The sequence below is a fragment of the Nocardia aurea genome (assembly GCF_003123685.1).
GTDB classification, from domain to species: domain Bacteria; phylum Actinomycetota; class Actinomycetes; order Mycobacteriales; family Mycobacteriaceae; genus Nocardia; species Nocardia aurea.
The window spans coordinates 1-54,952 of the sequence record NZ_QCYJ01000130.1 but is presented as its reverse complement, the minus strand read 5'-3'; the positions used below and the strand labels follow the sequence as shown (position 1 = coordinate 54,952).

The following is a 54,952-nucleotide window of genomic DNA, read 5'->3' as shown; positions in this document are numbered from 1 at the left end:
CGATCCCGGTGCGGACCTGCTGGCGACCGGTGATCCTGGTCGAGTCCGCGCTCACGACGAGGTCGGTGGCGGTCAGCGTGTGGTCCTTCACGCCGTTGAGGTAGTAGTGCGGAGCGGGACCGAAGATATCGCCGAGAGAGGCGATCCGGTCGACGCCGGGCACGGTCGAGGTGCCCGCTCCGATCGGATGGACCACGGTCATGGTGCCGCCGAGATTGCCGACCTGGAATTTGAAGGTGGTCTCCGACTCGTCGTCGGCGGTGTCGGCGGTGGCCGTGATCGTCGCGGTGACGGGGATGCGCTCGAGATCCTCGTGCGGTTGCGCGCCCGCGCGCACCGTCGCGTGCCTGACCCACATACGGGCGGATTCGGCGGGATTCAGATCACGGGTGTGGACGATCGCCGCGTCGCAGAGCGTGGCCGCGAGCATGATCGTGTCCACGCTGCTGACGTGGGGAACCAGTTCCCGGTGCTCTTTGCGTGACCAGGCCGCGGGGTAGGTCAGGCTGGCGAGTCCGGAATGCTCGGCCCCGGTCTCGGTCGACCGGCTGATTCCGAGGGCGGACAGTTCGGGACTTACTTTCTTGTAACCCTCACCGAAGTAACGATCGGACCGGGGTCCGAGCGGCTCGTCGTAGCTGGAGAATGTAACGGTCATCGCACAACACTTTCGAGGAGCAATTCGATTATTCGGTCAGGCAACCTTGGGAAGGTCGAAAACTTGGCCCGCGTAGGAAAGTCCGGCGCCGAACGAGACTTGGAGCGCGATTTGTCCCGGCTTTGCGCGACCGGAAGAAATGAGGTCGGCAATGGCGAGCGGAAGTGCGGCAGCGGAAGTATTTCCGGCTCGCCGTACGTCATCTGCGACGACCACCGATTCATCCGTCCAGCCGAGTTTACGGGCGACGCCGTCGATAATTCGGAGATTTGCCTGATGCGGAACGAATACCTCGATATCGGAAAGTGCGATACCACCGGCTTCGGCAATTTCGGAAACTATTTTCGGAACGGCGGTCGTGGCCCATCGGAAAACCTCGGTGCCCTCCATCATCAAGAAGGGGGTCGGGGTGCCCACCGGATCGGTGCGCTGTTGTTCCCAGGTCGGTTCCTGACGGATCAGATGCGATTGCTCGCCGATGCTTCCCCAGATCGTCCGGCGGATATGTCCGGACTCGGTACGGGTTATCAGTGCAGCTCCGGACCCATCGCCGAAGATGGGGGCGACCGATCGGGAATTGCGATCTATGACGTTGCTGAGCTTCTCGGATCCGATCACGAGAATGGTGTCGGATTGTCCGGAATTGATGAGTGCGGCAGCTTGACCGATGCCGTGCGCGTAACCTGAACACCCCGCGGAAATATCGAACGCGGCGGGTCGGTCGCATCCCAGCTCGGCGGCGATAATAGGCGCGGCCGCTGGGGTCTGATTCAAGTGGGTGGAACTCGCCAATATGACGACATCGACCTGACCGGCGGATAGTTTGGCGACATCGAGCGCGGATTGCGCAGCCCGTACCGCCATCGAAATTACTGTTTCATGCCCCCCCGCAAATCTTCTTTCAGTTATTCCGGTCCGCGTGGTTATCCAAGCTTCATCGACCCCGAGTTCAGGTGCGAGTTCGGAATTGGAAACGATTCGATCGGGCCGGTAGGTTCCGATCGTCAACATTCCGGCGGATAAGGCCGTCATAGTTCCACCCCCGAGAGGTGTTACGTGTCAATTATGTATGCATCAATGTATCACCCGACCAGAATTATGGAATCAGATCACATGGCTATAACGCCAGTATAACAGCAACATGTGACGAAGGTCACGTTTCTTCATAGGCGCTTGACATCGTTCGATTATCGGCGTTCGAATTCGCGTGCGCCGATCGATAGCAGTACATTAACTATTGGCCGGATCGATGCCGCTCGTATACGTGCGATCCGTCGATTGTTTGATCTTCAACCAGCATTGCGGAATACTCCCGAACGGGGGTAATTAGATAGCTGTCGGTTCTCTCCGCGGTGCGAACGACCTCGCGGGGGGCGGGCGGCGAGAGGTCGGCGCGAAGCCGTGAGTGGCGCACAAAGGCGGGAGCCGGGGCCTCGTGCGACCCCGGCTCCCGCCGTCAAGTTTTCCGGGGCTTGCGCCCGTGCTCGACTACCTACTCGTGAAGGGCAGCAGGGCCATCTCGCGTGCGTTCTTCACCGCGACCGCGACCTGGCGCTGCTGCTGCGGTGTGAGTCCCGTCACCCGCCTGCTGCGGATCTTGCCACGATCGGAGATGAACGTGCGCAGCAGGTTCACGTCCTTGTAGTCGACCGTCTCGATGCCCGCGGCGATCAACGGGTTCTTCTTCGGGCGGCGGGCCTGTTCGGCGCGAACCTTTTTCGAGGGTGCTCGCTTGACTGCCATATCAGGTATTCCTTCTGCGGGATCGGTGGTTGCTACCAACTCGACTTGTGCACACCGGGCAACTCGCCTCGGTGGGCCATCTCGCGCACACGTACACGGGAGAGTCCGAACTTCCGGAGGTGACCGCGCGGACGTCCGTCCGCGGCGTCCCGATTGCGCAATCGTACCGGACTCGCGTCGCGCGGCAGCCGTTGTAGCGCGGACTGCGCGACCGCCCGATCGGCCGGCGATGTCGCCGGATCGCGGATGATTTCCTTCAGTTCGCCGCGTCTGATCGCGTAGCGCTCGACGATGCGCTTGCGCTGTTCGTTGCGGGCGATCTTCGACTTCTTCGCCATCAGCGCTCCTCGCGGAAGTCGACGTGCCTACGTACCACGGGGTCGTATTTCCGCAGCACCATGCGGTCGGGATCGTTGCGCCGATTCTTGCGGGTGACGTAGGTGTAGCCGGTGCCCGCGGTGGACTTCAGCTTGATGACCGGTCGGATATCGGTCGACTTCGATGCCATGGGATGTGCTCCTAGATCTTGTCGCCGCGGGCGCGGAGGCGGGCGACGACGGCCTCGATCCCGTCCCGGTCGATGGTTTTGATGCCCTTCGCGGAGACGGTCAGCGTGACGCGGCGGTCTTCGCCGGGCAGGTAGTAGGTCTTGCGCTGGATGTTGGGGTTCCAGCGGCGGCTGGTCCGTACGTGCGAGTGCGACACGGATTTACCGAAGCCGGGTTTGCGTCCGGTGACCTGGCAGTGGGCCGACATGCGACTCCCTCCGAGATGATAATCATTTTCGACAACGTCGGATCCGCACTGTACTCTCGGCGATCGGTAAATGAAAATCATTGTCGAAAGGGGTTTCGGTGGTTGTGTCAGATCCCGGCCCGGTCCCGCCCGAACCCGATCGCCGGGTGCCGGTGGTCCTGGTCACGGGCTTTTCGACCGAGGCGAACGGCCAGGCCGGCCGCGTCGCCGACGCGCTTGCGGCGCGGGCGGGCACGGCGGTGGTGCGGCACGAACTGGGTGCGTTGCGTGAGGGCGTGGTGCGCCGCACGCTGCGCACCGGCGAGCGATCGGTGACGTCGGTATTGGAATTGGCCCACGGCTGCGTCTCGTGCACGCTGCGCGGCGATCTGCTGCCGCTGCTCACGACCCTGGCCGCGCGCGATTCGATCGACCGCATCGTGCTCGCACCGGATCAGGCCTTCGAGGCCGAGGCGATCTGTCAGGCGATCGACGAGGTGGTGATCACCGGCGTGGTCGGCCGAGTCGACGGCCCGGCGGGGCGCGACGTGCGCGTCGACGCCGTACTGGCCTGCGTGGACGCGCGGAGCTGGCTCGGTGACGCGACCGGCGACGACACGCTGGCCGAACGCGGCATAGCGACCGCGGACGACGACAGGACGGTCGCGCAGGTGGCCGTCGGCCAGGTCGACTTCGCCGACGCCGTGCTGGCATTCGGCGACGCCGAGCCCGATCGCGCCCGGATGAGCGCCGTGCTGTCCAGGCTGGCGCCCACCGCCCCCGTGCGGTGGCTCGACGATCCCTCGCGCTTCGGCCCCGCCGACGCCGAGGCGCTGGCGTCCTCGATTCCGGTGGACGCGCGGCGCGGGCGGATCTTCGACGCGCACGCGCCGTTACTACGCGGTCAGCCGCCGCTGGTTCCCGAGGACGGGGTGTCGCTGATCGAATTCGCCGCGGATCGGCCGTTCCATCCGGCACGCCTGCACGAGGCGCTGGACGTCCTGTTCGACGGCGTGGTCACCGCGCGCGGGCGGATGTGGCTGGCGACGCAACCCGACGAGGTGGTGTGGCTGGAATCGGCGGGTGGCGGCCTGCGGGTCGGCAATGCCGGACGTTGGCTCGCCGCGATGAGCGACAGCGAGATCGAACAGGTCGATCCGGCCAGGCGCGCGCTCGCGTCGCTGCGCTGGGACGAACGTTTCGGCGACCGCCACGTCTCACTGGTCGTCCTCGCGCACGAGGCCGACCCCGTCGAGATCAGGACCGCACTGCACTGGGCGCTGGTCGAGGACGAGGAATTGCGACTGGTCGAACGGTCGCCGGAGCGGGTGGCCGACTGGGACGACCCCTTCGGGGAATGGCATGCCGATCCGTGCGCGACCGACGAGCCCGTCGAAGTGGCACAGCCGAACGATCGACAGAGCGGAGAGAAACGATGAAACAAGGCATCCATCCCGACTACCACCCGGTGGTCGTCGAGGACGCGAACACGGGTAAGCGGTTCCTCACCCGGTCGACCGCGACGAGCCCGCGGACCATCGAGTGGGAGGACGGCGCGACCTATCCGCTGCTCGTGGTCGATGTGACCGCCGACTCGCATCCGTTCTGGACCGGCGCGCACCGCGTGCTCGACACCCAGGGGCGAGTCGAGAAGTTCGAGCGCAGGTACGGCAAGCGTCGTCGCGCGGGGGAGGTGTGAGATGGCGGTCCCGAAGCGCAGGATGTCGCGCTCGAACACGCGTAGTCGTCGGGCCCGGTGGAAGGCGGTCGCGCCCGATCTGGTGGAGGTGACCGTGGCAGGGGTGACCTACCGCGTCCCGCGTCGTCTGGTGAAAGCGGTGCGCCTCGGTCTGATCGACGTCGATCGCCTGTGATCCGTCGACGGGGCCGGATCGCGATCCGGCCCCGTCGGGTGGAACGTCGGTGGAACTCAGCCCTGCTTGTCGGCGAGTTCGACCAGGGTGGCGGCGAGCTGGAAGTACTTGTTGCCGCCGAGGTCGGCGATGGTCTTGATCTTCAACCCGGCCAGCACCTTGTCGTGCTCCGGTGTGAGACCCGCCAGGGCCGACGGCGGGGCGGACAGGATCTCCGCGAGTGATTTGTTCTCGTATTCCTTGTCGAGCACCTTGTCGAGCACCACGTTGACCGTCATAGGAACTCCTTCGGAACGAACCTTCGGAATGAACCTGACTGTGCCGCGTCCGGACGCCCTCTGTCCGCGTGCCGCTCGCCGACGATAACGCGCGGGGCCGTGCGGGCGGTGGTGAACGCGCCGGATTCGAGCGTGGTCGTCGGGGGTGGTGTCATCCCGATGAACTAGGGGCCCGGGCGGGTTCCCGCGGATTATGAGGCAATTTATTGGCAACCTTATATTTGGCGTCCAGCTGGGTGTAATCTGAAATTCGCGCTTGCGAAAAGATTGCTCTCAGGTGAAATGCATACCGAGAGTTGGATTTTCGGGGGTGTAAAAGTCCTGGGGAAATGATGAAATCGAGCTCACAGCCCGGTACCCTCGTGCGAGAGGGCGGGTTCTCCCGGTTTCCGAGAGAACCCGCTCATCGCCAAAGTTCCGGTCCTCGACCGCAGCCCCCCGAACAGACCGCGTCAGCGCGCGTGCCCTTCATGCGTCGGGCGCGGCCGGTTTGCCGTCGGCTCCGTGGCCCGGCAGCAGCGCTTCCAGTCGATTCAACTGCGCCCCCACGAATTCCGCGGGCCCCTCGATCAACGACAGCGGCCACGGTAACTGTCTGGATTCCAGATTGCGCACCTCGGCGGCGAGTTCGGCGGACGTGGCTTCCAATTCGCTGATCTCCGTGCGCAATTCGCCCACCTGCGCGCTCAGCGCCGCGGTCTGCTCCTCCAACTCGCCGATCCGGCGCAGCGCGGCGGCGATGCCATCGACCAGCGTGCGGTGGTTTCCCCCGGCGTCGGAGCCCAACTGCGGCCAGCCCGCCGAGCCGGGGCCGCGCAGCTGGGTCTGGATGTCGTGCAGCACTGCCTCTTGTTCCGGCGTCACGTCCGGCTCCTCCTGTACGAGATCCCACTGGCGAGTTCGCCCGAGCACGACCCCGTCCACCGCGGCATCGACCGCGGTGTCGGTCACCGAACCGCCTGTCTGCCACTGTAGGTCGGTGCGACGCGGAATTCGCGGCGTTTCCCCGCCGGGGTCAGCGGATCAGCTCGGATTCACCGCCGCGCGCGGCCGACGGCGCGGTCCCGGCACTGCGACGGTCGGGGGCGACCAGCACCGCGGTGATCGGAATCGCCAGCGAGAGCATGCCGATCACGAACATCGGCACCAGGAACGTGAACAGTTCCTCGCCGTCGGGGGCGGACACGCGGGAGTCCACGTGCACCTCCAGACCGGCCAACCACAAGTAGTGCGCGCCGATCACCGTGAGGCCGACGACGATCGCCGCGCCGATCATGGCGGGCAACGGCCATCGGTGCAGCACGAACCACAGCATGGCGACCGAGAGCGCCACCAGCAGCACGATGGAACCGATGACGGGCGCCCAGCGCAATTCGACCGAACCCCTGACCTGGAGCGCGTCCATGCCCACGTACATCGCCAGCGAGAGTCCGGCGCCCATGGCGAGCGCGCAGCCGACCAGCCGCGGCCACAACAGGGCTCGTCCGAGGAAGATCAGCCCGGCGAACACCGCGAGCCCGGCGAGGATGGCGGCGCCGAGCAGGCGCGCCACGTCGTATCGGAACGAGACGCCACCGGGACCGTTGACGCCGAGCATCGATACGAAGATCGCGAGCCAGATACCGATCGCGCCGATGGACACCGACGCCGCGGTGAGCCACACCGTCCTGAACCGGGCCGTCACCGATTTGGTGGACTCCTTGATACAGGTGAAGCCGACCAACGCACCCGCGGCGGACACGAGTACCGAGAGCCCGAGCACCCAGTAGCCCATAGCGAAATAGCTCACGCGAAGGTTCCTTACCCCTGCCGGACCGGCTGCTCGCGGTTCTGTTCGGCGAGGCGCGCGATGGCGTATTCGGTGACTGCGGCGAGTGACTGGCGGACTTCCATGGCGTTGCGCGCGTCGATGTCGACGATCGGAACGCCCGCGCGGACCGACAGCGCCTCGCGCAGTTCGGCCACCGGGAATCGCGGCGCGTCCGGGAACCGGTTGACCGCCACCAGGAACGGCAGTTCCCGTGCCTCGAAGAAGTCGACGGCGGCGAAACTGTCCTCGATACGGCGGGTGTCGACCAGGACCACCGCGCCGATCGCGCCGCGGATCAGGTCGTCCCACATGAACCAGAACCGGCGCTGGCCCGGCGTGCCGAACAGGTACAGCACGAGATTGCCCGGCAGCACGATGCGCCCGAAATCCATGGCGACGGTGGTGGTCTCTTTACCGGGGGTCGCGGCGAGGTCGTCGATGCCGTCGGAGAACCCGGTCACCATGGCCTCGGTCCGCAGCGGAACGATCTCCGACACCGCACCGACGAAGGTCGTCTTACCCGCGCCGAAACCGCCTGCGACAACGATTTTCGTCGAGGCGGTGCGGTTGTCCGTCGGTGCCGAGCCGTAGGGCTGGGCGTTATAGGGCGCGGAGTCCACGCAAAGTCCTCTCCATCAGTGTTAGGCGCTCGTCATATGTTGCCTGATCGCTCAGTGTCGAGTGCACCCGCAGCGTCCCTGCGACGACCAGATCCCCGATGACGACACGGATCAGGCCGAGTGGCCGTTGTAGTTTCGCCGCCATCTCCGCGACCGAGAGCCGCGCGGTGCCGAGCCGCACGATGTCGGTGCGCAGGTCGCCGACAGGCCATTCGAAATGGGCCCTGTAGGAGATGGTCTCGATGACCGCCTCCAAGGGAAGATCGACCGCCGGCTCGGTACGCCCGGAGGTCAGCGCATAGGGGCGGACGCGGGTCGGGGGTGTTCCCGGCCCCCCGCCGGAAGGGTTGGGCATCGCACTTCTCAGACAGCCGTACGGGCGGTGGCCGAGACGACGGACCCGACCCGATCGACGAGCAGAGCCATCTCGTAGCCGATGCGGCCGATGTCGTGGGTCTTGTTGGCGAGCACCGCCAGATGCGAGCCGTTGCCGACCGTCATCACCAATAGGTAGCCGCGCTGCATGTCCACGATCGACTGCATGACCTTGCCGCCGTTGAACAGTTGCGCCGCGCCAGCCGCCAGACTCGCCAGACCCGCGGTCACCGCCGCGAGCTGTTCGGCCCGTTCGCTCGGCAGATGCGGGCTGGTCGCCTGCAGGAGGCCGTCGGCCGACACCAGCACCGCGTGGGTCACGCCGGGTACGTCCCGGGTGAACCGGGTGACGAGCCAATTGAGGTTCTCGTCCGTAGTGTTGCTCGGGTTCTCGCTCATACAAGCCCTCCGTCGTTGTACTGGGCGTCGGCCCGCCCACTGCGGACCCCGCTGAGATGCCTGGTCAGGCTGTTTCGGATTTCATCCGGATTCCTGGTGTTGGCTTCCTCGGCGGGAGAGAGCCCGCCGGGCACCAACTGGGCGCCGGGCTGACGAATCGGCAGCCCGCCTGAGGTGCGTCCCGACGTGGTCGGATTGCTCGCCTCGGCGGCGGCCGCCCAACCCTCGTCGGCGCGCGAGGTCCACGGTGTGATGTCTTCGCTGCCGTCCGAACCCGACGAGGCGGGTTCGACCAGCCACTCCGAGACCATGCGCTGATAGATCGGGGTCGGTGTCTCCGCGGTCACCGGGCGCAGACCGGTCACGGTGGTGGTCGAGGTGATCGCCACCGGTTCGGGCTCGGGTGCGGGGGCTTGCCGCGGTGCGAGCGTTTCGGGAGCGAAGGTCTGGGTCTCGGCCCAGATATCGATCTTCTCGGGTTCCGGTGAGTACGAGGACTGGTTCCGATCGGCGGGCGCGGGCAGCGCGAGCGGTTCGGACCGGAGGTAGCCGTCGTTGTCACGCTCGGGATACCGGCGCGAGCGGCCGGGATCGGTGGCTTCGACATCGATGACGGGAGCGGGACCGGAATTGTCCCGCTCGCCCGGCACCGCGACCCGGATCGCGGGCCTGCGCTGCGGCAGACCGCCACCCATGTCGTAGGCCTGGGTATTGGGCCCGGACTGGTCGAAACCGGAGGTGTGCTCGGGCAGCGCCAGACTCGGCACCGGCACCAGCGCGCGCGGCTGCTGCGGATTGGCCTCGGGGCGCGCGATCTGCAACGGCGGGGCCGGCATCTGCGCGGGCCCGTTGTCGTGCGAGATCGGGACCGGGGAGACGAGCGTGCCCGGCAGGTGCACGCTCGCGGTGATACCGGGCTGCTGGGCCATGGCCGAGGTGCGGCGCAGGTTGACGGTGATGTTGTGACGCTTGGCGAGCCGGCCGACGACGAACAGGCCCATGCGGCGGGCGGTCTCGACGGTGACCTCACCACCGGAGGCGAGGTGGTCGTTGGTGGTCTGGAGATCCTCGGTCGACATACCGAGGCCGCGGTCGATGATCTCGATCAGATAGCCGCCGTCGACCGCGCGCGCGACCGAGACCGCGACCGGGGTGGTCGGCGGCGAATAGCGCAGCGCGTTGTCGATGAGTTCGGCGAGCAGGTGCTCGATGTCGACGGCGGGTTCACCGGGGACGATGCCGTCGGGGGCGGCGCCGATCTCGACGCGCTGGTAGTCCTCGACCTGCGAGACCGCGCTCCAGAGCATGTCCGAGAGCGGGACCGGGGGCAGGTGGCCGCGCCGCAGCGCGGTGCCCGCGAGCACGAGCAGGTTGTCGCCGTTGCGGCGCATGCGGGTCGCGAGGTGGTCGAGGCGGAACAGGCTCTGCAAGCGCTCCGAATCGTCCTCGTCGTGTTCGAGTTCCTCGATGAGCGAGAGCTGCTGCTCCACGAGGGACTGGCTGCGCCGCGACAGGGTTTCGAACATGCTGCCGATCTGCAGGCGCAGACGGGCCTGTTCACCGGCCAGGTGCAGCGCGGCCTGGTGGATATCGTCGACGGCGCGGGCGAGCTGGCCGATCTCCTCGGTGGTGTGCACGTCGATCTGACTGGTCTCCGGGGTCGAACCGCCGGAACGCACCACCTCGATCTCGTTCGGCAGGTCGACGTGGGCGACCTGCAACGCGCCGTGCCGCAGCCTGCGGATCGGGACGACGAGCGAGCGGGCGACCGCGAGGGCCAGCGCCAGACCGGCGAGCAGGGTCGCGACCACGATCGCGATATCGCGCAGCACGATGCCGCGCAGTTCCGAGGTCCGGTCGGCCAGCCGCTTGTCGATGATGTCGACCAGCGACAGTGTGGTCTGGTCGTAGGAGGCGGCGCTGGTACGCAGCGAATCGACGACCGCGGGGTTGGTCGTCGGATCGCCGACGTTCTGCCCGAATGCCCCTAGTCGGGTGTTGATCGCGTCGATCAGCGTGTTGGCGTTCAGCGCCGAAGACGGTTGCAGCTGGGCGAACTGCATGATGAGAACGAGCTCACCACCCGCGGTGGTGAGAACCGTCGGCTGCACGGCGGGGTTCTTGGCCGCGCCCGGCGAGCCGATCAGCATGTACTGCTGGGCCAGCAGGCGGCGGGCGTTGGTGGTCACACCGAGCTGCAGGAAGTAGCGCTGCACGGAGAGTTCTTCGATCGTGGTCGAGACCGCGATCGCGTTACCGATGCGCGCCGCCACGTCGTCGGCCTGCTGCCCGATGGTCACCGGCGACGAGCTGCGCAGGCTGTTGCGCATCGCGCGGCCCGCGACGAGCGCGAGATCGAGTTCCTTGCTCACACTGTCGGGCGCTCGTGTCGATTTGAGCGCTGTTTCGAGATCGGCCGCCGCCTGGTCGAATTTGCCCGCGACCCTGTCGATGGCCGAATCCGGCTGATCCTCCCACGAGGTCGCCGCCGACAACGCGAGTTGCTCGGTCGCCGAACCGAACCCGAGCATGGGGCGGATGATCCTTGCCTGTTCCGAGGCAGCGTCCAGCTGCGAGATCATGTCGAGCTCGTCGTTGATGCGCAACACCGCGAACGTCGAGGCGAGTACTACCGGTAGCAGCAGTACGACGCCGACCTTGCGGGTGACGGACCAGTTGGACAGCCTGAATTGCCTGGAACGCGGTGCTGATTCCATCCGCTTCCGTCGCCTCCACTCCGCGCGGGGTCCCCGGTGGCTTGTGGCTGTTCAACATGAGGAAGGGATGAACCTGCTGAGAACCAACTCGAGGTCTTCTTTTTACCGCAGGGAACATACCGTGATAGCTGGTTATCGGCAATCTGAGACACCCGCTTTGAGAACTCTCGAATATGGCTACGCAGAACGTCTTTCGTATGCCGAACGGACCCGGGGCTAGCGGAAATCGGCCTATCCTGAAGAAAGGTGCTGGTCACGCTGTTGGTTGACCCGGCCACGGAGTCGCGCGATCGGCGCGGCGTGTCGGATGCGGCCCTCTCAGTGGACTCTCAGTCGATGCGGTCAAACTGGGGGCATGCGCATTCTGGTAGTCGACGACGATCGCGCCGTCCGTGAATCGTTGCGCCGGTCGTTGACCTTCAACGGTTACTCCGTCGATCTCGCCGTGGACGGAGTCGACGCGCTGGAGAAAGCCACCACGCAGCGTCCCGATGCCCTCGTGCTCGATGTGATGATGCCGCGCCTGGACGGGCTCGAAGTTTGCCGGAGACTGCGCAGCACCGGAGACGATCTTCCGATTCTGGTTTTGACAGCGCGGGATTCGGTATCGGAAAGGGTTGCCGGACTCGATGCCGGGGCCGACGACTATTTGCCGAAACCCTTCGCGTTGGAAGAATTGCTCGCCCGATTGCGCGCGCTGCTCCGCCGCAGGGCGACCGATCCCGGTGAGGGTTCGGAAGCCATGCAGTTCGCCGATCTGTCATTGGATCCGGTGACGAGGGAGGTTTCCAGAGGCGATCGGTCGATCAGCCTGACCCGCACCGAGTTCTCGCTACTGGAAATGTTGATGGCGAATCCGCGCCGGGTGCTGACGCGCAGCCGAATTCTGGAAGAAGTCTGGGGCTACGATTTCCCCACTTCCGGCAACGCGCTCGAGGTCTATATCGGCTATCTGCGCCGCAAAACCGAGGCCGAGAGCGAACCCCGGCTCATCCACACGGTCCGTGGAGTCGGGTACGTACTCCGCGAAACTCCTCCGTAAGCCGGCTCGACAATGGCCAGGACTGTGCCCCGTCGACCGGTGGTCGCCACACTCGGTCAGCAGCGCGCGCCGGATTCCGCGGAGATGCGCCCGCCGATGCCGCTGACCCGGTCGGTCTCGTTGCGCTGGCGGGTGACCCTGCTCGCGGCCTCGCTGGTCGCGGTCGCGGTGGCGGTCACTTCCATCGCCGCCTACGCGATGGTCGCGCGCGCGCTCTACGCCGACGTCGATTCGCAATTGCGGGCACGCGCGGACACGATGATCACCAATAATTTCGAGAATCTCGGTTTTCAATCCATCGTGCTCGCCGGGCTTTTCTCCAACGATGTCGGCGTCGCGCTGATCTTCGCCGATCACAAGCCGTATATGCCGCCGCAGCAGACCACGCCGCCGGTCGGCAGCCAGGAATTGGCCGTCGCCGACGGTCGACTGCCCTCGTCGCTGCGCACGGTCAACAATCAGCGAGTGCTCGCGGTGCCGACCCATTCCGGTGCCACCCTGATCATTTCGCAGCGCCTCGAGCCGACCAGGGAGGTGCTCGACCGGTTGGCCTGGCTGCTGTTCGTGGTCGGCGGCTGCGGCGTGGTGCTGGCCGCCGCGGCGGGCACCGCGGTCGCCCGCACCGGGCTGCGCCCCATCGCCAGGCTCACCGCGGCCACCGAGCGGATCGCCCGCACCGACGATCTGACACCGATCCCGGTCACCGGTGACGACGAATTGGCGCGGCTGACCGAGAGTTTCAACACAATGCTGCGGGCGCTCGCCGAATCCCGTGACCGCCAGCGCAGGCTGGTGGCCGACGCCGGCCACGAATTGCGCACACCGCTCACCTCGTTGCGCACCAACATGGAACTGCTGATCGCCTCGGGACGGCCGGGAGCGCCGCAGATCCCCGACGAGGACATGGCCGAACTGCGCGAGGACGTGGTCGCCCAGATCGAGGAACTTTCCACCCTCGTCGGCGACCTGGTCGACCTCGCGCGCGAGGACGCGCCCGAAACCGTCTACGACCGGATCGATCTCGGCGAGGTGACCGAGCGAGCCCTCGAACGGGCCCGCAGGCGTCGCGGCTCCATCGAATTCGTCGCGGAACTTCGGCCGTGGTTCGTCTACGGCCACGAGTCCGGGCTGGAACGCGCGGTACTCAACGTGCTCGACAACGCGGCCAAATGGAGCCCGGAGGGCGCGCAGGTGCTGGTGACCATGCGCGAGACCGGACGCGGACTGCTGGAGCTCGACGTCGATGACGCCGGTCCCGGTATCCCGTCGGAGGAGCGCGAACTGGTTTTCGAACGCTTCTACCGGACCACGGTCTCCCGGTCGATGCCGGGCTCCGGACTCGGCCTCGCGATCGTCAAACAGGTGGTGACCAAACACGGCGGCACCATCACCGTCGAGAACTCGGCGCGCGGCGGCGCACTCATCCGCATCGTGCTGCCCGGTGAGGCCGGTACCGCCCAGATCGACAAACAGATCTCGGAGAACTGATAGCGGGGTCTCAGTCCCCTCTAAGCCGTCATCGCCAGACTGGGTGACAGACGTTCAGGAGAAACGAGAAGCGATGACCGAGGATTTCCAGAACCGCCGGGGGGAGCAGGACGGCGCGGGCCACCATCCGACCGAGCAGTTCCCCGCCGCGCACCATGATCCGCAGACGGCGTGGCAGCGGCCGGACACCGGCGCCACGTACTCGATGCCGCAGTACCCGAACGATGCCTACCGGGAGTACGGGCAGGGGCCGCAGATGCCGCCGCCCGGCCAGGTGCCGCCGACGGCGTTCGGGGCCCAGCCGCCACAGGCGCCCCAGCCGCAGCGTCGCCCGGTGCGTGCCGGGCTGGTCGCGGGCGCGGTGGTACTCGCCTTGGTCAGCGGTGGCGTCGGCGGTGCGGTCGGCACCCTCGCCACCCGCACCGACGACGGCCGCGCGCCGGTGACCAACGCGCTGGACGCGCCGAAACCCAATGTCAGCAATGTCGCCAACGCCCCCGCCGGTTCCACCCAGGCCGTCGCGCAGAAGGTGCTGCCCAGCGTGGTGATGATCAAGGTCGCGAGCAGCCGCGCGGAGGGGGAGGGTTCGGGCGTCGTCCTGTCCTCGGACGGGCTGATCCTCACCAACAACCACGTCGCCGCGGGCGGTGGTCGTGACGCGACCATGGAGGTCGTCTTCTCCGACGGCAGCACCGCGCCCGCCGCCCTCGTCGGCGCGGACCCGGTCTCGGACCTCGCGGTCATCAAGGTCACCGGCAAATCCGGACTGACCCCGATCGAACTCGGCGACTCCGGTGCTCTCCAGGTCGGCCAGTCGGTCATCGCGGTCGGTTCCCCGCTCGGACTGGCGGGCACGGTCACCACGGGAATCGTCTCCGCGCTCAACCGTCCGGTCTCCACCCAGGGCGAGAGCGAGTCCAGCCAGGTGAATCCGGTGATCGACGCGATCCAGACCGATGCCGCGATCAACCCCGGCAATTCCGGCGGCGCACTGGTGGACGGCAACGGCAAATTGATCGGCATCAACACCGCCATCGCCAGCCTCGGGGCCGGTGAGGGATCGGGTGCGCAGAGCGGGTCCATCGGCCTCGGTTTCGCGATCCCGGTCGATCAGGCTCGCCGGGTGGCCGACGAACTGATCAAGACCGGCCGCGCGACCTACGCGCAGATCGGCATCAAACTGCGGCCGCAGGACACCGCGGCGCGGGTGCTGGAATCCACCGCCGACGGCCCGGCCGCCAAGGCGGGAATTCCGTCCGGCGCGGTGATCACCACGCTCGACGGGCGGGTCATCGATTCCGGTAACGCGCTCATCGCCGCCGTCCGCTCGCATCAGCCGGGGGACAAGGTGAAGGTCACCTACACCGACGAACAGGGCGGCAATCCCAAGACCGTCGAGGTCACCTTGACGGCGGCGCCCGCCGAGGGCGGCCGCTGATGCGTACCGAGCCCCGCGGTCTCGTGCTGCTCCCACCCGGTTCGACCAGCATCGAGGTCGAACTCGACGGCGTAGGCGCTACGGTGAGCACCATGGAAATCGATGCTCCTGTGGCGGGGCGTGCACTGGTGGTGGTGGTCGATGATCGAACGGCACATGGAGGTGTGGACGCGCTCGGGCCGCTGGTCACCGAGCTGCTGACCGAGGCTGGTTTCCTCGTCGACGCATCGGTGTCGGTGCAGGCCGACGAGGTGGAGATCCGCAACGCGCTTAATACCGCCGTGATCGGCGGAGTCGATCTGGTGATCTCGGTCGGCGGCACCGGAATGTCGCCGCGCGATGTCACTCCCGAGGCGACCTCACAGGTTCTGGATCGGGAGTTGCAGGGCATCAGCGAGGCGCTGCGCGCTTCCGGCCGGGTCGCCGGATCGCTGGACGCGGGACTGTCGCGCGGTCTCGCAGGAATCTCCGGCAGCACCCTCGTCGTCAATCTGCCCGGCACCCGCGCGGCGGTTCGCGACGGAATGGCGACGCTGGGTCCGCTCGCCAGCAAAGTGATCGGTGAACTCTCCGGATTGGTCGAATAATCACTGCCGCGGGATCTTCCGACGACCCTCGCCCGGCGCAACGCCGGGCGAGGGATGTCGCGCGCGCGGCTCGCATTTTCGGTGACATCCTCCCGGAAACCACGTCCGACGAACGCGATCCCCATTCCGGAGGCGACAACTCCTCCGATGATTGGTTCCGCTCCCAGGTGCCCCCGCACCACGGTTGAGCGATACCGCCGTCGCGGCCGGCAACTCCGCCGTAATGTTTTCGTGATCCCGCACAACTTTCTTCGAGATCGCGTTGTGATATACCCCACCGGCCGTGTCAGGATTCCGTAAGGGTCGGTCGGCGCGATCGGGTCGTGAATCCGGTGGCCAGCGGCCTACAAGTCCCCTGTCTGCGCATATGCACAGCGATTGATATGGGCATGCGTTCATCGGTGATCTACATCACAGCTCACAATGTGAAAGCTCGCGTTGCCAGGCTGTTACCGACGGTTTAACCTTCGCGAGAGCCATTCAACACTGGACCCCGAAGGCCCGGGCGAGACAGCTGTTTTCGTCCTTCCCGGTGGAACCCGGCTCGGTTCCGATTGCCAGCTGAGGCCGTTGCGCCGAAATAACAGCCGGTTACATACCGGCAACAAAGGGGCGACACACTGAGCTGGGCCTGAGAGGACCAATGTCCACCTCGATGGTCGAGGTCGACTGTTTGAACCTGATGAGGGGAAGTATGAGCGAGAACCGCACCAACGGTCTGCGCCGCGGTGCCCGCGTCGCGGGCGTCGGCGCCGCCGCGGCCGTTGCCATGGGCCTGCTTTCGACCGGGGCTGCCAATGCCGATACCTTCGTTCCGTTGCCGGACGGACAGAAGATCGGACCTGGCGTCACCATCACCCGTACCGGAGAGCACGCCCTGATTTCTCCGTCCCTTTCCGGGAACGGCGCGGGCCGCGTCGTCTGGGTCTCCGGAAACGCCAGCGCCGATGTCACCGTCACCCCCGAGGGTGAGGTGGGCCCGAACAACGGTCCCGCCGGTGGTCCCGGCAGCAACAACTCGTCGACGCACGGTGCGTCGCAGCTGAGCACCGGCTACATCGTCGGTTGCCAGGTCAGCATCGCCGACGACGCCATCTCGGCGGGTTTCTCGGGCGGCATCGACCTCGAGGGCGGAAGCCTCGGCGGCTCCATCGGCCTCCAGCTCGGCCCGGGTGAAGTGAAGTTCGTGCAGATCGACTACAAGGACATCCTGAAGCCGGGTGTCTACTCGGTCGAGTATCAGGATGCCGAAATCGAGATCCAGGGCTGCGCCGGTTACGCGCAGGCGCGTGCGTACACCGTTGTCGAGATCATCGGTGACCACTACTCGAAGACCAGCCTCTACGGCCTGCCGTTCAGCATCGGCTGACCTCTGTCGACTCTCACACGAACATTCTTCTCGCTGAAGCGAATTCACAACCCTCGAGGGGCATAATCAAATGATCAACCGCAAGATCTTGGCGCGGGTGGCCGGTGTCGGCGCCGCAGCCACTGTCGCCATGGGCCTGTTCTCCACGGGCGCTGCCAATGCCGATACCTTCGTTCCGCTGCCGGGCGGCGAAATCGTCAAGACCCTCTCCGACGGCACCGTTGTCACGGTCCGCCTCGTCGGTGAGTCCGCCAACATCAACCCGTCCCTGGGCTCCACCCCGGTGCACCGCAACGCGTGGGTCTCCGGTAGCGCTCAGGTCGAACTGTCCGGTACCGGCGCCGACTCCGGCGGCCGGATCTTCCCGGGCTACACCGTGGGCTGCCAGGTCAACATCGCGGGTGGCGGCACCTCCGGTGGTGTCGACGGCGGCGTCGCGTGGGAAGACGGCTCGCCGAGCATCGGTGCCAGCGGCGGCGGCGATCTGTCGCTCGGCCCCGGCCAGGCGCAGTCGTTCTACATCCTCGATCTGGAGCAGGCCGACGATTTCGGTAGCGAGACCCACAAGAAGCGCAACGTCTTCAGTGGTTCGAACGGTTCGGTCACCTGGGCCGATTCGACCATCGGCCTGAGCGGCTGTGGCGGTTACGCGCAGGCGCGCGCATTCGTCAGCGTCGAGGTCGAGACCGAGAGCGTCGTCACCTGGATCACCCTGTACGGTCAGCCGTTCAGCATCGGCTGATCCTCGGGTCACTCGCAGAACGGGTCCGTCGCCTCGGTGACGGGCCCGTTCGCGTTGTCGCACAGGTGAACTCGCCGGTCAGAACTCGTGCTTGCCGCCGGTCTCGCGTTGACCGTCTGCGAGCAGATCGCGGATCTGGATCAGCACCTCCACGTCGCTGAGCTTCTCGTCCTCCTCGTTGCCGTAGCGCTTCTTGGCGTGGATCGATGGCAGCACCAGGACGAAATAGAGTACCGCCGCGATGATGATGAAATTGATGGCGGCGGTAATGATCGGACCCACTTGAATGAAGGTCGCAGGTTTATCGGCAATCAGCTGGAAACCGAGACCCATTTCGTCATCGCCGCCGAAGACGGCCAGGATCGGATTGACGATCCCGGTGGTGAACGCGGTGACGATGGCGACGAACGCGGTGCCGATGACAACGGCAACTGCCAGGTCAACGACATTTCCGCGCAGTAGAAAATCCTTGAAACCCTTCAGCATTGCCGGTGTCTCCTTCGAGTGGGAGCCTGTGCGCTGTGCTCTCCGGTGGGGATTCTTGCCGTATACGCGATGCTAGTTCAGGTCACTGGCAAATTCTTGGTAATCATTTCTGGGCGGCGCTCGGCAGCCGCGCTCTCAGTGGAATACGACGGTGAGCGCGGTGCGCAAGGACGCCGCGGCGACCGTGGTGGCGTGTTCGGAGTCCATCGCGACCAGGACCACCCGCTCGCTCGCGGTACGCCGATCGCCGGGGGCCGAGACGAGGACGACCGCGGCGTCGGAGGCCAGAATCCGCGCCGGTCTCGCGGAGGCGCCGGATTGCTCCTCTGCGCCGATCACGTCGACCCGGTCGCCTGCCCGGAGGATTTCCGCCACCGCGGTGTCGGCGAGACGGATGGGGACGATACGGGCCTCGCGATCGCCGGTGGCCGCCGCTGCCAGTCTCGGTCCGACGACGCGCAGATCGGTGAAGACCTCGCCCGACCGCATCGCGGCGGTCAGCGTCGCGCCGATCAAGGTGGAGGTGTCACGCACCGCGCCGTCGGGCAGGGTGCCGGATTCGTGCGGGACGACACGCAGATCGCCTGCCTCCAGCGCCCGTCCCGGTGCGAGATCGCGCGCGGCGACCACGATCTCGGCGCGCCCGGCGTCCGGATCGCCGCGCACGAAGAGCGCCGCGGCCAGTACGGTCAGCCCCGCGGCGAGTAATCGACGCGCGAGCAGTTGATCGGCCCACTCCGGCCGATTCCACAGGGCGAATCGCAACGGGCTGCCGCGGCCGAGGTCGGAGCGGGATCGGATCATGGCCGGAGCCTATGGCCGCGCGAGGTCACCTCGGCGGTGTGAACGGGCGAATGTGGACAACACGCGGCCTGTGGACAAGGTGCGACCAGCGCACCGGTCTCAGCTGGCGACGGCGGTGCTGCTGGAGGACGAACTACTGCTCGACGATCCGCCGCTGCCGCTCGACGAACTCGAATCCGAGCCGGAGGAACCGCTGGACCCGCTCGAACTGTCGGACTTCGCGGGCTCGCTCGCGGTGGACGCGCCGCCGCGGCTGTCGGTGCGGTAGAAGCCGCTGCCCTTGAAGACGATGCCGACGGAGTTGAACAGCTTGCGCAGCTTGCCCGAGCACTGCTCGCAGACGCTCAGCGCATCGTCGGAGAAGGACTGAACGATGTCGAAGCGGTTGTCACACTGGGTGCACGCATACGAATAAGTTGGCACAGCATCCTCCGCGGTGGTTCGTCAACTGGCACTCTACAGGCGACAGTGCCAACACGGGTAATCGAGGATTCATTCCGCGACACCCGCGATGCCGAGCTGTTGTAATCCGCCGCCGGGCGTGAGCGCCCATCCCATATGGAAATCATGCGGTTCGGCGGGCAGTTCGTCGACCACCTCGTCGTCGCGAACCACGGCGACCAGACGGGCATCCACGCGGGCCGCGCTCAGCGTGCGGTCGTAATGGCCCGCTCCGCGACCGAGGCGCACACCGCGGCGGTCCACGGCGAGCGCGGGGATCAGCACCAGTTCGGCCCGGGTGATGGCCTCGGGGGGCAGAACGGGTCCGTCGGGTTCGAGCAGACCCCAGCGGGCCGCGTGCAGCGCGTCCGCGCCGGTGTACTCGGCCCACTCCAACGCCCCCGGCGGCCCGGTGATCGGCAGCAGCAGTCGCGCGCCCGCCTCGCGCACGGCGTCGAGCATGGCCGTCGAACCGGGTTCGCCGCGCACCGGGACGTAGGCGCAGACCCAGGCGGGAATTTCGAGTTCGCGAACCGCCCGCGCGAGCGCCGCGGATTCGGCGGCATGTGTGTGCGCCGTCACAGCCTCGCGGCGCGCGAGAATTTCGGAGCGCCATGCATGTTTGTCGCGCTCAACGGGCATCTCCATGCTGATCACCATAAGCTCACCGGCATACCTGGCCGTCGCGACGGCGATGGGTCGAGTGATGGATGGATAGGGTAGACGAATGACAGCAAAGGCCGGAAAGTCCGCCGACGGCGCACCGGTGTCGTGTTTCCGCACCGCCATCGTGCCCGCGGCGGGACTGGGCACACGGTTCCTGCCGGCGACCAAGACGGTGCCCAAGGAATTGCTGCCTGTGGTCGACACCCCGGGCATCGAACTGGTCGCGACCGAGGCCGCCGAATCGGGCGCGCAGCGATTGGTGATCGTCACCTCGCCGGGCAAGGACGGTGTCGTCGCGCATTTCGTCGAGGATCTCGTACTGGAGGGCACCCTCGCCGCGCGCGGCAAATTCAAACTGCTCGAGAAGGTGCGCAAGGCGCCCGGACTGCTCGACGTGACCTCGGTGGTGCAGGAGGAGCCGCTCGGACTCGGGCACGCGGTGGCCCAGGCCGAAGCCGTCCTCGACGACGACGAGGACGCCGTCGCGGTCCTGCTGCCCGACGATCTGGTGCTGCCCAGCGGTGTCCTCGATGTGATGAGCCGGGTGCGACGCAAACGCGGCGGAACCGTGCTGTGCGCGATCGATGTCCCCAAGGACCAGGTCAGCGCCTACGGCGTCTTCGATGTGGCGATCGTGCCCGACGCGGTGAACCCGAACGTGCTGCGCGTCAACGGCATGGTGGAGAAGCCCGCCCTCCAGGACGCGCCGTCCACCTACGCCGCGGCCGGACGCTATCTGCTCGACCGCGCGATCTTCGACGCGCTGCGCCGGATCACCCCCGGCGCGGGCGGCGAATTGCAGCTGACCGACGCGATCGCGCTGCTGATCGCGGAAGGTCATCCGGTTCACGTGGTGGTCCACCGTGGGTCGCGCCACGATTTGGGCAACCCGGGCGGTTATCTTCGTGCTGCGGTCGATTTCGCCCTGGAGAGGGAGGAATACGGCCCCGCCCTACGGGAATGGTTGGAGCATCGGCTCGGCCCGGACTGGGATCCGCAGCTGACGACCTACGACTGAGCAGCGCCCGCCCCGGCCCGGGGGCGACGGCCGGACGGCGGCCGGGTTTCGCCGCCGACGTTCGGTCGGGTACGAATGATGGTTCCACCGTCGGCGCGGGACGTGGTGTGCGCGTTCGTCCGAGCGTCGGCGGCGCACTCGTGAAGCGCGGAGAGAATCAGGAAGGGCTGGATGCGCTCGGTTGAGGATCAGCAGATCAAGGTGACCGCGGCGGCGGTCGCGCCCCGGCCGGTCCGGGTCGCGATCTCCGAAGCCCAGGGTCTGCTGTGTGCCGAGGATGTGATCACCGAGCGTCCGCTGCCCGGATTCGATCAGGCCGCCATCGACGGCTACGCGGTGCGCAGCGTCGACGTGGCCGCCGCCGGCTCCGATATCCGCAACGAAGAAGGCGATCTCGTCGATCTGACGCTGCCCGTCGTCGGCGAGGTGGTGGCCGGTTCCCGGCAGCCGATCCGGCTGCAACCCCGCCAGACCGTGCGCGTCGACACCGGAGCCCCGCTGCCGACCCTCGCCGATGCCGTGCTGCCCCTGGATTTCACCGATGGCGGCCGGGCCAGGATCAAGGTCTACGAATCCGTGCGTTCGGGCGATTACGTCCGGCGCATCGGTGACGACGTGCAGCCGGGCGATGTCGCGGTGCGCGCGGGCACCATCATCGGTCCTGCCCAGGTCGGTCTGCTCGCCGCCGTCGGTCAGGACAAGGTGCTCGTGCACCCGCGCCCACGGCTCTCGGTGATCTCGGTGGGCGGCGAACTCATCGATATCGACCGCACCCCCGGCCCCGGCCAGGTCTACGACGTGAACTCCTACGCCCTGGCCGCCGCAGCGCGCGACGCGGGCGCCGATGTGAACCGCGTCGGGATCGTCAGCGACGATCCGCGCCGATTGCGCGATGTCGTGGAGGGACAGCTGGTTCGGTCCGAGGTCGTGGTGATCGCGGGCGCCGTCGGCGGCTGGGCCTCCGAACAGGTCAGGGAGGCGCTCGAAGGGCTCGGCGAACTCGAGGTCGCCCGCGTCGCCATGCATCCCGGTTCGGTCCAGGGTTTCGGAAGACTCGGCCGTGACGAGGTGCCGACCTTCCTGCTGCCGTCCAATCCCGTTGGCGCGCTGGTGGTTTTCGAGGTGATGGTGCGGCCGCTGATCCGAATCGCGCTGGGGCGAAGGCATCCCATGCGACGGATCATCCGGGCCAGGACCATCACCCCGATCAGTTCTATGGAGGGGCGCAAGGGTTTCCTGCGCGCGCAATTGATGAGAGACGAATCCACCGGTGACTACCTGGTTCAGCCGCTCGGCGGCGCGGCCGGATCCTCCTCGCATCTGCTCGCGACGCTGGCCGAGGCGAACAGCCTCATCATTCTGGACCCGGACGACACCGAGATCAGGACCGGCGACGAGGTTCGCGTCGCTTTTCTCGCACAGCGCGGTTGAGGCGTGGAGACGATGAATGTTTTCCGGGTGACCCAGCATCCGGGGTGGCCCGCTCATCTCGGACCGGTGACCGCCGCGGCGGGCCGGGTGACGTTGCGCCCGGTCCGTTTGCGCGACGCGTCGGCGTGGAGCCGGATCCGCCTGCGTGACAGGGAACATCTCGAACCGTGGGAGCCCACCGGCCGCGGCGCCTGGGAAGCGCGCAATCACGCGTCGAACTGGCCCTCGCTGTGGTCGAGTCTCAAAGCCGAGGCGCGGCGCGGCGCGATGATCCCGTTGGTGATCGAGGTCGACGGTAATTTCAGTGGGCAACTGACCGTGGGCAATATCGTGCGCGGCGCGCTGCGTTCGGCGTGGATCGGTTACTGGGTCGCGAAAGATCTGGGCGGACAGGGAGTCGCGACGGCGGCGCTGGCGCTCGGACTCGATCACTGCTTCGGCCCGGTCGGACTGCACCGCGTGGAAGCGACGGTGCGACCGGAGAATCTGCCGAGCCAGGCCGTATTGCGCAATGTCGGATTTCGCGAAGAGGGTTTGCTGCGGCGCTACCTGGACGTCGACGGTGACTGGCGCGATCATCTGCTCGTCGGCCTCACCGCGGAGGAGATCAACGGCACCGTCGTGGACCGTTTGGTCCGCGACGGACGGGTCATCCTCCCTTAGTCATCGCATCGGAAATGAGGGCGAACCGCCGCGTTCACACGTGCCGCATTGTTGGGGAGTTTGTTACCAGTGTGACTTGTGTGCACGGCGCGCCTGCCGGAAAGTCCCGCTGCGCGGAATTAACCTACGGACGTCGGAGGTGCGTCCCGCATCTTCGGCAGGGAGCCTGCGAGGCGACCGGCGACCGGACTCGGGTCCGTCCGTTTTGCATCGAGCGAACGCACGGCAGCGGGGGCGCGGTGCGGGAAAGTCGCGGGCCGAATGGACAATTCACGCGGGGACGGAGGTAGCTGAGGCGAGATGCCGAATTCGATTCTGTGGATCGGCCTGGTCGTGCTCTGGGTCTTCGTCCTGTTCCCGATACTCGCCGACCGGCATCCACGGATCCGGCAGACCACCGATGCTGCCCTGGCGACCCGCGTGCTGCACCGCGGCGGTTCCAAGCGGCGCCCACGAAAAGGGCCGGCCGCCGGTCACGACAGCGACCCGGACTATCGGCCGACCCGAGTGCACAGAAAGCTTTCCCATAGCGATGATGCGGAGGACCGGATGAATGCACCGGCCGACGAACTAGTCACCGAGGCCGACCAGGAGTCGGGGTACGTACCCGAACTCGAAGCGGGCGCCAACCCGCCGGACATCGTCGCCGCCGCTGTCGACGCGCCACTCGCCGCCGATATCGCCGACACCGAGATCACGGACGCCGAATTCATCGACGACGATTCGGCCGACGACGATTCGGGCGACAGGGATTCCGTCGACCGCTATTACGCCGACGACGACATCGCCGACGCCGAACTCGCCGAAATCACCGACGACGGATACACCGAAACGCATTCCGAGGATGCCGATTCGGACGATATCGCGCAGACCGCGGCCCGAAGCGCTGCGAACCACGACGAACCGGCCGATGATGACGACGTGGCCGACGAGTACCTCGAACCGTCCGCGGCGCGCATCCCGCCCGCCCGGTCGACGGATCGGGCCGACGATACCGAATACGACGCCGAAGACACGGAATTCGTGCCGTCGCGCCGCGGCCGCGGCGGCTACGACCCCGAAGCCGATGCCATCGCCCGCGCCGCCCGCTACACCTTCCGCCAGCGCGCGGTACTCGGCCTCGTCCTAGCCGCCCTGCTCTTCGGCGCGTTCGGCATCGTCTCCGATCAGCGACTGTGGTGGGGCTGCGGCCTGTCCCTTGTCGTCCTCGCCGGATATCTGGCCTACCTGCGCAAGCAGGTCCGCATGGAAGAGGACATCCGCCGTCGCCGCGCCGCCCGCCTGCTGCGCGGCCGCGACTCCGACGACGATGCCGAAGCCGACGAAGCCTCCGTCCGCGTCGAACAACATTTCCGCCGTCACATGGACCGCGAGACCGCACGCGCCCTGCGCCGCCGCTCGGTCCTGCTCGAAGCCGACGACGAGGACCCCGCCTTCATCGACCTCGACCATTTCGACCCCGCCGTCGCCCGAGCCCTGCGCCGCGGCCGGTCCGCCGAGATGCGCCGCGCCGCCGGCGCATAGCATTTTCGCAGGTCAACCCACCGATTCGGAGTCTGGCCGCAACGTTTGCTACAGTTACCCAGCGCGGTTCCCCAGGGATCCGCACGGGGCTATAGCGCAGTTGGTAGCGCGTCTCGTTCGCATCGAGAAGGTCAGGGGTTCGATTCCCCTTAGCTCCACAAGAGCGGTCTTACTCGAACCAGTGACCTTTGGGTCGCTGGGGAGAGTAGGGCCGCTTTTTGTATCTCTGCCGTGCGCCTGGTGCAGATCGGCGAACGGTTGTTTGAGTTCATCGGAACGGACCCCATCGACGTCGAGATACATCCGTTCGTAGAAGGCTTCGTTCAGGTGGCGCCGAACACTGTCGACGCTGGTTTCGTACAGCTGCCGTGGATTCGTGATCAGGCCTACTGCCTGCTTCAGCACCTCGACACCCACCGACAGTTCGGCCGTCGTGGCCGTCAACTGTTCCTGGATACTGGCACGGGAAGTTTGGATCTGGCGGAGCTTCGCCTTGATCTTGTCTCGCGGCATAGCGTCGTCCGCCGCCAGATCGACGAGTCGTTCTTCCTGGCTCTCCAAATCCTTGAGGCGCTGTTGCAGCGTGGCATGCATCTCTTGTACACCGGCAGTTTCGTCAGCCAGGATTCCATCGAGCATCGAGGTTGCGTTCACGATGAAGTCCGCCGGTAGTTGCAGCGTGGCGTAGTGGTCGATGATCGCCTGCTCGACAACTGCGGCAGACAGGTGCGGGAGATCACACTCACGATCCTGGCGACCGCGGCATAGGAAGTACTGGTAGCGGTTGCCGCTTCTGCCAGTGGCCTCGGTATAGATGAGACGAGCAGTTCGTCCGGCCGACTGGCACCGGTCGCAGAACAGCCCGCCCTTGAGGTAGTGCTGTAAGACACGATCACGTTGACCGGGACGGCTACGGAGGTTCATGACGTTTTGAACGCGGTCGAACAGTTCCTGGGTGACGATTGGTTCATGCCGTCCGGGGTACAGCGCACCATCGACCTCGATCCAACCGGCGTAGTACGGGTTCTGAAGAAGTCTGTGCCACAGCTGGAATGACACCGGCCGCTCAGGAATCTTTCCGCGTGCGCGAGCAGTGAGGCCAAGATCCGCCATGGTAGCTTCCAACAATTCCAGGCCGTACCGGCCGGTGGCATACAGCTGGAAGGCTTTACGGACCAGGGGCGCCCGGCGTTCGTCCTGTGCCACGGTGTTGATCAGCTTGCCGTCGAATTCCTTGCGGACGTTGAGGTACCCGACCTTGGCGAATCCCAGGGTGCCGCCGTTGACAGCCTTGGTGCGCATCTTCTCCTGAATGTCCAAGCCTTGCAGCTTGTTCATCAGGTCGTTCATGACATCGAGCATGCCTTCCATCGCCTCGGCATGTGGACCTTCGCCGAAGTCTTCTTTCGCGCTGATCAGCCGAACATCCATCGCCTTGAGCTGGGTTTCGATGATGGCGGCGTCGAACCGATTGCGGAACGCACGCGACCGCATGTAGACGATCACGTAGGTGACTTCTGGGTGCTCGGCCAGATAACGCAGCAGCTTTCGTATGATCGGTCGCTTGTCGATCGTCTTGGCGGACTGGCCGGGCTCGACAAACTCCTCAACGATCTCGGCGTTCATCGAGGCGGCCTTCTTCTGACACCATTCACGCTGGGTGAAGATAGACAAGCCATCGGGGTCGATATCGACGGCAGTTTCCAGCTGCCGCTTGGTGGACACGCGAAGGAGCAGAACGGCTTTCCCTGGCAAGGCGGCTGGGCCACGGACATGGCGTTTGGTCATGTGTACCTCCTACGAGCGATGGTCGAGGTATGGAATAACAATTGGCGTAAGCGCGGTGCGCAGTGGAATCCATTCCCAGACAACTAAATTCGGCCTGCCGGGATTGACGGCTAAGTTGACGGCAACGGAGCCGATCACGTGAACGCGTGTACGTGTCCGCAGTTGTTGAATTACAGAGGTGAGCAGTGGGTCTCTCACTAGCTTCGGTATTACTTTTAAGCAGGGTGTCGTGGGTTCAAGCCCCACTGGTCCCTCCATGGAAAGAAGTCGACTAGAATAGAGGTCGACTTTTTTCTTTGGCTCAGAAATCGTTGTATCAACCGCAACGATTGTCATGCTTGACGGTTGACCCTGACGGCTACGGGAACGAACGCCCGCACCCAGCAACGTCCGACCGATCAGGTCAAGCCCTGACTTTTGCATCTCACTGCTAGCGTGCTGGTAGAGCAGTTGAGTCGTGGATATGTGAGCGTGGCCCATGATGAGCTGAGCATCCCGGTCAGGAACCCCGGAATTTTTCAAGAGTGTCGCTGTACCGTGGCGAAGCCAATGCAGCTTGATTCGACGTAGTCCGGCCTGTTTCGTCAGTAGATGAAAAGTGCGCACAAAATTTCGTGGCCATAGCGGCGAATTATTCTTGCCACGCAAGATAATTCCTGCCATGTCATCTTCACGCGAACGTCGTACGACGTGCCCTGTAATGCCACCTTGCCGAGTATGCTCGTCCAATACCTCCGCTTCGGCGGGTATTCCCTCTATTGCGTCGATGTATTGGTAATCAAGTTCAACCACATTTCGTATCTGATACCGCCTCAGAACGTCGCGTACCAGCGGAATAAGTGGTAAGTCACGTCTGCCGGAGTTAGTCTTGACCGGGCCGACTTCGAGATTGTTGCCAATCTGCTGTAGCTGTTGACGAATATGAATTTGACTCCGTTGCCAGTCGATGTCTTGCCAGCGTAGTCCTAGAACTTCGCCGCGTCGTAGGCCATAAATCGCCAGCATCAGGAAGGCTGGATACAGCGGGTGCGATTCGACAAAGCGGAGGAAGGAGCCAGTTTCCTCGGCTGTCCATGGGGTGATATCCCCTCGCTGTTCCTTCTCTAATTCAACCAGCCGGGCGACGTTTCGGGTCACGAGTTCCTCACGCATAGCGCGTGTGAGGGCGGCACTGAGCACGGTGCGTATGGCTCTAACCGTCCGAAGTGAGTGCCCCTCTGCTAGTTGGTAATTGAGTATCTGTTGCAGGGTAGCCGCGCTGAGGCGGTCAAGCGGGTATGAAGCGAGTAGCGGCTTGAGGTATAGCCGAATAATTGACTCGTACTGTTCCAGCGTCTTCGGTCGGCGGTTGCTAGGTGCAACGTCTCTTATCCAATAGTCGAGATAATTCCCGACAGTCCACGATCGCTCTGGGACAGGGATGCCCCGCTCTGCGTCAGCCAATCGAACGGTCAACTTCCCATGCGCTTCTTTTCTAGTTTTTCCGTACACTCGTAACCGACGAACTGTTCCATTGACAGTTCCTAGATATGCGGCACCTTCCCAGCGGCCATCCTTGCGCTTGTAGACACTGCCTTCCCCGTTAGTGTTACGTCCGCTCATGATCGGCCTCCGACGACGGTCAGTTCGTCAACGAAGCGCTGTACCTCGGTGAGCGGTACAAACCGTCGACGTCCGATCTTCACCGTCGCTAGTTCTCGATTGTTGATCAGTTGGTAGAGGCCCCAGCGGCTCAGCCGCAGCCGTGTGCAGGCTTCGGGGATCGTCAGTAGTGTCGACGGCCCATCGATGCGAGGAACGCCTTCCAGATGGGTGCGATACCAATCCAGGTCAGTACCTGCACCGTCGGCCAGCCTGAGCGCGAGTGTTCCGAGCGTGCGGAGCGCGGTCTTGGTCTCCTCCGGTAGCGCTGCCGGTTGGTTGGTAGGCCGTGTCATCGGACGCTCTCCCATAGCCGAAGCTTGTCGGGCTGAGTATCAGATTCGGAGACGAGCACGCCGACGCCGAGCCGTTGGAAGTGGCGGGAGAGGACTTCGACAAGCGGTGAGCTCCGGGCGTAGTGGCAGGTGCCGGTATAGATGATGTAGCGGATATCAGGATGGGAGTTCAGGTAGGCCAGCAACCGGCGCAAGACGGGACGTGTGCGCAGACTTTTCTGTGCGCCGATCTCGGTGAATTCTTTGACGATGCCGACTCCGCGTTGCAGCGCACCACGGCGCCCGGATTCGCGCTGCACGCTGATCTTGATGGGCTCACCGCCGCCTGCTGCCCGATCCGCCGCTGTCGGTGCGGCGACGGACAAGAACTGCACAGCGGGTTCGAATACCGGCAGCTCGGCGCTTTGCTTTGTGTTTGATCGGTGTCTCTTTCCTTGCATGGGAGAAGCCTCCTTTCGGTTACGTCATCGGTTGGGTCTATTTTCTTTTATAGAGTTTTTATTCAGGGATGAAGTCGTCCGGCGGCAGGACGGTGTGCTGATGATGGCCGGAAGCGCAGTCTGGTCGGAAGCACATTCCATGTCGGGCGGCGACAGCATCGACGGCGGCTTCGATCTCCTGGATCGCTTGCTCGGGTATGTCGTGGTAGGAGATGTGCACGTGCGGGTCGCGGCGGGTGGAGATCGAGGGTATCCAACCTGCAATGGCGAACAGTTCGCCATAGGGCATCTCGATCGCTTTCGCGATAGCGCGCAGGCTCTCTGGTGTCGGCTGGGCGAAAACCCCTTGCCCGATGCGGGTGATGGTCGACCGACTCAATCCCGATCGTTCCGCTATTGTTGCCCGTGTTATATGTAGCTCTTTGCGTCGCACCTCGATAGCTTCCGCTAATTTCAAGGCTGTCACGTTTCGGGATGTGTGCATTGTCGTTTCTTCTTATAATTTCCCCTAAAGAAACAATAGCTCCATTGTTGCGTAAAGGCAATTATTAAAAGAAATAAAACAATACCATTTAAAATGAATATGCTTGATTTAGCTATTGGGTATCGAATATCCAGACACCACTGCCCTCGGCGGGATAGGCAGTGATCTCGTATTCACCCACCATGCCCGGTCAGATTGCCGCATAGTCGACAGACGTGAACTGCTCCAGTGGGCACGGCCCGCCTGAGTGCCTCCAACAGGTGGCGGGCATAGGCGCCGACGCTGACGTAGTGGCCCTTGTAGGCGGCAGTGAAGCGATCCAGCTGTGCACCTCGGTGGAAGTGTCGGCACGTAGCGGGAGGCCGCAGGTGACGTAGATACGTAGGTGCAACGGCGGTTCGGTTTCGTGGCCCCTGTTCGCGCTCCGGGGGCGCTGCGTCGGGTTGTTCTTCGGATGAAAAGTGTTGCGGAGAATATTCATTCATGACCACCTCCTTTCGGTTACGGTTGAGTGTTGGCCGGTCGGACAGGGATGCGAGAGGCATCCCGTTGCTGTCCGACCGGCCTCTCACCGGAAGTGGTGAGCGTGCTGCTCCATCCGGTCCTCTACTCGCTGGCCTGCTGTCCACGCCGTGAACGTGGACGCGATGTCCCGGCCTCGGCCTGCGGCGCCTCCTCCGCTACCGCTGGTTCGTCCTCCTGGACGGGCGGTGGCGTTGTGGGGGCGGTAAACAGGTTGGCGATAGCTTCCTGCCGCTGCCTGGCCTGCCGTTCGATTTCTTCTCGGGCGGCGGTGGCCTTGGCGATCAGCTCGGGATCTTGTTTGGCTGCCTCGATGTAGGCGTCGACCGCTTTGAACGATTCGGCCTTGAGACTGGTGCCGCGCAGTTCGGCGATCCAGGTGAGTTGGGCGTGGCGGGCGGGGTCGAGTTTGATGGCCAGGGTGATTTCCCGGCTGTTCGACGTCTCGGGTGTAGACATCGCTCCTCCTCGGTGCGAGCGGCCGGCGAACGCGGGATGCGTTCACGGTGACGGCCGCACGACACCGACGAGTCGCTGTCACCTCTATTCGGCGCCCTCTCTCGGTTCGTCGTGCACGCGCCGCTGGTAGTGCTCATCTGAAGGCACCGGATAACCGGGAATGGCGACATCGGAGTCATCGATTTCATTCCCCCAGGCATCCCAGCCCAGTTGCCGCCGTCGGGCGAACAGCTCCAGATACGGCCCGCTGGATACCCGTTCGATGATCGCGAACTGTTCTTCCGGCTTGTGGCTGTGGTCTTGGACTGGGGCGATGAACCAGGTGGGCTGTGCCCGGAAATTGACCTTGGCTTTCCCCCGTGTGCCGAACAGGACGTGTTCGGTCATATTGCGTAGGTACTGACCGAGCTGGAGACGTGGTTTCACCCATGTGAGTGGTGAGCGGTAGGTGAAGCCCCAGGCGGTCATGACGTCGTATCCTTCGCGCCAGGTGGCGTTCGTAACCCAGAGCCACAGCCAAGCGTCATCCTCTGCCAGTTCGGCAACCGGCATGTTCTTGATTTGCTCAACGGTCATGAGCGGATAGTGGCGCTGTGCACCGAGGTTGCCGCGCTGCAGCACATCCCACGGTGGATCGGCCATGATCGTTCGGTATCGCTTCTGTGTCGGCGCGCGAAGCTCGGTTGCGTTGGTCTTCTTCATAGGGCAGCTCCTTTCTGCATGATGTGGATGAGTTCGTCCGGGCCGATGACGTGGAACAGGTTGTCGGGCAGCGTGCGGTCCTTGGCAATGGCCTCACGCAGGGCGATACGGCGGCGTTCGGCCTTGGAAGTGGTGTCGGCGGTCATCGACCAGATGACTCGAGGGAACGCACCGTCGCTGTGTTCCTGCTCGATCCCCTGTCGTCGGTAGCTCTCGTACTCACGACACTTACGGATCAGCGTCGGGATGCTCTCGGTGCCCATATCGATCTCGATGAATGCCGCGTCGATGTATTCGCTACCCGGTGGCGTGGCGGTCTCGGCGTACAGATCCGGCTTGAGGGTCAAGCGTGCCCCGCCGACGCCGATGTAGGTTCGCCAGGCGGTGGGCTCGATGTCGCAGCGCAGCAGTTCCAGTTGCCGGGCTCGGTCGGCTTGGACGAGGGCAACGTGAGCGTCGGCGATGCCGAGTCGGTGGTGCAGGAAACGCTCTGTTGGTTCGCGGAACGGTCTCCGTGTTCGACGCTCCGAGGTGTGGCGCAAAAGTCGGTCGCCGATTTCGTCGACGTAGTGGATGGTGGCATTGCTGCCCGGCCGGTGACCACCGATGCGCTGTTTCAGGTTGGCGAGCACCCGATCCCGGCGCAGCCGCGACAGCACGCGTTGCGCTGTCCGCAGTCCACTGGCAGCGGACATCTCGCCGAAGTGCACTACCTGAATATGGGAAACGGTCAGGTAGCCGTGGTCAGCGACTGAACGCAGGATGTTCCAGTCACGGTCACTGAGCTGTCTGGCGAGCTTATCGAGGTCGCGAACACGGCGTCGTCGGGATGGTGTGGTGCCCGGTAGGGCACCATCATTCGGCTTCCGTACGGAGCCGAAGTCCGAGGTGGATGAAGGTTCTGTGGTCGAGGCGGGGCGAATACCGGGGCGAATAGCTGTGACAGACGAAGTCCCTCCGTCGCTTCCGCTCCTATCCCGCGAATTCTTTGTCGTCATGGCTGCCTCCTCCTGCGTCGAGGTGCGCCATGCGTGTCTCCGTTCACCTGGTCGAGCAGCGCGGCGAATCCCGCTTCGATCTCGTCCAACGGCTGCCCATACCGCTCACGGCTGAGCCGTCGAATCTCGCTCGGATCGCTGGTTTCCGGCGGCGGTGGCAACGTCACGCCCGAGGCCCACGGCTGCACCGTGTTGTCACGCATCAGATTCATGTAGACGTGGTGGGCGGGCAGCGCCCCGAAATCTTCAGGGGCGAGAACGGATTGCCCGGTGGCCATGTCCTTGGCATCGCCGGATTGGAGTTGGAAGGTGATGCGCGAGCGAGCGTTGTTCCGGAAAGCGTCGAGCATCGCCGGGGGCAACTGCTTCTGGTACTGATGGGCCAGGTGGAATCCGGCACGCAGACTTCGAGCGGTAGCGAGGGCATCCCCGAGATCCGTTGGGAGGCGCAAGTAGTCCTGGACTTCGTCGATGTAGACCATGACCGGCGTCCGTGAATGTTCCGGCGTACCCGCCCGCTCGCGGATCGCCTGCCACAGTTCCGCCAGGATGATCGCTCCGAGCAGCTGTGCCGCTTCAGGCCCGATGACCCCCTTCTGCAAGGGCACAAGCAACACCTTGTTCTCGCGGAGCACCTGGCGGACGTTGAACTTCGGATTGCGCTGCGCCAATACGGCACGTAACTGTCGGGTCAGCAAGGGGCGCAGCTTGTTGCTGAGGGGCGCGATCTTCGTATCCACCGCTTCCGGTGACAGCGAGTCGAACCAGGCCCAGAACGGCCCGGCTGCGAACGGATCGTCGCGGATGACCCGCTGGGTGAGCGACCGCCGAAAACCTGGATTGGTGAGCAGCAGCGGCAACATGGTGAGTGAGGCGTCGTTGCGTTTGGTGAGTACCTCCAGGGCATTACGAAGGATGTCGGCTGACCGCGGCCCGAGATCACCGTGGATGGCGTGAATCGTGCCGAACAGCGAATCCGCGATGACTTCCGGCGTGCGGCCCTCGCTGTGCGCCAGCGGATTTATTCCGACAGGGGCCTCGTCAAGGGCATCTAGGAGGACTACGTCCTGTTTTCGATGCTCAGGAATCCGGGCCAGGATGTCCGTCACCAGATCCTTCGGTTCGATCACGACGACCGGGCGACCCGCTTCGAGGTCTTGAACGATGAGGTTCAACAGCAACGTCGATTTGCCAGTGCCGTTCGGCCCGATCACCCAGGTATGGCGCATGCTGTCGAGCACGTTGTACCCGATGGTTCCGCTGACGCCAGGGGCGTTGGCCTCCGCAATCACCCGCTCACCACTCAGGAGCGCCGGGGTCGGGCGTACCGGCTTCGGATGCAAGGGTGGCTGACCGGGGAAACGCTCGTCATGGTCAGATACCGGCCAGGCCAACAGGTGGCTCAATTCCGGCACGCTCAACGGTTGTGCTGGGGTGAGGATCGACCAGGTGGCCCTCGGCTGGTTGATCTTCCTGGCTTTTTCGTCAGCCAGTTTGAAGTGCACCCCGGCCGTCTCCACTGTTCCGATCGCCGCCGCCAACCCGAGCATCAGGGATTTTCGGCGGTCCGCAGTGCCGGCCTCGACGCCGATTCGCACCACTGTGGCGAAGCCGTGCTGTCCGAGCTTGCGGGCCACAGCCTGCTTGGCATTCGGCCGCTTGTCCGGCAGCAGCCCATGCCAAACCTTCGAGGCCGTCGACTGGTGCCCGCCGTGGGGTTGCTCGATCGGGGGCAACATCGGCTGACGGCGTGGCCCGAGGATGACTTGAATCACCAGACGCTCCCCACGATTAACCGCGGTTAATGCGCTCAGGATGGATCGGCTGGAGGCGACCCGGTCGACAGGCTCCAGCGGCCAATCCGTTGCGGTGAGCTTCAGGCGCCGGGCCGTGACGATGTCGCCGCGCTCGCTGGGGTCGAAGGGTGTCACCACCGACCCGCCGACCAACTGCTCAACCGAACGTCGAACCCCATGGGCATGTCGGAGCTGGCTGCCGACAAGGTATTCCACACCATCAATGGTCGAGCGGGCTTCGAGGATGAGTTGCGGCGCATGTTTCTGGGCGGCCCAGTGGCGCAGCAGCGAGGTGGCTGCTCCTTCACGGAAGGGGCTGGGCCAGAACAGCAGTTGCCAGACGAGGGAATCTGCGGTCAGGTCCGGAGACTCGCTATCCTGCATCGTCATTATTTGGCCTCCTTTTCGGTCGTCGGATCGGTCTTCTGTTCGCGTTCTTCCGCTTCGGTTTTAGCGAGCACGATTGCGATCACAGCGCGACTGAGTTTGTGCAGATCGGGCGCGGGCCGATTCTCGCTGCGGACCGTGATGTTGCGATCGGCCCTGGTCGAGACGCGGCGCTTGACTTCGCGATCGGCACGGCGGTGATTGGGTCTTCCTGTTTTGGACATAGCTCTCCTCCTCGATGAATTAGATTTGATTTCTACGAGTCGACGTAGGGAATGTACGTCGGATTTTGACGGAATCGCTGGTGTGCAACCGCGTCTGGACGTTCACTATGAATTGCGTGTACGCAATCGCAAATAAAGGTTGTGAAAACTACTACAGCGAAACGAACACACAATATTGAGGTGACGTCAATGCTGAATCGATGTAATTTCGTCTACCACCCGGAACGCATTTTTCCGGTACAGGGTGACCGCCCCGACCAGCAGAGCGATCACCCCGGCGATGCCCAGAATGAGAGCCACTGTGGGCCAGATGGATTCGATGACGCCGACCGCGCAGTAGATAGCGACAGCCCCCACCAGCACACTGATGCAGCCGCGCTTGAACTTCTCGGCCATGTTCAGGTCGTCGCTCATGCGGGCCACCGCCGAACCCACTCGATCGCCTCACCCGCGACGATGGCCCCGAACTCCACCGCCAGCAGACTGCTGGTCGGGGCCGCATCGACCCGTTGCCCGGCCAGGCGTTGGATGTCACGGGTCAGGCGCAGACTTCGGCGCACCACGAAATTCACCAGTTCACTGCATATTTCGAGATCGTCACCCGGCGGCACCTTCGGTTGCAAATCGTCCAAGATGACCCGATGGTCGCGGATATTCACATTCACCACTCCCCACCGAGGTCGTCGGCGCTGCTGTCGGCGTCCGCCGAGCCGCTGGGTACGAGCGCCGTGCTTGCGGGTTCGTCCGAGGGTTTCGCGGCCTCGTCGGCGGGCGCATTATCAACGGTCACCAGCTCGGCCAACCGTTCCATCAGCTGATCGAGCACCGCATAGTTGACGGTGACCTGCGGTGCGAGCAGGTTGCTGCCCGAACCACCCTGCGAGAAGGTGAAGGTCGCTTCCGCACCGCATCCTTGGTGGTAGGAGCGGGCCAGCAGCCGCAGTTGATCGGCACCCTTGAGCGGCGTCCCTATCTTCGCCAAGGTAGCGGCATACACTCGCTCGGCTTTGAGTTCGATCGGCGGCAACTGCACGGCTAGATTGTCGATGCGCTCTTGCAGCTGCACACGGATTTTTTGGATTGGTTCCAGTTGTGTGGCCAGATGGCCGATCTCGTCGGTCTGGAGCGAACCGTCGCGGAAGTAAGTCATGAACACCACCACGTTCACCGTGACGACGACGACCGCGAAGAAGACGCCCAAGATCATCGCACTGGTGACACCGTTGCCCGCCGCCAAACTGTCGGACACGACCCGGTAGGCCATGACGATGCCGGCCCCGATAGCGAGCAAGGACGCCAAACTCACGAACAGCAGCGGGATAGTCCTTGCCCAACCCCCGGGCGCTGCGACGCCACCATGGTCGTCCTTGTAACCCTTGAGGTCCCGGCCGAAGAACTTCAAGCCGATCGCGACGGCCGCAGTGCCCAGCAGCGCAAAGACGGTCGCCGTGATGAGTGGGATCAGACTCTCACCCCATGCGGCACCGTTGCCGCTGCTCAGACTCGCCAGATCAACATTAAATACCTGCGTTACGAAATGCAGCAGCACTGGGAAATCCAGCAATGCCGCCCAGGTCGAGAAGTTGTGTAGCCACAGCGGCACCCGCCGATGTTTCAGGTTGCCAGCGTCACGTTCCTCGGTGATCTTGGCGCTTACCGTCGCCATCCGTTCGGTTGCCCGAGACGCCAGGATCGTGTCGCCGTTCATGCCGACGATCGGCTGCTGCTCCAGGCGGTCGAGTTCGGCGCGCGTGGTGCTCATTTCACCCTTGAGCACCGCCGCATGATCCACCAGCTCACCGAGCCGATCGGCACCGTGGTCACGGGCTTCCTCGGCGGCGAGCATAGCCTCGCTCATCACCAGGCCCTCCATCTGGGAGAACGTGGCTGGATCACGCGGGACGCCGATACGTTCCTGTTCGCTGTGCAGCGCCAGCAGTTGCGCCAGCCATTCACGCGGGATCGGCTTGCCGGTCGCTACTGACATCCTGATATCTCGCTTCGGCATTGCAGGCAGCTCGTAGGGCTTCGCGGGGAAGCGTGGCGGATCGGTCGGCTTTCGGAGCGTGACTGTCCTCCGCGACTCCGGCTCTGAAGAATGGCCGTTCGGTGTGGTGGCAGGTGTCAAGGTCACAGAGGTACCTCCATTTCGTTCGTTGGTGAAGGGCTCAAGCGGCTGATGCTCGTCGGTAGCCATCAGCGGCCCGGCTGGTGGAAGACGATTTCGACGCGACGGTTCTGTTGAGCCTTGGACTCGTCGAAGACGCCACCGGTGAAGTTGGGGATCACTGGCTCGCGGGCGCCGTGGCCGGATACGGCCCCGAGCAGTGAGGATGGCAGGCCAAGCGTCAGAAGCCGATCCGCTACCGCACGGGCACGGCGACCGGCCAGATCGTTGTGATCGTCGCCGTCGCCGGTATCAGCGATATGTCCGGTGATGTCGATGGCCTGAATGGCGCAGCGGGACGTTGCCTCCACGACCGGACGAAGTGCACCGTCGGCACTGACTGGTAGAGCGGCGCTTCCACCTGCGAAGTGCAGCACCGCATCCGAGAGGTTCAGCCAGACCGGGCAACCGCCACGGGTGATGGCCTCGGGCACGGGGACCACCGGCACCGGCATGGTCGCTACGGGCGCCGTCGCGGTCGGCGCGTCATGGGTGACAGTGCAACTCGCTGCCCCGGCTCGTTCGCAGATACCGACCCAGACCTGCTCAGTCATGGTGCGGGCGAACGGCGGCAAGCTCGGTTGTGAGCCGCCAGCACGACCAAGGCCGTGGAATGTCACGTGACGACCAGTGAGGTTGGGTATCTGCCCTTGGCGAGCGATGCTGTCGATGATGCTGGCCGGGTTTGTGTTCCAGCCGATCACGCGGAAGTCCATCGGGGCCTCCGTGCTGATGCCCGACGATATGACGTGAATGTCCGCATCCGGGATCTCCGCGGCCCGATCGAGCAGCGGCAAGACACTCAGGCCTGGCGTTGTGGAGGCTGCTTCGCCCAGGGTGACGCTGAGCTTGTCGATCGCTGAGTGGATCTGTCGATCGGCGTCAGCGGCGGCATGCTGCACCTGACCGTTCGGGCGGACCGGGGTGAGATCGGTGGTACGGACCTCACCGCTGAGGCTGGTGACCACGCGGACGGTGGCGCCGCCCTTGCGCTTGGATCGCTTTGCCATGCTCGTCAATTCGTCCACCATCGACTCCGGCAGCACCGGCCGCGGTTCTGCGCTGGTCGCCGTCACCACCAACGTGACCGATCGAACGGATGACAATGGAGCAGAAGACCCACATCCGGCCACCAGGCCGATCACGAGGAGAAGGAAGACGAGGAACAGGACGAGGCTGGGTGGGATATTCAGCCGCAGCGGGCAGCAGAAAGATCGCAGCGAGTTCTGCGATTTGGGGGAATGTGGCAAGTGAGTCTCCTTTGGGGATAGGTGGGGACAACCGAGCGAGGCCCTGGGTTGTAGCAGTTGGCACCAGTCGCGACCGATGCCAACTGCTACAGATCGCGCTAGGCGAACCCCCCGTGCGAGCCGTGGCCGCAGGCAGGGCACCACGAACCTGCGGACCTGTGATGGCGTCCCGAGCGAGAAGTTGCCAGTCGCAACTTGACTGTCGCCTCCAAAGAGACGAGCAGATACGACGCCATGAAGAGCGCCCAGGCGGTGAGGGTGGATTGCATTCGGTTCCTTTTTTCAGGGTGTTATGGCTCGCTTGATCAGCCAGTTACCACAATTCCAACTCTCAATGCGCACGTCACACCCTTTCCGGTCGAAGAATCGGTCGACTTCTCGGAATATTTCAGACCGAGAAGTCGACCGGGAACTCGACCAAGAACTCTTGCGTAATCCAAAGTCGCTTGCTATTTCCCGCACAATGCGTTATTTGTAGTAGTACAACTTAATAAGGAAATGCAGTATGGGCGAGCATTCTCAGCCTGAACCGAAATATAGGCAGCCAAACTATGAATTAGAGTCGCCGGTGCCAAAGCTTGATCTGCCGGTAAAGTCGGTAGAAGAAATATTAGACTTGATAGAGCGGCGTGACGCGGACCAATCCGAGCCCTCTGGCCGTGAGCGAGCACTACAGGACAACCAGTTGGACTGGGAGTTGGGGTTGTTGCCCGATGTGGACCCTGAACATTCTATCGGCGTAATCGACGCACTTGATGCGAGTGATCGCTTTGATGATAAGTTGACGGCCGTAGCAATGACCGTGAAGCTGTATCGACATAACCGAGACGCAGCGCGATTACGCCTGCGTAGGTTTCTGGGCGACAGTGACTTTGATGTGCGCGGTCACGTTCCAGACATGCTTGAACAGGAGTTCAGCGCAGGCGAAATCGACACTAGCGGAGTCATCGATTTGATGCGAATGTATCACGATGAACTAGAGGAAAGAGATCGTGAAATACAAAGCCTACTGCGAGAGCGGAGGCGCGCCGTAGGGCGTACCGCAGCTAGACCTGACGCGGTACACATACACGCTGGCGAGATTGCAAATTCGATAATTGGTGATGGAGTTACCCGCACGTACATTGCCAAGCCTGGTGACCACCGAGGGTCTAGTCAGTAGGGCGCGAGTACGACCTAGCTCTGCTCGCTGTAGTGCATTGTGCTAGACCATCGGTTTCTTGGCAGAAGTGCGGGGATATATGACATCATGCCCGTATGACGCTTCGCGCAGTTCATTCGGATCAGCAAGCTCTCGCGGCGGAGTTGGAGTCCCTGCGCGTCAGAGGCATTGAAGGCGTATTCGATGACGTCGACAGAGAACCGCTCAAACTGGACGTTCTGTTTGGTCTAATCGGCAGTGAAGAGTCGGAACTGTGGGGCGGATCCGACATCCAGCGCATGGAAGCCATCTGCAAGACTATCCGCCGAGCAATAGGGCGGCTGTCCGACTCTGGACTCCAGAGTGGGTTGGAAAAATCTAGTATTACATGGCGGACAGCTGCGCTGATTATGTTCGATCTGGTGAACTTCAAGACCGAGACACGGATCAAACTTGACCGATATGAAGAGGGGCAACGACATGCCAAATTGACGAAATACGTACGGGAGGCTAGCGGGTTTGTTGGCAATGAGCAGGCATTTAAGAAAGTAAACCGACGGATGAGAGATGAAATGGCCGCCTATTTGTTGTCGGATGGCGATGATAGTGAAGGATTTTCGGAAGACGCAGAAGCCGTATCAGAAACAAGCACGGCTACTCATTCGAGCGACTCATCGTCAGCGAATTCGCCACACGAGCAAGCCTCGGTGGTGATACATGCCAATAGCATCGACCGCTCGATACAAGGGCCTAGCGCCACGATGAACTTCTTTGAGTTCGGTAAACAATGAGCGATACGGAGGAATCGCCTCAAGATCCCCCTCTGAATGTCCAGGCCGAGCGAATTGAAAAGTCCATATTCGGCCCTCATGGCATCATCAATATTAACAATAACTACATCCACACAGGGGCTAGTCTCCATTCTCCCACCGATCTACAATTGAACGCTGCGCGTGAGCTTCGCACGACCGTGGAAATTCGCTGTAAGCGGGAGCGCGCTGCCCTCCAGTTGGATTTGAATCAGCCCATGCCCGTGCGGTGGTCGCTGACCAAACGGCAGCCAGCCGATCGTCTAGTGAATGCCTTTGGTGGGTCAGGTCCGTTTACTTTTGATGCGTCTTCCGAAGACGCCATCAACGCCGCCTTACAGTTTCAAAAACTTGCACGGAATCGCCTGGTCGTACTGGGGGAGTCCGGTGCTGGTAAGACCGTATTTGCTGAGACTCTCACGTGGGGGCTGCTTGACCAGAAGACGATGGAAGTTATTCCCGTCTTTCTCCGTGCCAACAGCTGGAATATTACCGAGCAAGAATCGTTGAGAGATTGGATTATCTATCGCCTAACGATCGATTATCCAGAAGTTTGGAGAACGCATAAAAAAACATCGCCGGGTGAGTTGTATGATGCGAACTTAATCCTCCCCGTAATTGACGGCCTAGACGAGGTGAAAAATGGGATTAGGCCAGACATCGTGGCGGCCTTGAATCAGCATGTCACAAGTCATGATGGGCTGGTAATTAGCTGCAGGACTGAGACATATAGTCAACTCGTTGATCAGTCCGGTGTTATTGCGTGTGCTGCTGTCATTGAGGCGCATCCACTGACTGCCGGTGAGGCAGCAGACTATCTAGTGGCTGCGGGTTGGAGAGACAAAGCTCGGTGGCTGGAGATGAAGAAGGCACTTATAGGCGAGTACTCGCAGCCTTTATCTAAGATTTGTTCTAATCCGCTCGGTCTTTGGTTGGTTTGTACGATCTATATCCGCAACGGCAAAAGCGAGGACGCCGCAGATCCGCTTGAACTGCTCGATACCAGACGTTTCGACAGCGATGCCAAGATCCAACACTACCTATTTGACCGCTTGGTTTCCACGGTGCTTAAGCGGCGCACCGTAGTGGAGGACGACAAAGCAGATCCCCGGCGTCCCGAAACGGACTGGGAAGCTGCCGATGCCGAGAAATGGCTGATGCACCTTGCTCACCGAGCCGAGGAGAATGCAGATATCGATTGGTGGCGCCTATTCAAGCGGCGCCAAGTTATGCCCAGGACCTTATATCAGCTCTTATATCATGCGGTATACCTGATCGGCTACCGCCGTTCGTTGTTGATTTTTCTCGCGGCATCTGCATTAGGCTTTCTTGCATATATGCAAGTCCCATACTTTCCCGCTTTTATGACCGGTATATTACTAGCGGTATCGTTAGCGGTATTGCCGATTGTGGGAGTGTGGAGTGTCTGGAGGATGGAGGCACCGCCCGTTCCCGCTAGCGCGAAGCGTGTCACAGCCTTTATACGGTACGAGATAAAACAGTATGGCCTCAAGGGCTTCGTCACTGTATCGCTCTTCGGCGGCATATTTGGCGGATTCTTTGTCTGGTGTGCCAACCAAGGATTTTCGAGAGTGGCTGTCGTCTTTGGCTGGATGATTGACATATTGCCTGCGGACCTGTCTATGATTGCAGTGGTGGCGATTTGGGCTGCGATCGGCGTCGTGGTTGCGCCGTTGACGACGCTTCTATCGCATGTCCAGCGCGGAGTTGTTCGATGGATTCGGCCGAGGGGGCATGATTCAGGATGTCCAATGCATAGCCCAGGGTTGAACAATGCCCTCGATCGAGAGCTATGGGACGGAGAATCGCTAAGTTGCGTCATCTGTGGTTGGAGCTGTAACTGTCCGAGCTGTGAAAGTATCCGGAACGTATGGATCGATCCGGTGTCGACATTTCGGGTAAGTAGGATTCGGTCGTTGGCAGGAATTCCGGCCAATATCTTGTATCTAACGGTTTCGCTGGGATTGACGTTCTGGTTCTTGGGTTTGTCGGACGGTTCAGCGACGTTAGATTCAGCGCAAGTATTAATGAAGTTACCGCTAATGCTCATCGTTGCGCTTCCATTCGCCGTCCCGTTGGGTATCACTCTAACTATCGTGCGTGAGCCTGCGTGGTTTGGATACTTCTTCGCATCACGCTGGTTTGCGATGCGCAACAGACTTCCGAGAAGGAGTATCAATTTCCTGGAAGACATGCATCGGGTTGGTCTGTTTCGCATATCGGGCGCGGCATACCAATTTCGTCACATCGAGCTGCAACGCTATCTTTTGACAAAGGCGCTGGACGATATGTCGTAATTTGGGGCATAGTTGGATTCGGAATATAGTCTTTCAATCCTCCGCCGTACCCGCCAGCCTCGCTGCCGCCTGCAAATGCACCCAGCAGTCATCCGGTCGGTGCATCCGGTGACTCTCGCGCAGTTGCCGTGCCCGAATCACCGTCAGCTCCATCAGGTATGCGTCACACAAGATTTCGGCCAGCGGCCCGTCCGCATACACAAATGTGCGATCCGTCAGCTCCCTATGCCGTTTCGGCATCGGGAGCTGCCCGTCGTTTGGGTTCTTCGGCTCCTCGATCGTCATGATAGTGCCTGCCTGCGGGCGTCTGGCTGTTTGGTTCCTGCGGTCAAGACATTCACCTTCCGGGAAATGTGGGGAATGTGCCGTGCATGCGAGCAGTTCAGTACTGCTGGCGCGACGAATCCGGCACCACCCGCCCCGCCTCAATGAGCGTCTGGAAAGCAGCAGCCTTCCTGGCGCACCCATCCAAGCGGCAATTCCGATGCACCTGCATCTCGCGGTGCGCTTCATCCACGTCGGGCGGGCTATCCGGCGCTTCGTGCGTCCAGGTATGCGGCCAGATGCTCGCTCGCTCATCGGCTCCCGAAGAGCCTGAAGTCGAGGCGAAGTCGGCCGCTGAAGACGCCGGATCGTCCCCCGGCGCCCGTGCCGTCGCGTTCGAACCGGCAAGATCCTCGGGTGACCGAGAGGCCATCACCATCACCCCCGCCAGCAGCCCGATCGTTCCAACCCCCGCCAGTGCCGCCAGTACCAAAGACATCCATGTCGGCATTAGATTCGCCTCACCGCGGCTTCGTGCTGCTCGGCGCCATTCGGCGGGCGTCGACGAGCGTCTGTTGAGCGGCAGCTTTGCGCGCACAGCGTTTGGCGCGGCATCCGAGATGGAGCTGCATCATCTCGTGCGCCGTGTGAACACTGAACGGCAGCGTCGGCGCAGCGTGAGCCGCCGAATCGTACAGCGCTATAAGTTGGTACATAGCAGGCGAATTAGTCGTCACCGGGGATCTCCGTTTCAGGCCGTTTCGGGGGCGTGGGAAACGATCGGGTGGTACCCGGCACCGGGGCGTTTCGCCACCGGCCTGCCACTCTGGCGGGCTGGTGCGCCGGACGGGGGGTTCCAGGCGTCAGCCCGGTACCGGGTACCGCGTAGGACCGTAAGCCCCGAAAACCGCCTATTTCGCCCGCAAATACCTGGTCTCGTCGCCGTTATACGCAAATCGGTATATGGTGCGGTCGAGGCCGAAACCACCTGGTATTCGGTGGGTTATCTGCCACGGCCCACGAATGCATCAGCCACGCAGGGGGTATCCGACATGCCGATGACAACCGGCGAAACCATCCGACGGATTCGCAGGTCCATCGGAATGACACAGGCTGAGCTGGGCGCGCTCCTCCACTTCACTCAACCGGCAATTTCACAGCTGGAGCACGACGGTCCCGCCAGTTACGATCTGCGCGTGCTGCGCCGTGTGGCGAAGGCACTGCAAGTGCCGCTCACCGTATTGGTGGCCGAGTCGGATGAGGAGGCGGACATGCGGCGTCGCCAGTTCTTCAAAACAGGCATGGTTGGAGTCGGCACCACCGTCGCTGAGAGCCAGCGCCCGGAAGTTTATGCACCAGCGTCCTCCGGGCCGAGGGTTGGCGCCGCCGACGTGGATCGAATCAGTAGGAGTATCGACAAGATTCACGAACTTCAGTTGATGGCCGGTGGTGATCGACTGTGCGAGATCGCTACCAACGAAGTCCGCTACGTCGAGCAGCTCCTCGACGGTTGTAGCTACAGCGACAAAGTAGGTAAGGCACTGACCAGTGCCGGGGCCGAGATGATGACCGCCGCGGGCTGGGTGCACTACGACGCCGGTCGCTGGAAAGATGCCAAGCGCTACTACGCCGATGCAGCCCAGGCCGCCACCGTCAGCGGCGACGGCATCGCCGCCGCCCACACCTGGATCAATGCCTGCCTCCTGTCCTACCGCGAAGGGTCACGGCCAAAAGAAGGTGTACAGCTCGCCCAAGCCGCGCAGCTTGCCGCCAGGAGAGAAGGCGGTCCGAAACTGAGGGCGTTGGCGGCAATCCGCGAGGCCGAGGCACTCAGTGTCATCGGCGATCGTTCCGCGATGGTCGGGGCGGTCAATCGGGCACACCGGGCGTATGAATCGACCAGGGGACACGATCCCGCCTATCTTGCCCATCTGCCGGAAGCGCAGCTCAGTGGCCTGACCGGCTTGGCGTTCATGCGGCTTGGTGACCACAGTGAGGCCGCCACCTACCTGCAATCCGCCATCGACGGCACTGCGGCCTACCCCCGCGAACAGATCGCCTGGCAAATCCGGTTGGCCCAGAACCACGTCCAGGCCGGAGCCATAGCCGACGGCTGCGGGGTGCTCATCGAGAACTTCGCGGGTATCAGCAAGGTGGCGTCGACCCGGCTGCAAACCACGCTCGTCGAGATTGCGGATGAGCTGCGTCGACATGTTGCAGTTGCGGAAGTGCGCGAGTTCTTCGGACTGTGGACTGCCCGCTGACGCTAGACCTTGAAGTGCTCGGCGACCCGCGTCCGCAGTAGCTCGTAGCGCTGCCGGGTGTGCTCATAGGACAGGCAGTAGTCGCGCGTCGACGCGAAACCCTTCGTTTTCGGCGCTGGTTTGGAGAAGTGAGTGTGCTCCGGGAACTGCTCGGCGGTCAGATCGACCGTCTCGCCGTCGACCAGGTTGAAGTAGTGGGAGATGGTTTCTCCGCCAGGCAGGGTGGCGACGCTATTGAGGATGTCCCCGCCGAGATGGTCGTGCACCACGCAGGCCGTGACGGCGCACTGGCCCTTTGCTGGGTTGCTTTCGGTCCAGTCCTGGGCCGCGCTTGTATCGGCCGACCAGGCGGAGCGGATGGCTCGGTGGAGGGCTTCGAGGGAGCCGGTGCCCATGAGTGCCAGGGTAGCAACGTGGTGCTTGTGTGTTAGGTGAGTGGACGACCCTGTGAGGATTCAAACCGGCCGAATATTGGCGACAGTTCGAACGCAACCCTTTTTGAGCTGTATCGTACAAGCTTGTTTCGTACGAAATCGGGCAGGGAGCGCGCATGGCAGGGGAAGCTAGCTATCATAATGTCACTGCCACCGTTCGGCCTCCACGATGTGCAGTATTAATCAACAAGACCAGTGAGCACTGGATGGCGGCAGTGCATGGCACTATCCGGCGGGCATCCGAAATGTGGGGCGGCAAGTACTTCGTCATAATTCCCACCGACGGCGACAGTATAGAAGAGAAATTCTGGGAACTCCTCGAAGGCTACAGCCCAGATTTTATCGTGACGTACAAGCTCACGTATGCTGATCTGAAATTCTCCGATCCTGAACGCTATGAGGCTGTAAAGCGAAGGCATGAGAAGTCATGGAAGGAACAAGGTAATCCTTCCGCTGATTTTGAAGAATGGTTTACAGATTCGGCCTCTCAGTCTTACGTGGAGGACTTTCGGCTGAGTGATGAACTTGAGGCAGAACTTGTTTACCGATTGAGCCCGTTTCATCACAAGGGTTCACTCGACATGTTCATTAGCTGTGGTTCAGGATTCGGCTACCCCTTGACAGAGGTGGCGAAGATCGTTTCGACGTCTACAAATCCAATCTCTGGCCTGGTGCTGCCGCATAGGATTGACAATCCCACACTATCGCTCCTCGTCTCGTCCCAAACTGGTCTCGCCAGTGACCACTACGTCGCCGCATTTAAATCTCAAGACTTTACGATCCGGCGTCTTCCGGACGACTACGGTAACATTGACCTTTTACGCTTAGCATCCGGAGATTCTGAGCGGCTCACCTTGGCCGAGCCGTATGCGGTACTAGACGACTCCCTCACATTGATGCCGTTTTCTATAAGCATGCTGAACCTAGGGCAATATTATCGAGCCGACGCGCGAAGTCGGAATGCAGTTACGATCGTTCTCGGCGATACCGTTGATGATTTCTGTCTATATTACTCCCTTTCTCGCGTCCGCACCGATATCTATTGGCTTCCTCTCGCTTGGCTTCGGAAGTGTTACGCCTCTCTGCGCAGAAACGATCGGTTGCGGAAGCAGGGGCAGCCGACAGCTGAATACGGCGAAGAGGAGTCGGCAGCCAGAGTCTTGGTCAATCTATTTTATGACCGCATCCAGCACGGTTACAGTGAGAAAAAGATGCAGCTGTGCAGTTTCAGCTTGAGCGGACGGCAATTGGTCGCCTATAAGGCACAGATGGCGCGATGCAGCTACTCCGACCCTGTTGGCTTCCGGTCGAACCTAAATATCATTTCGATGGAGTCGGTCTCGGCGGCGCGCGAGCTACAAGTGTTCGAGAATGACAACTACGCCAATCGGCAAGACATGATCTTTGTTGACGGTAACAGCGTAGGATTCTTGAACACACCGCGCCCCAAGAATTTCAGTGAGATACGACTGCCGGGGCATTATTGGCTGACATCCGTCGAGATAACGAACTACGGCCCACCATCACTCGCTGACCTCGGGCCTAAAATTGTCAACCTTCATGACTCGACGACAGAATCTCGGGTGGCTGCGGATGGGATCGTCTATCTATGCCCGAATTCTATTATATTCAACCCCGAGCTGGATGCCACTCTTCGGCGTCCGATGGTTCAGATGCCTGACACCATGGCCCTCATCCAGGAGTATTTCCGGCCCGTTGGCGTCACAGTTGAGTACTCAGATAAAGGCAACTACTTCATCGACACACTGCGTCGTTTTGGCGGGCTGGACGAGGTAGGAACTTTTATCAAGGCACCGACCACGCGAAGCATACTTGACAAATTCAAGTCGAAAAAGACAGCCGAGCAAGGCCGGGTCATCTACCTTGAGAACGACCAGCGGACCTACATTAACATCGGTGCCATCGCGGCCAGCCTTGGCGATGAAGACGCGAAGAGTGGGGATGCTGTCGATCTCGTTGATACTCTGGTCGGCAAGGAAGTACTTCAGCGCGGTTACATCTTTAGGTGCGAACGTTGCCGACTGACCTCCTGGTACAACGTGAATGATCTCACGGCGCAGTTCATGTGCAACCGGTGTGGCCACCCTCAGCAGTTCACTAAATGGCATTGGAAAGAACCCGCGCAGCCTCATTGGTATTATAAGCTTGCTGAGACCATCTATCAGTTCTACATAAATAATTCAGACCTGGTCGCGCAGGTGCTATACAAGCTCAAGTCCGAGTCCAAGAGAGCCTTTCACTTCGCTCCCGAGATCGACCTAGTGGGATTCCCAACGCCCGGCAAGAATAGCAAAAGTCGAGAGATGGACGTGGCGTGCATTCTTGACGGTCAGCTGATATTCGGAGAGTGTAAGACCGAGTCGCTAAAGTTGAATACCGTAGATAAATTTGACACTCTTGTGGGCATGCCGATCAAGAATCCGGCGCGGGTCGTCTTCGCTACGACGAAGGCAGTCTCCAGCGATTTCAAAGAGCGAGTAGCGACGCTGCCGCAGGCTCAGATTCTTACCTATGAAATGCTCTATGACAATTGATGCGGCGGAACTTTGTCGACCACTTCGGCGTCCACCGTCTCCGCTGTATTCGACGCCAGGTCACTTGGGAATATAGTGGTATCGCTGCGATGTGCCAGGTCATTATTATTTGACGAACTAGCCGTTTCGGTTCAAAATAACAACTGAATGGCTGAAAGATACCACAAATTCGAACTTCTCGCGATCGCCCTCGATGCGCAGTTCGGAAATATCTACGAATACAACCTTGGCCCGGATCAAGTTGCTGGGTACGACTTCCAAGAGTGGTCGGACGAACTCCGCCGGGCCGTGAGACAGTTCCTGCTGGACGACCTCCCGGCCGGGCTGTGGGACTACCTGTCCGATCCATTCGAAGACGAACCAGCTGGAGTCAGCAAAGATCAACGAGCGGATGACATGATCGAGCGATTGCAACCGGGCGAGGTTGCGATAATGATTCGCCATGCCGCAGTGACGGCCGTGCCCACCCTTCGCCAGCTGATCGGCAATTTGGACGACTGGCCCAGCGAGGAGGAGCGGCTCGATGCTGACATATGGCTCACCAATCGTGGAGACAGCGTCCACTGGCCGATTCTCGCCGCAGTGGCCAATCACCACAAATTTGGCACGACCCGCACACCATCCGTCAGCCCACCACCGCGCGATCCTGACGACCTCGTTCACACCCTTACTCCCGGCGAGCTGCTGTACGCCTGGGAGTACGTGGTCGGCCCCGCCGATTCCGACCTCACCGATGAGGAGTGGCGACTGCTGACACCGCACCTCGGAACGGTCACAACCCACACGGATGAACGGGTCCTATCCCAGCACGAACGAGATAGAAGGCGCCGCCTCTTCAACGGCATTCGCTTCAAACTCATTCGCGAGGTGCCGTGGTCACACCTGCCTGCCCGCTACGGGCCGTACCGTTCCATCTACCAGATGTATCGCTACAACCAAACCGGCGGACTGTTCGTTCGCCTACGTGAAGCTCTCCACGGTTATCCGGCTGCTTTGCAGCTCGTGGCTTGGCTGGATGCGGTGATCGCGGATCTCCCCAAGAAGCGCCATCGCAGCCAGCCTGGTGACGAACAGCCTGCTCAGAACACTCGCCCCGAGGCGACCGATGGCCACTCAGCATGACGCCTCTCCCAGAGGAGCTGCTTCGGTTGCTCTTGACCCGGTTCGCACTCACCACGCCGGTAGAATGGTGATTGCCTGACTGGTGGCGCCGCCCGTGACGAAAGCGCTTGCCGGACGGAAGATCCCCGCCCGGACGTTCGGGTGGCCGGATGGCTCGATGAGGCGAACCCCGTGATCGGTTTCCTGCCCAAGGTCACGGTCCACAATGACTGGGGGCTCGATAGCACCGCGCGCCGGTTCGCTCCGCCTCTGCCCGCACGGGGGTTACTCCAATATCCATCCATGTAGCGGAACTGACGGTCGCGACCGCGGTACATCATGCTTGTCTTCTGGAGGGTGGCCACGCTGCGGATCTGATGTGAGAATCGGAGGAATGCCTGTCGATACGCTTGCCTGCCCGTCATGGTGTGTTGTCCACCGTCTGGCCGATCCGGCAGAGCCAGGTGATCAAGGCACGCACTACGGTCGGACGTTCTGGGTCGCCCTGAATGAAGATGAAGCCGTTGAGCAGGGTGTTACACCAGGTGTTCTCGTGCAACTGACTGCCTACGACGCTGATGGAGAGCGCTCCACCGGGATTGATCTGGTCGACCCAAGCGGCACTGCTGCCGAAATGACCAGTGCGGAGGCGCGCGCCCTGGCGGCGATACTCATTTCCGGTGCAGATATGCGGTCGCTGCCGGCCTCGGACGGATGTCCGTCATGGTGCGAAGACCACCACCCAGATCTACCGCCCGATGGTGGCATTGAACTCTACCGGGGCATGGTGCATTACGGCCCGGCCATGACAATGACCGCCTCGGGACCTGCACTGTCCGGAGTACTTGTCAAGGTGCAGGTCAGTGTACGCGGGGAGGGGGACCGCCAAGAGCGGGATCTAGCCTTGGCGATCGCCCACGCCGTGACAGGCGCGACATCTGCCCAGGCGTACATGATTGCCACGAACCTGCTTGATGTTGCCGATCTATGCGATGCTGGCTGACCATTGCGGGTGCCTCCGTACATCGACAGACCTCCTGCTGCACGGTAGATTTCGGTTCAGTGAGTGATCGCCGCGCGCCAGGCGCCGACACACATCGACGGGGGAACGTCATGAACTATCATCAGCGTTCAATCGACAGCGAACGCGAAGATGAGCTGGATGAGGCTGTGTTCGCCGAGTATGTCGGAACGTCGGAAGCCGGCAACCCTGACGGCAATATCCTGGAGTACGGCCAGATCGACGAAATCAACCTCAGGTTGTCCGGCTACCGCAAAGAGGATTTGGAAGCGGTGTTCGGCCCACCCGCAGAACGCAGCCCGTCCGGCCGAGCCGTCTGGAATCTCCAGCACGTACGACGCGTCGAAGCTGAACGCTTCGGCCCGTTTCTCGGTGTGGTGCAAAAGGAGCTGGAGGTTTTCCTCACTGTCGAGGCTGCCCGTAGCGCGTTCGCTGACTGGATCGAACGACGGCAGCTGCCCAGCTCGTAAGAGCAGCGCCCCCAAGGGCCGTCAGTTAGTCGACGCCTTGTTGTAGGCGTCGACAATTTCGGCGGAGAGCCGGCCGCGGCTTGAGACGTGATGTCCGTTTTTGCGAGCCCACTCCCTGATCGCGATTGTTTGCTGGCGGTCGGGAGCTGCGGTCGATCGGCTGGCCTTGCCTCGCGGTGCGCGGCCGACCTTCCGGGCGTGCGGTGCCCACCGCTCGAAGACGCCGCGCAACGTGCTGGCATTGAGCACCGACAGGTCGATCTCGTAGGCTGCGCCGTCGACGGCGAATGAGACGGTTTCTTCGGCGTCGGACTTACCGTCGTAGTCATCAACGAGGGTTACGACGACCTGGCGGGCCATGATGTCTCCTTGCACGAGGAATGGGTGCTTTGAGTGCCGATCAGTCGCTGTTGAGCGCTGGGTGATCAACCAGGTGAGGCTATCCGATTCGTGTAGGCCATAGGAGATTGGCATTGTGATCGAGAAGTCGGAGGTAGTTGTGCGGCTCGTTCAGGCATCAGCGGAGTACGACGCGATGGGGGCCGATTTCTACGACGAGATATTCGATCAGGTGGCGGCGCGAATCGCTGAATCCGGAAGTGTCGGCAAACTGGATCTGGCAGCTCTGGTCACGTGGAAGCGGTTGAGGGCAGACGCACCGTGGGTGACCGCGCTGATGCGCTTGCCGGACCAGCGCGTCCGTGCCTGCACTTGTCGCGCGGTTGTCGCGGTAAATGATCCCAGCTTATCGGTGGCAGATGCTGCCCATCTCGGGCGTCAGGTGTTGCTTGAGCTGCCTGGCGGGCGGGGGACCGGCGCCTTCCCATCGGCAGTCCTGACAGCCGCTGCGCCGCAACGCATGGCTGTTTACGACTGGCGAGCGCGGCAGGGTCTGCAGCGCCTCGGAATCCCTTTCAGCACCAAGGGAGGATCAACCTACCGCCGATACATGATCGAAGTTGAAATGCTGAGAGGGCTTCTTGCCCAGCACAATCAGCACTGGACCGCGCGTAAGGTTGATCTCGCACTGTTCATGCTCGGCAGGAACTGACCGGACGGGGAACGTATGCGTAGGGAGATCCGCATCAGGTTCGACAAGGAGCTTGCACCTGAGCTTTACGCCGATATTGCCAGCGCCGTATGGATGCAGATGCGGGCAGTGTCCGGCCCCGGGGACTTCAACTTCGACGTGTATCACGATGGAACCCCCGAATTGGCGGATGAACTCAACGCTCACTGGGACCGTTTCGCCGATGATGCCCAGTGGGGCGAATCCGGGTAGTTTTACTGGCCAATGGCGGCCATCGAGGGTTGACCCCGTCGCCCGCTACCAATGCATCTCGGCGGCAATCGCCTCCAGCGTCGTCCCCAGCGCCGCGGCGATGGAGTGGGTTTCGGCAACATCCAGCCGACGTTCGCCCGTTTCGTACTTGCTGACGAAAGACTGTGGCTTGTCCAGGCGCTCGGCAACATCTACCTGCGTCAGGCCGCGCTCGATTCGAAGACGGCGCAGAACATCGCAAAACCGCAGGTAGTCGGCCGAATAGAGCGACTTGTCCACGTCGCAAACCCCACCTTGCGGTTCGCGATATCCCAATTTAGGATATTCGTGCGACGGGCGGCATAGCCTGGCGCTATCGACCAAGTGTCGGCGGCAGGGGAGGTGAAATATGGGCGGCGGAAGTGGATTCTTCGGCGGCGGCAGCGGCATCATCTAGAGCCCCGCGTAGTTGTTTGATCGCCCCGGACCGTTGAAACGCGGTCCGGGGCGCTGCATTTGGACCGATCGGCCTGTACTTATAAGTACGATTATTGGTACAATAACTACAACATATGCATGACCCGCTTCGCCGACTCCACAACCTCAAACTTGCCCTCGCGGCGGTAAGTATCAGCTTCGTCGGCTTCGCACTGATGGTCTTCGATCGGTGGCTCAGCACCCAGCCGCAGTTTCACGATCTAGCGTTCTTCCCCTGGGGCGACATCGGTGCCACACTGTTCACTGCGGGCATGCTCGGCATCGGCATCGACTTCCTTCTCCGTCGTGACGACGAAGAGCGGGCCGAAGAGCGCCTCCAGCGGGTGCTGCGAAATCAGGCACCTGCGCTTCGGGCTGCCGTAATCGACGGGTTCGCCTTCAACGCCGAGGATCTGGCGGTCGTCGCAACCCCGGACACCCTCGACCGCGTGATGCGCAACAGCTTGGCTCTGCGGCTCGACGATCCGGAATTCGCCAGTGAGATATATGACGATCTGCGGGACAAGGCAATCCGAGCGTCGGAGCGTTGGCATGACGCGAAAGTCTCCGTCCACCTCACCACCGCGAGCGGAGAAACTGAGGCGCATGCCCCCGCGTACATCGCAACGATGAAGTGGGAGTACACCGTCGTCCCGAAACATCCCGTCAGGCGCTTCGCCGCCGTGTCCGACCGCAATGAGTATCGGGATCTGATGGCCGATTCCGAAGCAACCACCCCGTGGTACGTGCGACCCGCCTCCGGGATTGACGCTGGCGACCGGGAGACGTTCGAGCTTGTGCAGTTCGTAGTGGATGGCGATCCGAGGATGGTTCGGCGTACCGCCCGCCGCGGCGGCCAGGTCTATACCGCCAGCATTGGAGACGAGGCCGTTCTGACCGGCAAACCCGTTGCCGTGAGCTACACCTGCCGTGCACTGATCCCCAAACACGGCCATCTACTCCACCTCGACATGGATGCCCCGACCCGCAACATTTCGGTCGAACTGGACTACACCGATACCGATCTCGACTACGTCAACGTCCTCGATTTCTTCGTGAGCAGCCACAAGACCCGCATCGAGCACACCCCGACGAACGTGCCCGAGCGGTCGGTCACCGTCGCTCACGACGGATGGGTGTTCCAGCGCAGCGGGGTCGCTTTCGTCCTGGTCTCGCACGGCAGCGATGTCGTCGGCGAATCGGCCGACGCATGACTTAGCACGACAGTGGTATTTCGTTGTTTCATAATCGGTTTCGTAGGTGACGGAGCCCTCGGGTGTGGTGTTGGTGGCGTCGTCGCCAGTGGGTGGCAGCCAGGGCGTGGGTGAGGGTGCGGGCTGGGTGCAGGACTATCGCCAGGAGACGGCGGATGTCGGCGACTGTGAGTGGGCCCAGCCCGCGTGGGCTTTTGGGTCGGTGGCGGCGGTGACGGCGAGGAAGGCGTGGGCGAGCATGGCCAGGGTGATGTGGCGGTACCAGGGTTCCCATTTGCGGACCTGGTAGTGGTCCAGGCCGCATTGGTCCTTGGCTGCTTGGAAGCATTCCTCGATCGCCCACCTGGCCCCGGCGACCGCGACGACTTGTTCGCGCTCGATCGTCGCGGGATGAAAGCACAGGTAGTAGGCGATCTCGGTGGGGTCATCCAGGGATCGCCGTGCCAGTAGGGTCCGGGCGTATCCGGCGGGGAGGTCACCGAAATGCGGGAGCGTGGCCCAGGCCCAGGCCCAGGCCCAGTCGTAGAGGCGTTCTCCGCGTTCGCCGAGTCCGGCCGAGACCCGATGCCACGCCTCGGCGGGTGCACGCCCGACGAGGGTGTCCACGCGTCGGCGGCCGTCGAGGTCTGTCACGGTCTGTTTGACCGGCACTTCCAGAACGTAGGACAGGCGACGTGCCTCGCAGAACGCCCGGAACTTCCCGTCGCGCCCGTAAGCGGAATCCGCAGCTACCCATCCTGCGACTACTCCGGCGTCCATGGTCCGGGCGATCATCGCCTCCGCCAACCTCGGCTTGGTCAGAACACCAGCACTACAACGACTTTCAGGGATTCCCGCATCGGCACAGCGGTCCGGATCACCGACCCAGGACTCGGGCAGATAGAGCTCCCGGTCGATCAGCGCTCGACCCGAGCGTCCCGCATACGCGAGGAACACCCCGAGCTGGGAGTTCTCCACCCGCCCGGCCGTTCCCGAATACTGGCGTTGCACCCCTGCCGAGCGCACTCCCTTCTTCAGAAAGCCGGTCTCGTCCACCACCAGCACACCATCCGGGCAGGCCAGCGCCTCGGCCACGTACGAACGCAGACCATCGCGCAGCGCGTCGGCGTCCCAGCGCGACCGATTCAGGAAATGCTGTAACCGGCTCGGATCCACCTGCCCGGCAGCCTCGGACAGCTGCCAGGCGTTCTTGCGCTCTACCGGCGCCAGCAACCCCGTCAGATACGCCCGCGCCCACCGCCGCGGCTCCGCCCGGTGGAACACACCCGCCACTCGGTCGAACAACTCATCGAAACCCGCCCGCCACAGCGAAACATCCTCGACAACAACGTCACCCAACACAACGGGAGAAGCTATCCCATGATCGCAGTCATCACAAACAACGAAATACCACTGTTTAGTACTGCAACGACAGGTTGTGATTTCGGGTGGCGTGCTGGTAGTGATCTGGTTCGTGTTGGTGGAGGGGGCAGTCGGGTGGTCGGCGGGTTTCGAGGCGTTCGTGGGTCGGTTCGCGGCTCGGTTTCCTCGGTTCGAGTCGCGGCGGCAGATGCGTTTCTAT

At 62.8% G+C, this 54,952-nt stretch carries 62 protein-coding genes, 1 tRNA gene and 2 pseudogenes (1 of these 65 cut by a window edge); 27 read left to right on the top strand and 38 right to left on the bottom strand.

Annotation, left to right across the window (positions count from 1 at the left end; all coding sequences use genetic code 11):
* The 6 genes from DAT37_RS32375 to rpmB all read right to left on the bottom strand — a co-directional run.
* Positions 1-658, bottom strand: the 5' portion of a protein-coding gene (locus DAT37_RS32375; RefSeq protein ID WP_109528710.1) for an AvrD family protein. The gene continues 332 nt to the left of window position 1, outside the view; 658 of the gene's 990 nt are visible here — the first part of the coding sequence; its start codon is at positions 656-658; its stop codon lies beyond the left edge, outside the window.
* Positions 659-694: 36 nt separating this feature from the next.
* On the bottom strand, positions 695-1,690 hold the full coding sequence (locus DAT37_RS32370; RefSeq protein ID WP_109528709.1) for a beta-ketoacyl-ACP synthase 3: 996 nt from the start codon (positions 1,688-1,690) through the stop codon (positions 695-697).
* Between the two features lie 456 nt (positions 1,691-2,146).
* On the bottom strand, positions 2,147-2,401 hold the full coding sequence (gene rpsR / locus DAT37_RS32365) for a 30S ribosomal protein S18 (protein WP_011211513.1): 255 nt from the start codon (positions 2,399-2,401) through the stop codon (positions 2,147-2,149).
* A gap of 32 nt (positions 2,402-2,433) precedes the next feature.
* Positions 2,434-2,739 carry a 30S ribosomal protein S14 gene (gene rpsN, locus DAT37_RS32360; RefSeq protein ID WP_109528708.1) on the bottom strand — a complete coding sequence of 102 codons (306 nt, stop codon included), beginning with the start codon at positions 2,737-2,739 and terminating at the stop codon, positions 2,434-2,436.
* On the bottom strand, positions 2,739-2,909 hold the full coding sequence (gene rpmG / locus DAT37_RS32355) for a 50S ribosomal protein L33 (RefSeq protein ID WP_048833653.1): 171 nt from the start codon (positions 2,907-2,909) through the stop codon (positions 2,739-2,741). Before rpmG ends, rpsN begins: the two co-directional genes overlap by 1 nt.
* Before the next feature lie 11 nt (positions 2,910-2,920).
* On the bottom strand, positions 2,921-3,157 hold the full coding sequence (rpmB, locus tag DAT37_RS32350) for a 50S ribosomal protein L28 (protein WP_109528707.1): 237 nt from the start codon (positions 3,155-3,157) through the stop codon (positions 2,921-2,923).
* A 98-nt stretch (positions 3,158-3,255) separates the two neighbouring features.
* On the opposite strand from rpmB, the gene mrf reads away from it, so the two are divergent.
* From mrf to rpmF, 3 genes are read left to right on the top strand one after another with little or no spacing between them, the layout of a single operon-like run.
* A complete protein-coding gene (gene mrf, locus DAT37_RS32345; protein ID WP_198654551.1) occupies positions 3,256-4,575 on the top strand; it encodes a ribosome hibernation factor-recruiting GTPase MRF in 1,320 nt (439 codons plus the stop codon).
* Positions 4,572-4,835: a type B 50S ribosomal protein L31 gene (locus DAT37_RS32340; protein WP_109528706.1), complete on the top strand. Its 264-nt coding sequence runs from the start codon at positions 4,572-4,574 to the stop codon at positions 4,833-4,835. Before mrf ends, DAT37_RS32340 begins: the two co-directional genes overlap by 4 nt.
* Position 4,836: 1 nt before the next feature.
* A complete protein-coding gene (gene rpmF, locus DAT37_RS32335; RefSeq protein WP_109528705.1) occupies positions 4,837-5,010 on the top strand; it encodes a 50S ribosomal protein L32 in 174 nt (57 codons plus the stop codon).
* 56 nt (positions 5,011-5,066) lie between these two features.
* Here the strand turns inward: rpmF and DAT37_RS32330 are convergent, their stop codons facing one another.
* From DAT37_RS32330 to DAT37_RS32300, 7 genes are all read right to left on the bottom strand, one after another.
* On the bottom strand, positions 5,067-5,288 hold the full coding sequence (locus DAT37_RS32330; RefSeq protein ID WP_109528704.1) for a hypothetical protein: 222 nt from the start codon (positions 5,286-5,288) through the stop codon (positions 5,067-5,069).
* 468 nt (positions 5,289-5,756) lie between these two features.
* A complete protein-coding gene (locus tag DAT37_RS32325) occupies positions 5,757-6,239 on the bottom strand; it encodes a hypothetical protein (RefSeq protein WP_109528703.1) in 483 nt (160 codons plus the stop codon).
* A 64-nt stretch (positions 6,240-6,303) separates the two neighbouring features.
* Positions 6,304-7,077: an MHYT domain-containing protein gene (locus DAT37_RS32320; RefSeq protein ID WP_157978818.1), complete on the bottom strand. Its 774-nt coding sequence runs from the start codon at positions 7,075-7,077 to the stop codon at positions 6,304-6,306.
* Between the two features lie 11 nt (positions 7,078-7,088).
* The gene (locus DAT37_RS32315) at positions 7,089-7,718 is read right to left on the bottom strand and encodes a GTP-binding protein (protein ID WP_198654550.1); all 630 of its coding nucleotides are present in this window, start codon (positions 7,716-7,718) and stop codon (positions 7,089-7,091) included.
* On the bottom strand, positions 7,699-8,073 hold the full coding sequence (locus DAT37_RS32310) for a DUF742 domain-containing protein (RefSeq protein WP_109528701.1): 375 nt from the start codon (positions 8,071-8,073) through the stop codon (positions 7,699-7,701). The genes DAT37_RS32315 and DAT37_RS32310 overlap by 20 nt, the downstream gene beginning before the upstream one ends.
* A gap of 8 nt (positions 8,074-8,081) precedes the next feature.
* A complete protein-coding gene (locus DAT37_RS32305) occupies positions 8,082-8,492 on the bottom strand; it encodes a roadblock/LC7 domain-containing protein (RefSeq protein ID WP_109528700.1) in 411 nt (136 codons plus the stop codon).
* Positions 8,489-11,209, bottom strand: a complete 2,721-nt coding sequence (locus DAT37_RS32300) for an ATP-binding protein (protein WP_109528699.1) — start codon at positions 11,207-11,209, stop codon at positions 8,489-8,491. The genes DAT37_RS32305 and DAT37_RS32300 overlap by 4 nt, the downstream gene beginning before the upstream one ends.
* A 355-nt stretch (positions 11,210-11,564) precedes the next feature.
* Between DAT37_RS32300 and DAT37_RS32295 the strand changes: the two genes are divergently transcribed.
* The 6 genes from DAT37_RS32295 to DAT37_RS32265 all read left to right on the top strand — a co-directional run bounded on the left by DAT37_RS32295 (position 11,565) and on the right by DAT37_RS32265 (position 17,875).
* Positions 11,565-12,251 carry a response regulator transcription factor gene (locus DAT37_RS32295; protein ID WP_109528698.1) on the top strand — a complete coding sequence of 229 codons (687 nt, stop codon included), beginning with the start codon at positions 11,565-11,567 and terminating at the stop codon, positions 12,249-12,251.
* Positions 12,252-12,263: 12 nt separating this feature from the next.
* The gene (locus tag DAT37_RS32290) at positions 12,264-13,739 is read left to right on the top strand and encodes a HAMP domain-containing sensor histidine kinase (RefSeq protein WP_109528697.1); all 1,476 of its coding nucleotides are present in this window, start codon (positions 12,264-12,266) and stop codon (positions 13,737-13,739) included.
* A 73-nt stretch (positions 13,740-13,812) separates the two neighbouring features.
* Positions 13,813-15,177 (top strand): S1C family serine protease, encoded by a 1,365-nt coding sequence (locus tag DAT37_RS32285; RefSeq protein ID WP_198654549.1) that lies wholly within the window; start codon positions 13,813-13,815, stop codon positions 15,175-15,177.
* A 92-nt stretch (positions 15,178-15,269) separates the two neighbouring features.
* Positions 15,270-15,764 (top strand): MogA/MoaB family molybdenum cofactor biosynthesis protein, encoded by a 495-nt coding sequence (locus DAT37_RS32280; protein ID WP_232840176.1) that lies wholly within the window; start codon positions 15,270-15,272, stop codon positions 15,762-15,764.
* A gap of 694 nt (positions 15,765-16,458) precedes the next feature.
* Positions 16,459-17,133 carry an MspA family porin gene (locus tag DAT37_RS32270; RefSeq protein ID WP_109528696.1) on the top strand — a complete coding sequence of 225 codons (675 nt, stop codon included), beginning with the start codon at positions 16,459-16,461 and terminating at the stop codon, positions 17,131-17,133.
* A 70-nt stretch (positions 17,134-17,203) separates the two neighbouring features.
* Positions 17,204-17,875: an MspA family porin gene (locus DAT37_RS32265; protein ID WP_109528695.1), complete on the top strand. Its 672-nt coding sequence runs from the start codon at positions 17,204-17,206 to the stop codon at positions 17,873-17,875.
* Positions 17,876-17,953: 78 nt separating this feature from the next.
* Here DAT37_RS32265 and mscL read toward each other — a convergent pair whose 3' ends face one another.
* From mscL to DAT37_RS32245, 4 genes are all read right to left on the bottom strand, one after another.
* On the bottom strand, positions 17,954-18,361 hold the full coding sequence (mscL, locus tag DAT37_RS32260; RefSeq protein WP_109528694.1) for a large conductance mechanosensitive channel protein MscL: 408 nt from the start codon (positions 18,359-18,361) through the stop codon (positions 17,954-17,956).
* 135 nt (positions 18,362-18,496) lie between these two features.
* Positions 18,497-19,165, bottom strand: a complete 669-nt coding sequence (locus DAT37_RS32255) for an SAF domain-containing protein (RefSeq protein WP_109528693.1) — start codon at positions 19,163-19,165, stop codon at positions 18,497-18,499.
* A 99-nt stretch (positions 19,166-19,264) separates the two neighbouring features.
* The gene (locus tag DAT37_RS32250; protein ID WP_109528692.1) at positions 19,265-19,588 is read right to left on the bottom strand and encodes an FmdB family zinc ribbon protein; all 324 of its coding nucleotides are present in this window, start codon (positions 19,586-19,588) and stop codon (positions 19,265-19,267) included.
* A gap of 69 nt (positions 19,589-19,657) precedes the next feature.
* The gene (locus DAT37_RS32245; RefSeq protein ID WP_232840138.1) at positions 19,658-20,254 is read right to left on the bottom strand and encodes a 5-formyltetrahydrofolate cyclo-ligase; all 597 of its coding nucleotides are present in this window, start codon (positions 20,252-20,254) and stop codon (positions 19,658-19,660) included.
* Between the two features lie 79 nt (positions 20,255-20,333).
* Here DAT37_RS32245 and DAT37_RS32240 point away from each other — a divergent pair, with 79 nt between their 5' ends.
* The 6 genes from DAT37_RS32240 (at position 20,334) to DAT37_RS45805 (ending at position 25,580) form a co-directional block, all read left to right on the top strand.
* The gene (locus DAT37_RS32240; RefSeq protein ID WP_109528690.1) at positions 20,334-21,290 is read left to right on the top strand and encodes a UTP--glucose-1-phosphate uridylyltransferase; all 957 of its coding nucleotides are present in this window, start codon (positions 20,334-20,336) and stop codon (positions 21,288-21,290) included.
* A 171-nt stretch (positions 21,291-21,461) separates the two neighbouring features.
* On the top strand, positions 21,462-22,721 hold the full coding sequence (gene glp / locus DAT37_RS32235; RefSeq protein ID WP_109528689.1) for a molybdotransferase-like divisome protein Glp: 1,260 nt from the start codon (positions 21,462-21,464) through the stop codon (positions 22,719-22,721).
* Between the two features lie 12 nt (positions 22,722-22,733).
* Positions 22,734-23,384, top strand: coding sequence for a GNAT family N-acetyltransferase (locus DAT37_RS32230; protein WP_109529084.1), 651 nt, complete (start codon positions 22,734-22,736; stop codon positions 23,382-23,384).
* Positions 23,385-23,684: 300 nt separating this feature from the next.
* Positions 23,685-24,908 (top strand): divisome protein SepX/GlpR, encoded by a 1,224-nt coding sequence (gene sepX, locus DAT37_RS32225; protein WP_109528688.1) that lies wholly within the window; start codon positions 23,685-23,687, stop codon positions 24,906-24,908.
* Between the two features lie 85 nt (positions 24,909-24,993).
* Positions 24,994-25,066 (top strand) — tRNA-Ala (locus tag DAT37_RS32220).
* Positions 25,067-25,139: 73 nt separating this feature from the next.
* Positions 25,140-25,580, top strand: a complete 441-nt coding sequence (locus tag DAT37_RS45805; protein WP_232840137.1) for a hypothetical protein — start codon at positions 25,140-25,142, stop codon at positions 25,578-25,580.
* A gap of 24 nt (positions 25,581-25,604) precedes the next feature.
* On the opposite strand, the pseudogene DAT37_RS45800 reads toward DAT37_RS45805, so the two are convergent.
* The 15 genes and pseudogenes from DAT37_RS45800 to DAT37_RS32150 all read right to left on the bottom strand — a co-directional run.
* A pseudogene (locus DAT37_RS45800) lies at positions 25,605-26,696 on the bottom strand (recombinase family protein); the annotation flags it as partial.
* A gap of 9 nt (positions 26,697-26,705) precedes the next feature.
* Entirely contained in the window at positions 26,706-27,833 is a 1,128-nt protein-coding gene (locus tag DAT37_RS32210) for a tyrosine-type recombinase/integrase (RefSeq protein ID WP_232840136.1), read from the bottom strand.
* Positions 27,834-27,935: 102 nt separating this feature from the next.
* Positions 27,936-28,298, bottom strand: a pseudogene (locus DAT37_RS46540) (tyrosine-type recombinase/integrase); the annotation flags it as partial.
* The gene (locus DAT37_RS32205) at positions 28,295-28,633 is read right to left on the bottom strand and encodes a helix-turn-helix domain-containing protein (RefSeq protein ID WP_109528686.1); all 339 of its coding nucleotides are present in this window, start codon (positions 28,631-28,633) and stop codon (positions 28,295-28,297) included. The pseudogene DAT37_RS46540 and the gene DAT37_RS32205, both read right to left, overlap by 4 nt.
* Positions 28,630-29,073 carry a recombinase family protein gene (locus DAT37_RS32200; protein ID WP_109528685.1) on the bottom strand — a complete coding sequence of 148 codons (444 nt, stop codon included), beginning with the start codon at positions 29,071-29,073 and terminating at the stop codon, positions 28,630-28,632. Before DAT37_RS32200 ends, DAT37_RS32205 begins: the two co-directional genes overlap by 4 nt.
* Positions 29,074-29,131: 58 nt before the next feature.
* Positions 29,132-29,539, bottom strand: a complete 408-nt coding sequence (locus DAT37_RS32195) for a helix-turn-helix domain-containing protein (RefSeq protein WP_157978817.1) — start codon at positions 29,537-29,539, stop codon at positions 29,132-29,134.
* Positions 29,540-30,163: 624 nt separating this feature from the next.
* A complete protein-coding gene (locus tag DAT37_RS32190) occupies positions 30,164-30,538 on the bottom strand; it encodes a hypothetical protein (RefSeq protein ID WP_198654547.1) in 375 nt (124 codons plus the stop codon).
* Between the two features lie 84 nt (positions 30,539-30,622).
* Positions 30,623-31,240 (bottom strand): MT-A70 family methyltransferase, encoded by a 618-nt coding sequence (locus tag DAT37_RS32185; protein ID WP_109528683.1) that lies wholly within the window; start codon positions 31,238-31,240, stop codon positions 30,623-30,625.
* Positions 31,237-32,238: a replication-relaxation family protein gene (locus DAT37_RS32180; RefSeq protein WP_109528682.1), complete on the bottom strand. Its 1,002-nt coding sequence runs from the start codon at positions 32,236-32,238 to the stop codon at positions 31,237-31,239. Before DAT37_RS32180 ends, DAT37_RS32185 begins: the two co-directional genes overlap by 4 nt.
* The gene (locus DAT37_RS32175; protein ID WP_109528681.1) at positions 32,235-34,424 is read right to left on the bottom strand and encodes a type IV secretory system conjugative DNA transfer family protein; all 2,190 of its coding nucleotides are present in this window, start codon (positions 34,422-34,424) and stop codon (positions 32,235-32,237) included. The genes DAT37_RS32180 and DAT37_RS32175 overlap by 4 nt, the downstream gene beginning before the upstream one ends.
* The gene (locus DAT37_RS32170) at positions 34,424-34,645 is read right to left on the bottom strand and encodes a hypothetical protein (RefSeq protein ID WP_109528680.1); all 222 of its coding nucleotides are present in this window, start codon (positions 34,643-34,645) and stop codon (positions 34,424-34,426) included. Before DAT37_RS32170 ends, DAT37_RS32175 begins: the two co-directional genes overlap by 1 nt.
* A 186-nt stretch (positions 34,646-34,831) precedes the next feature.
* Entirely contained in the window at positions 34,832-35,059 is a 228-nt protein-coding gene (locus DAT37_RS32165) for a hypothetical protein (protein ID WP_109529083.1), read from the bottom strand.
* Positions 35,056-35,277, bottom strand: a complete 222-nt coding sequence (locus DAT37_RS32160; RefSeq protein ID WP_157978816.1) for a hypothetical protein — start codon at positions 35,275-35,277, stop codon at positions 35,056-35,058. Before DAT37_RS32160 ends, DAT37_RS32165 begins: the two co-directional genes overlap by 4 nt.
* A gap of 29 nt (positions 35,278-35,306) precedes the next feature.
* Positions 35,307-36,779: a hypothetical protein gene (locus tag DAT37_RS32155; protein ID WP_198654546.1), complete on the bottom strand. Its 1,473-nt coding sequence runs from the start codon at positions 36,777-36,779 to the stop codon at positions 35,307-35,309.
* A 62-nt stretch (positions 36,780-36,841) separates the two neighbouring features.
* Entirely contained in the window at positions 36,842-38,062 is a 1,221-nt protein-coding gene (locus DAT37_RS32150) for an OmpA family protein (protein ID WP_157978814.1), read from the bottom strand.
* A 505-nt stretch (positions 38,063-38,567) separates the two neighbouring features.
* Here DAT37_RS32150 and DAT37_RS44445 point away from each other — a divergent pair.
* From DAT37_RS44445 to DAT37_RS44435, 3 genes are all read left to right on the top strand, one after another.
* On the top strand, positions 38,568-39,224 hold the full coding sequence (locus tag DAT37_RS44445; RefSeq protein ID WP_157978813.1) for a hypothetical protein: 657 nt from the start codon (positions 38,568-38,570) through the stop codon (positions 39,222-39,224).
* A 95-nt stretch (positions 39,225-39,319) separates the two neighbouring features.
* On the top strand, positions 39,320-39,994 hold the full coding sequence (locus DAT37_RS44440) for a hypothetical protein (protein WP_157978812.1): 675 nt from the start codon (positions 39,320-39,322) through the stop codon (positions 39,992-39,994).
* A complete protein-coding gene (locus DAT37_RS44435) occupies positions 39,991-42,330 on the top strand; it encodes an NACHT domain-containing protein (protein ID WP_157978811.1) in 2,340 nt (779 codons plus the stop codon). Before DAT37_RS44440 ends, DAT37_RS44435 begins: the two co-directional genes overlap by 4 nt.
* 33 nt (positions 42,331-42,363) lie before the next feature.
* Here DAT37_RS44435 and DAT37_RS32135 read toward each other — a convergent pair whose 3' ends face one another.
* Both DAT37_RS32135 and DAT37_RS44430 read right to left on the bottom strand, forming a co-directional pair.
* On the bottom strand, positions 42,364-42,615 hold the full coding sequence (locus DAT37_RS32135; protein ID WP_232840135.1) for a hypothetical protein: 252 nt from the start codon (positions 42,613-42,615) through the stop codon (positions 42,364-42,366).
* A gap of 97 nt (positions 42,616-42,712) precedes the next feature.
* Entirely contained in the window at positions 42,713-43,093 is a 381-nt protein-coding gene (locus DAT37_RS44430; protein ID WP_157978810.1) for a hypothetical protein, read from the bottom strand.
* Between the two features lie 553 nt (positions 43,094-43,646).
* Between DAT37_RS44430 and DAT37_RS44425 the strand changes: the two genes are divergently transcribed.
* On the top strand, positions 43,647-44,858 hold the full coding sequence (locus DAT37_RS44425; RefSeq protein WP_157978809.1) for a helix-turn-helix domain-containing protein: 1,212 nt from the start codon (positions 43,647-43,649) through the stop codon (positions 44,856-44,858).
* 2 nt (positions 44,859-44,860) lie between these two features.
* Here the strand turns inward: DAT37_RS44425 and DAT37_RS32125 are convergent, their stop codons facing one another.
* The gene (locus tag DAT37_RS32125) at positions 44,861-45,253 is read right to left on the bottom strand and encodes a YunG family protein (protein WP_109528673.1); all 393 of its coding nucleotides are present in this window, start codon (positions 45,251-45,253) and stop codon (positions 44,861-44,863) included.
* A gap of 155 nt (positions 45,254-45,408) precedes the next feature.
* Between DAT37_RS32125 and DAT37_RS32120 the strand changes: the two genes are divergently transcribed.
* The 4 genes from DAT37_RS32120 to DAT37_RS32105 all read left to right on the top strand — a co-directional run bounded on the left by DAT37_RS32120 (position 45,409) and on the right by DAT37_RS32105 (position 50,439).
* Entirely contained in the window at positions 45,409-47,847 is a 2,439-nt protein-coding gene (locus tag DAT37_RS32120; protein ID WP_157978808.1) for a hypothetical protein, read from the top strand.
* A 147-nt stretch (positions 47,848-47,994) separates the two neighbouring features.
* Entirely contained in the window at positions 47,995-48,969 is a 975-nt protein-coding gene (locus DAT37_RS32115; RefSeq protein ID WP_109528671.1) for a transposase, read from the top strand.
* A 373-nt stretch (positions 48,970-49,342) separates the two neighbouring features.
* The gene (locus tag DAT37_RS44420; RefSeq protein ID WP_157978807.1) at positions 49,343-49,951 is read left to right on the top strand and encodes a DUF6907 domain-containing protein; all 609 of its coding nucleotides are present in this window, start codon (positions 49,343-49,345) and stop codon (positions 49,949-49,951) included.
* A gap of 110 nt (positions 49,952-50,061) precedes the next feature.
* Complete coding sequence (locus DAT37_RS32105) at positions 50,062-50,439, top strand: hypothetical protein (RefSeq protein WP_109528669.1); 378 nt, start codon at positions 50,062-50,064, stop codon at positions 50,437-50,439.
* Positions 50,440-50,460: 21 nt separating this feature from the next.
* Here DAT37_RS32105 and DAT37_RS32100 read toward each other — a convergent pair whose 3' ends face one another.
* Positions 50,461-50,799 (bottom strand): histone-like nucleoid-structuring protein Lsr2, encoded by a 339-nt coding sequence (locus DAT37_RS32100; protein ID WP_109529081.1) that lies wholly within the window; start codon positions 50,797-50,799, stop codon positions 50,461-50,463.
* Positions 50,800-50,914: 115 nt separating this feature from the next.
* On the opposite strand from DAT37_RS32100, the gene DAT37_RS32095 reads away from it, so the two are divergent.
* Positions 50,915-51,490, top strand: coding sequence for a hypothetical protein (locus tag DAT37_RS32095; protein WP_198654545.1), 576 nt, complete (start codon positions 50,915-50,917; stop codon positions 51,488-51,490).
* 15 nt (positions 51,491-51,505) lie between these two features.
* Complete coding sequence (locus tag DAT37_RS32090; protein WP_109528668.1) at positions 51,506-51,721, top strand: hypothetical protein; 216 nt, start codon at positions 51,506-51,508, stop codon at positions 51,719-51,721.
* A 45-nt stretch (positions 51,722-51,766) separates the two neighbouring features.
* On the opposite strand, the gene DAT37_RS32085 is transcribed toward DAT37_RS32090, so the two are convergent.
* Positions 51,767-52,000, bottom strand: a complete 234-nt coding sequence (locus tag DAT37_RS32085) for a helix-turn-helix domain-containing protein (protein WP_109528667.1) — start codon at positions 51,998-52,000, stop codon at positions 51,767-51,769.
* A gap of 272 nt (positions 52,001-52,272) precedes the next feature.
* Between DAT37_RS32085 and DAT37_RS32080 the strand changes: the two genes are divergently transcribed.
* Positions 52,273-53,391, top strand: a complete 1,119-nt coding sequence (locus DAT37_RS32080) for a hypothetical protein (protein ID WP_109528666.1) — start codon at positions 52,273-52,275, stop codon at positions 53,389-53,391.
* A gap of 135 nt (positions 53,392-53,526) precedes the next feature.
* Here the strand turns inward: DAT37_RS32080 and DAT37_RS32075 are convergent, their stop codons facing one another.
* Positions 53,527-54,729: an IS701 family transposase gene (locus DAT37_RS32075; protein ID WP_408637468.1), complete on the bottom strand. Its 1,203-nt coding sequence runs from the start codon at positions 54,727-54,729 to the stop codon at positions 53,527-53,529.
* A 21-nt stretch (positions 54,730-54,750) separates the two neighbouring features.
* Here DAT37_RS32075 and DAT37_RS45795 point away from each other — a divergent pair.
* A partial coding sequence (locus DAT37_RS45795) for a hypothetical protein (protein ID WP_232840134.1) occupies positions 54,751-54,952 on the top strand: 202 nt, incomplete at its 3' end.

What these genes read in the sequence shown, in the direction of transcription:
- DAT37_RS32370 (WP_109528709.1), bottom strand. Translation starts at nt 1,690, where the DNA reads ATGACGGCCTTATCCGCCGGAATGTTGACGATCGGAACCTACCGGCCC.
- rpsR (WP_011211513.1), bottom strand. Translation starts at nt 2,401, where the DNA reads ATGGCAGTCAAGCGAGCACCCTCGAAAAAGGTTCGCGCCGAACAGGCC.
- rpsN (WP_109528708.1), bottom strand. Translation starts at nt 2,739, where the DNA reads ATGGCGAAGAAGTCGAAGATCGCCCGCAACGAACAGCGCAAGCGCATC.
- rpmG (WP_048833653.1), bottom strand. Translation starts at nt 2,909, where the DNA reads ATGGCATCGAAGTCGACCGATATCCGACCGGTCATCAAGCTGAAGTCC.
- rpmB (WP_109528707.1), bottom strand. Translation starts at nt 3,157, where the DNA reads ATGTCGGCCCACTGCCAGGTCACCGGACGCAAACCCGGCTTCGGTAAA.
- DAT37_RS32340 (WP_109528706.1), top strand. Translation starts at nt 4,572, where the DNA reads ATGAAACAAGGCATCCATCCCGACTACCACCCGGTGGTCGTCGAGGAC.
- rpmF (WP_109528705.1), top strand. Translation starts at nt 4,837, where the DNA reads ATGGCGGTCCCGAAGCGCAGGATGTCGCGCTCGAACACGCGTAGTCGT.
- DAT37_RS32330 (WP_109528704.1), bottom strand. Translation starts at nt 5,288, where the DNA reads ATGACGGTCAACGTGGTGCTCGACAAGGTGCTCGACAAGGAATACGAG.
- DAT37_RS32310 (WP_109528701.1), bottom strand. Translation starts at nt 8,073, where the DNA reads ATGCCCAACCCTTCCGGCGGGGGGCCGGGAACACCCCCGACCCGCGTC.
- DAT37_RS32305 (WP_109528700.1), bottom strand. Translation starts at nt 8,492, where the DNA reads ATGAGCGAGAACCCGAGCAACACTACGGACGAGAACCTCAATTGGCTC.
- DAT37_RS32300 (WP_109528699.1), bottom strand. Translation starts at nt 11,209, where the DNA reads ATGGAATCAGCACCGCGTTCCAGGCAATTCAGGCTGTCCAACTGGTCC.
- DAT37_RS32295 (WP_109528698.1), top strand. Translation starts at nt 11,565, where the DNA reads ATGCGCATTCTGGTAGTCGACGACGATCGCGCCGTCCGTGAATCGTTG.
- DAT37_RS32290 (WP_109528697.1), top strand. Translation starts at nt 12,264, where the DNA reads ATGGCCAGGACTGTGCCCCGTCGACCGGTGGTCGCCACACTCGGTCAG.
- DAT37_RS32285 (WP_198654549.1), top strand. Translation starts at nt 13,813, where the DNA reads ATGACCGAGGATTTCCAGAACCGCCGGGGGGAGCAGGACGGCGCGGGC.
- DAT37_RS32280 (WP_232840176.1), top strand. Translation starts at nt 15,270, where the DNA reads ATGGAAATCGATGCTCCTGTGGCGGGGCGTGCACTGGTGGTGGTGGTC.
- DAT37_RS32270 (WP_109528696.1), top strand. Translation starts at nt 16,459, where the DNA reads ATGAGCGAGAACCGCACCAACGGTCTGCGCCGCGGTGCCCGCGTCGCG.
- DAT37_RS32265 (WP_109528695.1), top strand. Translation starts at nt 17,204, where the DNA reads ATGATCAACCGCAAGATCTTGGCGCGGGTGGCCGGTGTCGGCGCCGCA.
- mscL (WP_109528694.1), bottom strand. Translation starts at nt 18,361, where the DNA reads ATGCTGAAGGGTTTCAAGGATTTTCTACTGCGCGGAAATGTCGTTGAC.
- DAT37_RS32255 (WP_109528693.1), bottom strand. Translation starts at nt 19,165, where the DNA reads ATGATCCGATCCCGCTCCGACCTCGGCCGCGGCAGCCCGTTGCGATTC.
- DAT37_RS32245 (WP_232840138.1), bottom strand. Translation starts at nt 20,254, where the DNA reads ATGGAGATGCCCGTTGAGCGCGACAAACATGCATGGCGCTCCGAAATT.
- DAT37_RS32240 (WP_109528690.1), top strand. Translation starts at nt 20,334, where the DNA reads ATGACAGCAAAGGCCGGAAAGTCCGCCGACGGCGCACCGGTGTCGTGT.
- glp (WP_109528689.1), top strand. Translation starts at nt 21,462, where the DNA reads ATGCGCTCGGTTGAGGATCAGCAGATCAAGGTGACCGCGGCGGCGGTC.
- DAT37_RS32230 (WP_109529084.1), top strand. Translation starts at nt 22,734, where the DNA reads ATGAATGTTTTCCGGGTGACCCAGCATCCGGGGTGGCCCGCTCATCTC.
- sepX (WP_109528688.1), top strand. Translation starts at nt 23,685, where the DNA reads ATGCCGAATTCGATTCTGTGGATCGGCCTGGTCGTGCTCTGGGTCTTC.
- DAT37_RS32205 (WP_109528686.1), bottom strand. Translation starts at nt 28,633, where the DNA reads ATGACACGGCCTACCAACCAACCGGCAGCGCTACCGGAGGAGACCAAG.
- DAT37_RS32200 (WP_109528685.1), bottom strand. Translation starts at nt 29,073, where the DNA reads ATGCAAGGAAAGAGACACCGATCAAACACAAAGCAAAGCGCCGAGCTG.
- DAT37_RS32190 (WP_198654547.1), bottom strand. Translation starts at nt 30,538, where the DNA reads ATGTCTACACCCGAGACGTCGAACAGCCGGGAAATCACCCTGGCCATC.
- DAT37_RS32185 (WP_109528683.1), bottom strand. Translation starts at nt 31,240, where the DNA reads ATGAAGAAGACCAACGCAACCGAGCTTCGCGCGCCGACACAGAAGCGA.
- DAT37_RS32180 (WP_109528682.1), bottom strand. Translation starts at nt 32,238, where the DNA reads ATGACGACAAAGAATTCGCGGGATAGGAGCGGAAGCGACGGAGGGACT.
- DAT37_RS32175 (WP_109528681.1), bottom strand. Translation starts at nt 34,424, where the DNA reads ATGACGATGCAGGATAGCGAGTCTCCGGACCTGACCGCAGATTCCCTC.
- DAT37_RS32170 (WP_109528680.1), bottom strand. Translation starts at nt 34,645, where the DNA reads ATGTCCAAAACAGGAAGACCCAATCACCGCCGTGCCGATCGCGAAGTC.
- DAT37_RS32165 (WP_109529083.1), bottom strand. Translation starts at nt 35,059, where the DNA reads ATGAGCGACGACCTGAACATGGCCGAGAAGTTCAAGCGCGGCTGCATC.
- DAT37_RS44445 (WP_157978813.1), top strand. Translation starts at nt 38,568, where the DNA reads ATGGGCGAGCATTCTCAGCCTGAACCGAAATATAGGCAGCCAAACTAT.
- DAT37_RS44440 (WP_157978812.1), top strand. Translation starts at nt 39,320, where the DNA reads ATGACGCTTCGCGCAGTTCATTCGGATCAGCAAGCTCTCGCGGCGGAG.
- DAT37_RS44435 (WP_157978811.1), top strand. Translation starts at nt 39,991, where the DNA reads ATGAGCGATACGGAGGAATCGCCTCAAGATCCCCCTCTGAATGTCCAG.
- DAT37_RS32135 (WP_232840135.1), bottom strand. Translation starts at nt 42,615, where the DNA reads ATGACGATCGAGGAGCCGAAGAACCCAAACGACGGGCAGCTCCCGATG.
- DAT37_RS44430 (WP_157978810.1), bottom strand. Translation starts at nt 43,093, where the DNA reads ATGTCTTTGGTACTGGCGGCACTGGCGGGGGTTGGAACGATCGGGCTG.
- DAT37_RS44425 (WP_157978809.1), top strand. Translation starts at nt 43,647, where the DNA reads ATGCCGATGACAACCGGCGAAACCATCCGACGGATTCGCAGGTCCATC.
- DAT37_RS32125 (WP_109528673.1), bottom strand. Translation starts at nt 45,253, where the DNA reads ATGGGCACCGGCTCCCTCGAAGCCCTCCACCGAGCCATCCGCTCCGCC.
- DAT37_RS32120 (WP_157978808.1), top strand. Translation starts at nt 45,409, where the DNA reads ATGGCAGGGGAAGCTAGCTATCATAATGTCACTGCCACCGTTCGGCCT.
- DAT37_RS32115 (WP_109528671.1), top strand. Translation starts at nt 47,995, where the DNA reads ATGGCTGAAAGATACCACAAATTCGAACTTCTCGCGATCGCCCTCGAT.
- DAT37_RS44420 (WP_157978807.1), top strand. Translation starts at nt 49,343, where the DNA reads ATGCCTGTCGATACGCTTGCCTGCCCGTCATGGTGTGTTGTCCACCGT.
- DAT37_RS32105 (WP_109528669.1), top strand. Translation starts at nt 50,062, where the DNA reads ATGAACTATCATCAGCGTTCAATCGACAGCGAACGCGAAGATGAGCTG.
- DAT37_RS32100 (WP_109529081.1), bottom strand. Translation starts at nt 50,799, where the DNA reads ATGGCCCGCCAGGTCGTCGTAACCCTCGTTGATGACTACGACGGTAAG.
- DAT37_RS32090 (WP_109528668.1), top strand. Translation starts at nt 51,506, where the DNA reads ATGCGTAGGGAGATCCGCATCAGGTTCGACAAGGAGCTTGCACCTGAG.
- DAT37_RS32080 (WP_109528666.1), top strand. Translation starts at nt 52,273, where the DNA reads ATGCATGACCCGCTTCGCCGACTCCACAACCTCAAACTTGCCCTCGCG.